The sequence below is a fragment of the Streptomyces pseudoechinosporeus genome, assembly GCF_054783935.1.
Genome location: NZ_BAAGPS010000011.1, coordinates 178205 through 235202, shown reverse-complemented (window position 1 = coordinate 235202; position 56998 = coordinate 178205). Strand labels below are relative to the sequence as shown.

Genomic DNA, 56998 nt, shown 5'->3' with positions numbered 1-56998 from the left:
CCGACTTCCCGAACGCGCGGCGCCGGCTCGCCCGCCCGCCGCACCCTGACGGCGGCCAAGCGCGCGGCGGCCAAGCGCGCGGAGCGCGTCACCGGCGATCCCGGGGTCCCGGCCCCGGTGGAAGAGACCGCCGACAAGACACCGCGGCGGCCGGAAGGGCAGGAGTCCGGGCCCACCGTGCTCATCGAGGTTCCGGACGGCTGGGACGACCCGCCGGAGCCGTCACCGGAGTCCTTCGAGGAGGATCCGCCAGAGGGCGAGGACGAGAACGAGGGCGGGACCGTCTCCGGTACCGCTGCGCGCCGGTCCCGCGCGAGGCTGCTCACCGCAATCCTGTCCCTCCTGCTCGTGGCGGGTCTGGTCGCGGTCGCCGTGCTCGGATGGCAGTACCGCGAGGGGCGGCGGGCCGAGCAGGCACGCGGGCAGGCGCTCACGGCCGCGCGGAAGGCGGCGCCCGTCGTGCTGTCGTACGACTACCGGCGCCTGGACCGTGGCTTCGACGCGGCACGCGCCCATCTCACCGGGGACTTCCGCGACGAGTACCGGAAGACCACGAAGACAGTGGTCGGGCCGACGGCCAGGAAGTACGAGGGAGTGGTGAAGGCCACCGTCGTGGAACCCGCCGGCGGCGGCACTCCCGCGGCCTCGGTCGTGTCGGCCTCACCGGACAAGGCGGTCGTGCTGCTCTTCGTCAACCAGGTGACCAGGAGCACCCAGGTGTCGGGGCCGCGCGTGGATCTCAACCGGGTGCGGATGACCCTCGACCGCACGTCCGAGGGCTGGAAGGTGAGCGCCGTCGACGCGCTCTGAGCACACTCCCTGACCATCTCCCTGGTCATGCTCTCCGCGCATCCCGCGCGGGGGGCGTTTTTCTGCGCCCGCTCTTGACAGGGTTCCCCCGCCTTGGGCAGCCTTTCCATTAAGCAGAAACTAAATTCCGCATTATGAAATATCAAGGAAAGGGGGCGCCGACCCCGATGCCAGGTTCCGAATGGGCCACAGCCACAGACCAGCGCTTCAACGTCAACCTGTCCATCCTCTTCACGGAACTCCCGCTCCTGGAGCGCCCCGCGGCAGCCGCCGCGGCGGGCTTCAGCGCGGTCGAGCTGTGGTGGCCCTGGGTCGACTCCCCCACTCCCGACCAGTCCGAACTCGATGCCCTGAAGCAGGCGATCGAGGACGCGGGCGTGCGGCTGACCGGCCTGAACTTCTACGCCGGGCAGCTGCCGGGCCCGGACCGGGGCGCGCTGTCGATTCCGGGCGAGGAGTCGGAGAAGTTCCGCGCGAACGTCGACGTGGTGGCGGACTTCGCCCAGTCCTTGGGCTGCGGGGCGCTCAACGCGCTGTACGGCAACCGCGTCGAGGGCATGGACCCGGCCGAGCAGGACGCGCTCGCGCTGGAGAACCTGGCGCTCGCGGCCCGGGCCGCCGACCGCATCGGCGCGATCCTCCTGATCGAGACCCTCAACCAGCCGGAGTCGCCGCGCTACCCGCTGGTGTCCGCCCCGGCCGGCATCGGCATCGTCGACAAGGTCAACGAGGCGACCGGCCTCGGCAACGCCAGGTTCCTCATGGACCTCTACCACCTGTCCATGAACGGCGAGGACCTGCCGTCGGTGATCGAGCGGTACGCCGCGAAGACCGGCCACGTCCAGATCGCCGACAACCCGGGGCGCGGTGCACCGGGTACGGGGACGTTGCCGCTGGAGGACCTGCTGGACCAGCTCAGGAAGGCGGGTTACGAGGGCTGGGTGGGCCTGGAGTACAAGCCGGGCGACCGCCCGAGCACGGAGGCCTTCGAGTGGCTGCCGCGCGAGGCCCGCGCCGCCCGCTGAACGGCAACCCACAGACGTAGTACAGCAGTTGGAGAGGCACCCTGATGAGCAGCGAACTTCCCAAGGTCGCGTGGATCGGGCTCGGCATCATGGGCTCCCCCATGTCCGAGAACCTGATCAAGGCGGGTTACGACGTCACCGGCCACACCCTGGAGCAGGACAAGCTCGACCGCCTGGCCGCTGCCGGCGGGACCGCGGCCGGCTCCATCGCCGAAGCCGTGCGGGACGCCGACGTCGTGATCACGATGGTGCCCGCATCGCCGCAGGTCGAGGCCATCGCGTACGGCCCTGACGGCATCCTGGAGAACTCCAGGTCCGGCACCCTGCTGATCGACATGTCGTCCATCACCCCGCAGACCTCCGTCGACCTGGCCAAGGCCGCGGCAGCGAAGGGCATCCGCGTCCTCGACGCCCCCGTCTCCGGCGGCGAGGCGGGCGCCGTCGAGGCCGTACTGTCCATCATGGTCGGCGGCGAGCAGACCGACTTCGACGAGGCGAAGCCGGTCTTCGAGGCGCTCGGCAGGACCATCGTGCTCTGCGGCCCGCACGGCTCCGGCCAGACCGTGAAGGCCGCGAACCAGCTGATCGTCGCCGTGAACATCCAGGCCTGCGCCGAAGCCGTCGTGTTCCTGGAGAAGTCGGGCGTCGACCTGAACGCGGCCCTCGACGTCCTGAACGGCGGCCTCGCCGGCTCCACCGTGCTGACACGCAAGAAGGACAACTTCCTGAACCGCGACTTCAAGCCGGGCTTCCGCATCGACCTGCACCACAAGGACATGGGCATCGTCACGGACGCCGCCCGCAACGTCGGCGCCGCACTGCCGGTCGGCGCCGTCGTCGCCCAACTCGTCGCCTCGCTACGTACACAGGGCGACGGCGGCCTGGACCACTCGGCGCTGCTGCGCGCGGTCGAGCGCCTCTCCGGCGCGCAGGTCTGACGCCCCGATGACTCCGGGTGGCGCCGCCGCTTGACATCTGTCCTGTCGCGCCTGGGCGGCGGCGCCATCCGGACACACAATGAGCCGCCGGGCACGGACATGAACCACTTTCCGGGCCGTCCATCGTCTCGTCCCTCTGTGCTCAGGGTCAGACCGGCAGGTGCCACGTGGGTCCGTCAGGTGCCCCGAGCCAGACGTGTTGGGTGCCGTCGGCCTCCACGGTCATGCCGAAGTCGGACTGTGGGGGTGCTCCGGCCTCCTGCCAGGTGGTGAGGGCGTCCTCCACGGCATCCCACAGGCGCAGGGGGCCGTGCTGGTGTACCTGCCAGCCGTTGCCTGCGGGTTCGGTCCATGCCTGTGAGCCGGTGGCGACGTCTACGAGGATCACGCCGTCGCCGGTGGTCATGAGTTCGGCGGAGGGCGCGGCGAGCTGGGCGAGGAAGTGGCCGGTCCAGTCGTCGAGAAGGCCGAGGTCCAGGCGGGCGGGGCGGGCGTCGCCCAGGCGCTGGTAGTAGGTGGGGCGGGGCGGGCGTTCGTGGGGGCGGGCGAGCATGTAGCCGATCTGGTCCCCAGCGAAGCGTCCGGTGGCGGTGCCGTCGTCGTGGACGGTGAGGCGGATGAGGCCGGAGGCGAGCATCCACCCGCTGATGGTGGTGGTGATGGTTCCGCCGTCGCGCACCTGGTACAGCCAGGCGGTAGGGATGTGCCGGACCGCGCAGGTCGCCACGATCGCGTCGTAGTCGGCGGCGTCCTTGTGCCCGGCGAGTCCGTCTCTGGTGACGAGCGTCGGGGCGTATCCGGCGGCGTGGATGTGGCCTGCTGCGGCGGCGGCAAGGTGCGGGTCGTATTCGATGGAGTACACGTTCTTGTCGCCGAGGCGGTGACAGAGGACGGCGGTGGAGTAGCCGGTGCCGGTGCCGATCTCCAGCACCTTGTCACCCTCGCGGATGCGCGCGAGGTCGAGCATGCGCACGATCAGTGAGGGCAGGGTGCTGGACGAGGTGGGGCTGCCGGTCAGCGGTCCGGGGGCGTCCGCGGCGGCGATACCGTCGATCTGGGTGACCCAGGTGGTGTCCTGGTAGACGAGGCGGAGCCATTCGTCGTCGCCGGTCGTGCGGCGGTGCACGGGCTCCCACTGGGTGCCGGACGGGCGGAACACCGTGTCGTCGAGGAAGAGTTCACGCGGGACGGCTGCGAGCGCATCACGCCACGCGGGGTCTTCCACAGGGATGGCCGCAGCCAGTGCGCGGCGGAGCTGGGCCGGGTCGGCGGTCATGCGTGGCCTCCGTGCTGGAGCTGATCGGCGAGGGCGGCGGTGATCGGAGCGGTGATGTGGTCGGGGAACCACGCCCATTGGCCGTTGGGATTGCACTCATACCAGTGCCACAGGCCCTGGGCGTCCAGACCGAAGTCGAAAGCACCGAAGACCAGGCCGAAGGCGTCGAGGTAGGCGCGTACCCCTTTGGCGGTCTCGGGCGGGACGGTGATGGGGGTGTAGGTGAGCCGGTCGTAGTGGCGTCGCCAGTCGACACCGGGCGAGCCGTCGAGCCGGACGGCGAACAGACGCTCGCCCACGGCGGTCAGGCGGATGTCGGCGGTCTTGGTCACCCGCTGCTGGAACAGGTGCGCGGTGTGGCGTATCCGGTCGTCGATCTGGGCGGAGGTGACATCGTCGATCCACACCGTCAGCGCCCGGCCGTCAGCGTCGGCGTAGTCGGTTTCCCTCAGCGGCTTGTAGAGCACCGGCCCGTGCTCGGTCGCGAACGCGCGGGCCTGGTCGGGGTCGTTGGTGATCAGGGTGGGAGGCACGGTCAGCCCGCAGCGGGCCGCCATCGCCAGCTGCGCGGGCTTGTACTCGGCATCCCGGTTGCACCACGGGTGATTCAGGTAGTGGGCGCCGGGGAGGGCGGCGAGGATACCGCCGAGCCCGTAGCGGGCCTCCTCCACAGCCCAGCGGGCGGTCTGCCCGCTCATGGCGAGGTCGGCGGTGTAGGGAGTGGGCCGCCGCCAGTACACCGAGCGCACGCTGTCCAGGTCGAGCGTGCGGGACTCGGTGGCCAGGGTGCCGCCGGGCCCAATGCTGTCGAACACCGCCGACGCGGTGACCGTCGTGGGAAAGTCCCCGGGATCCAGGCGTACCACGGGCACGCGGCGCCGGTTGAGTTCGGTGATCACCTCGTCGGCTGTTGCGTCGCCCAGGCGCGTGACGACCAGGACGGGCGGCCCACCCGCGGCCATCAATCGCTGTCTCCCTGCTGGTCGCTGCCCTGGTCCGGGGTGCCGTCGAGGCTGGTCTTCGTCGCTGTCTCCTTCGACGTCTCCGTCCGCTTGTGCCGGTCCAGTGACGGCACCAGGGTGCCGTCAGGGTCCACCCACGCAGCGGTCTGCGTCTCGGCGTCGAGGACCGCGCGGGCAGCGGGCAGAACTTCAGCAGGAGGGAACGGCTTCATACGGCTGACACCCCAAGGGGTGACCTGATCGTCCGGCGCTGTGGCCTGCATGGGTCTCCTCGTTTCTCGGTCGCTCTTACGGTGGCACTGGTTACTCATCGGTTTCCCTCTCCGCCTTCGCGCGCCGGAACCGAGCCATCGCGAGGAGTTGGGACACCGCGTCCGGAACGGCGAGGTCGCCGGGGCCGTCCATCGGGACGCACCAGTACGAGCGCACGCCCTCCGGCTCCGTACGATCCGGTCGCGGTACGCCGAGGAAGCAGCCGCGCCCGAGGAACTCCGCCTCCGGGTCACGGCGGACGGCCCACTCGTAGCGCCGCCCGGCGCTCACCGGTACGAGGACGTAGTACCGCTGGGCATACAGGTCCACGAACACCGGGCCACCCTGCAAGGCCTCCGCGAGGAAGGCGTCGATCTTCCGGGAGTTGTCCGTACCGGCCGCCGTGCGCACCAGGTCACCCGAGATCCGGATCGCACCGAACAGGCCCCCGCACCGCAGGAGCGCGATCCCACTCTCCTGCCACTGAGTCCGGGCCTGCTTCATGTCCTGCGCCGCCGCCAGGAGCCAGGTACCGACCGCGATCTCGCGATCCTGGCGGGAGTGCACGAGCACGCCCGCTCCGGTCGCGGTGGGATCCGGGCTGGTGGCGTTGTCCTGTGTGGTTCCTGCTCTGGTCATCGTCACGCCTTGGTCAGGGAGCGGGGAGGGAGCCCCGCCCACGGGGTTGGCGATCAGCGTTCTCCGTCCTCCCGTAGCCCCGCCATCTCCTGAAGGGTTGCCTCTGAGGCACTTTCGAGTGACAGACGCAGCCTCGGGGTAGCTTTGAAGTCGCTTCTGTTCAGGGCGTGTTGCCGTGAGAGGAGCCGAAGGTATCCCCTTCCGGAGAAGGGATCGATCCACGGACGCGCCGGCTGAGCGGCGCCGGAGAGCGGGGGCGGTATGAGCGGCGAGCCGAACACACTGCTCAAGTTGCTGTGTGACCGGGAGCGGCTGACATACCGCAAGTTCAATGAGCGGTTCACCCAGACCGGGGTGGAGCTGTTCGGTCGCAACCCCAACAATCCAACCTGCGGTGAGCCTCAGTTCCGGCGCTGGACTGGCGGCAAGCTCATGGGCCTGCCCGGAGCCGAGACATGCGCGATTCTTGAGCGCATGTTCCCCGGCCACACCGCGGAGCAACTGTTCGCGCGGCCGTCCGAGGTCATCGACGCCCAGGTACCCGCATACGACCTGGATCTGGAAGAACGAATCGCAATGACCGCACGTGAAGCCCATGAGGACGCCGACGCAACCGCCGGTACGTCCGTCTCCGACAACACCATCGACGAGCTCCACGACCAGGTCGTCACCCTCGCGCGGCGCTATCACCGCCTCGCGCCGGTGAGGGCTTTCGAGGAGGCCGACGCCCTTCGCCAGGAGATCGAGCGCCAGAGGGACCGGACGCAGGCGCCTGCGCAGCTCCAAGTCCTGATGATCCTCAACGGCCAGGTGGCGGCCCTGCTGTCCTCCGCGGCCTTCAACCTCGGCTACCTGCGCCACGCGAGGACGTTCGCCCGCACTGCCGCCTTGTTCGGAGAGAGCACACGGTTCGCGCCGTTGCGGGCGTTCGCCGACGGGACCCTGGCGTACATCGCGTACCACGCGGGTGACAACACCGAAGCCGTAGCCAAAGCCGTCCGTGCCCTGTCGTACGGCGGACTCGGCGACGTCGCACAACGACGCCTGCACGCGATTCAGGCACGTGCGTACGCCCACCTCGGCGACATCGCGTCCGCGCAGCAGGCAATCCGGCTCTCCGGGGAAACCGGCCGCGACCGCGTGGATGAGCTCCACGACGCGGTGGGCGGCGAGTTCGGTTTCACCGCCGAGCGGCTGGCCATGTCCAACAGCACCACCGCGCTCATCATCGGCGACGGCGGCCGAGCCGAGGCCGCCGCCCGAGAGGCGCTCGACCTCCTTGAACAGCGATCGCGGGAAGACCAGTCAGCCCATGTTCGGGGCGGCGCGGCGGCCGACTTGGCGATGGCGCGCCTCCTGGCCGACGACGTCGAGGGAGCATCCGCAGCACTGACGCCGGTGTGGGAGATCCCGAGCGATCAGCGGATGACGGGCATCGTGGTCCGCACGGCCCGTATCCACCGCCACCTGTCACGGCCGACGTACCACGGCGCGCAGCTTCCCGGACAACTACGCGAGCGGATCGAGGACTTCACTCGCGTGTCCCCGCCGTACCAGATCGGCCCGCACGTCGGGCTCCTCGCCCTCGAAGCCTGATCACAGCGAGGCGAGGATCTTCGCCTCCTTCTCCGGGGCGATCCCGTGCGCTGCCCACCGCGGGTGGTCCACGGGGCGCCCGTCCCGGGCAAGCCACGCCCAGGTGTCCCGGATCGTCTCAGCGATCGGCCGACAGCGCAGGCCCGCGGCGACGGCACGCCCTGAGTCCACCGACCACACGCCTGCGTGCGTACGCCACAACGGCAGCTCCGTCCACTGCTGCACGCCCTGCTCGATCAGGACGTCCGGCTCCACCCACACCGGGATTCCCGTACTGTCCGTCACCGTCAGGCACTCGCCGAGGAAGTCAGCGAAGGCGATCCCCTCGGGGTGCGTGACGTTGTAGCCGCCGCCGGTCGCACTCGCGGCCCGGTCCAGCGCGAACTCGGCGACGTCGCGGACGTCGACCGGCTGGATGCGCTGCCCGGACGGCGCCGGGGCCACGATGCGCCCGCCGCGCTTGGCCCTGTTCAGCCACCAGGGGAGGCGGCCGACGTACTCACCGGGGCCGAGGATCACGCCCGACCGCAGGAAGACTGCCGCGTCCCCGAAGGCTTCGGTGACGGCGCGTTCGCCGCCGGCCTTCTGGAACCCGTACACCGTGGGGCTTCCGTCCTCGCCCGTGTACCCGTACGTCTCGTCGGCGTCCGCAGGGCACTCCAGCACCGGTGAAGCATCCGTCAACGGCTGGTGCGGCCACCCTTCGTAGACGGACACAGTGGAAATGTGGACCCAACGCTGTGCCGTGTCCCGGAGTGCGGTGGTGGCCAACAGGACGTCACGCGGCGCGAGTTCGGAGCTGGACGTGTCGATCACGGCGTCCCATGGGCCGCGCTGGGCGAGCCGGGTCAGATCCGCCCGGACCGTACGGTCACCGTGGACCGGCTGTACGCCCACGACGTCAGGGCCGGATCGCCCGCGGTTGAAGGTGGTGACGTCCCATCCCTTCGCAAGCGCTCGCTCCGCGATGGACTTGCCCAGGAACCAGGTCCCGCCGATGACCAGAATGCGCATGGCCATGATCCTGCCCTCACGAGGAGAGGCGGGGGAAGTGTCCCTACTGAGTTGGCGGACATGGGGAACGAAGGGCCGTCACCGCAGCAGTCCAGGCTCAGGGAGGCGTTGGGCGAGGTGGCACTCCGCCAGCCCGAGCCTGGGACGCATGTTCGTCCGCTCGACCTACTTGACGCCGATGTCAGGCAGCAGACAAAGGCGCGGCGTCACCCACTGGCGGGTTGAGGCGAGCGAAGCCTTCCTGGCGCTGGTAGGGGAAGTACGGGTAGGGCGCCGTCTTGCCGCTCGCCGCATTGAGTTTCGCCATCTGGTCGGGCGTGAGCGTCCAGCCGACGGCGCCGAGGTTCTGACGGAGCTGCTGCTCGTTGCGGGCGCCGATGATGACGGAGGAGACGGTGGGCCGCTGCAGCAGCCAGTTGAGGGCGATTTGCGGAATGTTTCTGCCGGTCTCCTGTGCGATCTCGTCGAGGGCGTCGACCACGCGGTAGACGTATTCGTCCCCGACCGGTGGGCCGTAGTCGGCGGTGTGGTGCAGTCGGCTATTGGCCGGTAGCGGCTGGCCGCGGCGGACTTTGCCGGTGAGCCGTCCCCAGCCGAGGGGGCTCCAGACGAGGGCTCCGAGGCCCTGATCCAGCCCGAGGGGCATCAGCTCCCATTCGTAGTCGCGGCCGATGAGAGAGTAGTAGACCTGATGTGCGACATAACGCGGGCGGCCATACCTCTCCGCGACCGCGAGGGACTTCATCGCCTGCCACCCAGAGAAGTTGGAGATGCCGAGGTAACGGACCTTTCCCGCCCGTACGAGATCGTCGAGTGTGGACAGGACTTCCTCGACCGGCGTGCCGGCGTCGAAGGCGTGCAGCTGGAACAGGTCGATGTAGTCGGTGCCGAGCCGGCGCAGGGCGTCCTCGCAAGCGGTGATCAGACGCGAACGGGAGGAGCCCGCCTCTCCCGGGCCGTCGCCCATCGGCAGGCTGGTCTTGGTGGACACGATCACCTGGCCCCTGCGGCCCTTGATCGCTTCGCCAAGGACCTCCTCGGACGCGCCGCCGGAGTAGACGTCGGCGGTGTCGAACATCGTGATCCCGGCGTCGAGGCAGATGTCCACGAGGCGGCGCGCTTCTCGCGCATCGGTGTTGCCCCAGGCGCCGAACAGCGGTCCTCGGCCGCCGAAGGTGCCGGCACCGAAGCTCAGCGCGGGGACCTTGAGGCCGGACGCACCCAGCCGCCTGTATTCCATGCTGATCCTCTTTCATCGGAGGGGCAACTAACGGGTCTACCGTTCCGTTAGAGTGGTTCTCAACGTAGCAGGCGTGAGCAATTAACGGAACTGGAGTACCGTTATGGGGGTTGAAGGTACGGAGCCGGGGACCGTCCGCCCCGGAGGGCGCACGGCGCGGGTGCGGGCGGCAGTGCTGCAGGCGACCGGGGACACCCTGGCGGAGCAGGGATTTGCCCACCTGGACTTCGCCGACATCGCGCGCCGTGCCGAAGTGGGCAAGACCACCGTCTACCGCCGCTGGGGAACGGTGACCAGCCTGGTGGCCGACCTGCTGCTGGACATGGCCGAGCAGTCACTGCCACGGACCGAGACCGGCTCGCTGCTCGGCGACCTCAAGGCCAACGCCCGGCTCGTGCAGCGCACCTTGGCCGACCCGCGGCAGGGGGCACTGTTCAAAGCGGTGATCGCGGCCGCCACCTGCGAGTCGAAGACGGCCGAGGCCCTGCACCGCTTCTACGACATCCGCGTCAAGGAGTGGGCACCCTGCGTCCAGCAGGCCATCGACCGGGGGGAGGTACCTGAGGGCACCGACCCCCACGAGGTGATCCGTGCCGTCTCCGCCCCTCTCTACTACCGCCTGCTGACCAGCGGCGACAGCCTCGACGAAGCCGCCGCAGACCGGTCCGCCGAGGCCGCCGCAGCCGCAGCGCGCGCGGGCGCATACCTGCAGGGCGAAGGAATTTTCGCGTGACCAACTTCCCGCGCACGTCGCCGAGTGCGGGGCACCGTGAGTGATCTCGGGTTCGTAGTAGCACCAGGTTCCTCTGCCCTCGGCGGCGAGTTGGGCGGTGGTGTCGTCGTGGTAGCAGAGCATGCGGCCGTCCGGCGCCTCCCAGCCGCGCGCGATCTCCGACTGCGGAACCTCCCGATCCTCGCGTTCGCATACGCGACGGTGCCGGATCCGTCCCGTGCCCGGCGCTCACTGCGTCCCGCCCGTACTCCACGGTGCGTACGCCCCCTACGCAAGCCTCAAATCAACCTCTGAACCTGGCCCCAGGGGCTTCAACTCCCCCTGCCTGCGGGCACATCCTCAGCACATGAGGCCCGCCGGCACGGGGGCGGCGGGCCTCGGATCGGGGGAGCCATGTGCAGCGAGGGCCGGCCCGCCTGGGCCGCCCCTCGCTGCACGCGCCGTGTGTCAGACCTTCAGTCTCTTGATGGACGTGGGCGCATGGCCCGGCTCCGTAGCGACCTCCTCGAACTCCACCACAGCGCTGATGTCGTTCGTCGTGGACATCGAGATGTTGGTGACGCGCTCCAGGATCGCTTCGACGACCACCGGGACCTGGAACTCGGCGGCGAGCTTCAGCGCCTGCTCGAAGGCCGCGCCCAGCTCGCTCGGGTCCGTGACGCGGAGCGCCTTGCAGCCCAGGCCCTCGGCGACCTTGATGTGGTCGACGCCGTAGACGCCCAGTTCGGGGGAGTTGAGGTTCTCGAACTCGAGGTTGACCTGGAAGTCGATGTCGAACGCCCGCTGGGCCTGGCGGATCAGGCCGAGGTAAGCGTTGTTCACCAGGACGTGCACGTACGGGATCCCGTGCTGGGCGCCGACGGCCAGCTCCTCGATCATGAACTGGAAGTCGTAGTCGCCGGAGAGGGCGACCACGGACGCCTCCGGGTCGGCCTTGGCGACGCCCAGCGCGGCCGGGACGGTCCAGCCGAGAGGGCCCGCCTGGCCGCAGTTGATCCAGTGGCGCGGCCGGTAGACGTGCAGCATCTGGGCGCCGGCGATCTGCGAGAGGCCGATCGTGGACACGTACCGGGTCTCCGGTCCGAAGACCTTGTTCATCTCCTCGTACACGCGCTGCGGCTTGATCGGGATGTCGTCGAAGTGCGTACGCCGCTGGAGCCGGGCCTTTTTCTCCTGCGCCCGGCGAGCCCACGCGGACCGGTCCGGCAGGGCACCCGCCGCCTTCAACTCCCGCGCCACCTCCACGAAGAGCTCAAGAGCCGCCTTCGCGTCGGACGCGATCCCGTAGTCCGGCGGGAAGATCTTCCCGATCTGTGTCGGCTCGATGTCGACGTGGACGAACTTCCGGCCGGCCGTGTAGACGTCCAGCTTGCCGGTGTGGCGGTTGGCCCAGCGGTTGGCGATGCCGAGAACGAAGTCGGATTCCAGGAAGGTCGCGTTGCCGTAGCGGTGTGAGGTCTGGAGGCCGACCATGCCGGCGTTCAGTTCGTGGTCGTCGGGGAGGACGCCCCAGCCCATGAGGGTGGGGACGACCGGGATGCCGGTCAATTCGGCGAATTCCACGAGGAGTTCGCAGGCATCGGCGTTGATGATGCCTCCGCCCGCGACGATGAGCGGGCGTTCGGACTCGCCCAGGAGCGCCAGGGCCTTCTCGATCTGGGCGCGGGTCGCGGACGGTTTGTAGACCGGCAGTGGCTCGTACGTCTCCGGGTCGAACTCGATCTCGGTGAGCTGGATGTCGATGGGGAGGTCGATGAGGACCGGGCCGGGGCGGGCCGAGCGCATCAGGTGGAAGGCCTGCTGGAAGACGCCCGGCACCTGCGCGGCCTCCAGCACGGTGACCGCCATCTTGGTGACCGGCTTGGCGATCGAGGCGATGTCGACGGCCTGGAAGTCCTCCTTGTGGATCACGGCGGTCGGTGCCTGGCCGGTGATGCACAGGATCGGGATCGAATCACCGGTCGCGGAGTACAGGCCGGTGATCATGTCGGTGCCGGCAGGGCCGGAGGTGCCGATGCAGACGCCGATGTTGCCGGCACTTGTGCGGGTGTACCCCTCCGCCATGTGCGAGGCGCCCTCGACATGGCGAGCGAGGGTGTGATCGATCCCGCCGGAGGCCTTGAGCGCGGCGTAGAAGGGGTTGATCGCCGCGCCCGGGACACCGAACGCGTCGGTGACGCCCTCCCGCTTGAGGATCTCAACTGCCGCGCGGGCAGCGGTCATTCGAGCCATTGCGTACTCCTGCTTCGACGGTCGGATTCGGGCTCCCGTCGCGCCCCGCGGAGAGCTTCATGTTTCCACTGAGATCCCGGACGAATTCCGTATAATGGAAACTAATTTCTGCTATCTGGAATCAATGTAAGTGGGGCCCCAAAGGCCGTCAAGGCACAGCACCCATCCGGCAGGAACCACTCCGCCATCGCGTACGAGTGGGTCGCGTACGCGTCGGTGTAGTGCGTCGGACGCCCGTTCTCCCAACTCCCTGCCGTGGATCGCCCGCTTGGAGGACGATGGGGGCCTGTCCCGGTGGGGCGTTAGTGGATGTGACGTTTCTGGAGTGGGTCATGGCCGAGAGCGTGCCGGTACGGTGTCCGGCCTGTCGGCGCGAGCATGTCTATGCGGCGCCGTCGTATCCCTGTGTGTGCGGCGCCCCTGTCACACCCGAACTCGACCGGGACGCGGCCCCGGAGTCCCTCACGCACCACACCTGGGACGACGACTGGATAACGGTCCGCTGCACGGCCTGCGGCCGCCAGGACCAGTGGCCGAGGCCCGAACTGGGCTGCCCCTGCGGCACGGTGCTGCGGGTGCCGCTGGCGGAGGAGCGGTCGGGGCGGGGGCATGCGTTGACGGAGGAGGCCGACGCGGAGGGGGAGGGCGACTTGGGGGCGGATACGGGTGGAGAGCCGGACGCCACAGACGCCGACGCCGGCACCGATATCGGTCATCCAGCCCCCGGCTCCCGTCGCCCCCGTATCCCCCTCCCCCGGGCGGCTCCTTCCCCCCGGCCCCCGTTCAACCCGGTGACGATACGTACGGCCCGGGACGCCGTGACCGCCGCCGCTCTGTACCTCCGCTGGCTCGGTTACCAGGAGATCCGGCGGGCGGACCAGCGCCCTCCCTCCGGGATCGGTCTGGCCGCGCGCGGCGTGCTCGCGCAGGTCGACCCAACTCTGCGGCCGGCCTCGTTGCGGGACGTGGAGTGTCTGTGGCTGACGGCGATGACGGAGTCGACGGGCTGCGTCTACTTCTCGCTGGCCGGCTACGCGGAGGACGCCCGCTCCGTAGCCGACTCCCTCGGCGTCCCCCTCTTCGTACTGGACCTCACGGGCACGCCCCAGCCGGTCAACAGCTTGGCGGACGAGCTGGTCGCCGCCGGCGCATGACCCTGGCCGAGGGCTCCGCCCCCAGACCCCCGTATCGGCCTGACGGCCTCGTCCTCAAACTCCCCCACTCTCGGCTTCGCTCGAGCGGGGGGACCCCCACGACGGGCTAATTCATGCCGGACTCAGCTGCAAAATTCGCATACTTGCCCCATGCCCATAAGACCCGCCACCCCCGCCGACCTCTCCCTCCTCCAGGACATCGAACGCGCCGCGGGCGAACTCTTCCGCCCCCTCGGTATGCCGGAGATCGCCGATGACGAACCGCCCGCCCTCGACGTACTGGAGCACTTCTGGCAGGCCGGCCATGCCTGGGTCGCCGAGGACGACGTCACCAGGCGTGTCGTGGCGTATCTGGTCGGTGAGCCTGTGGACGGTGCGTTTCATATCGAGCAGGTCACCGTCCACCCGGACGCGGGCCGCCGGGGCGTGGGCCGAGCCCTCGTCGCGTACGCCGCCGAGCGCGCACGCGACGAGGGCCTGCCCGCTCTCACCCTGACCACCTTCACGGAGGTCCCCTGGAACGCCCCGTACTACGAGCGCCTCGGCTTCCGCATCCTGACCGGCCCCGAACTCACCCCGGGCCTACGGAAGATCCGCGCCAGCGAAGCCGAACACGGTCTCGACCGGTGGCCCCGGGTCTGCATGCGCAGGGACACCACCGACTAGGCGGCTCCCTGCCGCCATGCGGCACGGGAGACGCAGGTCACATTCGCGGATGTCACATCTCGCCGAGCCGTCCCGTCATAGAGGTGAAGCCACCAACAACGACGGAGGAGCTCACCATGGAAGCTCGGTTGGACGTCATGGCCCGTCCGGTCGCAGGCAAGGTCTTCAAGCACATCGTCGCGGCGGGCAAGGTGCTCGCGGAATCGACGCTGCCGGTCTCGACGCAGGAACTGGTGAAGCTTCGCGCCAGTCAGATCAACGGCTGCGGCTTCTGCACCGACATGCACAGCAAGGAGGCCGTGCACGCCGGGGAGACCTGGACGCGCCTCAACCTGGTCGCGGCCTGGCGGGAGGCCACGGTGTTCACCGACGCCGAGCGCGCCGCCCTGGAGCTGGCGGAGCAGGGCACCCGTATCGCCGACGCGGCCGGTGGTGTCACGGACGAGGCCTGGGCGAACGCCGCCAAGTACTACGACGAGGACCAACTCGCCGACCTGGTGTGCGTCATCGCCGTCATCAACGCCTTCAACCGCGGGAACGTCATGCTCCAGACGCCTGCCGGCGACTACCAGCCCGGCCAGTTCGGATAGCCGCACAGCCGCATGCCGAGGACCACCGCAGCACCACGCCCCGGCCACCCCTCGCAGGGGCCCGGGGCGTGGTGCTGTCCAGTCCGCGTGCTGTCTACTCCTCGTACCGCTCCCTCAGCTCCACCTTCCGCACCTTCCCCGACACCGTCATCGGAAAGGACTCCATGATCCGCAGCCGGCTGGGCACCTTGTAGTGCGCCAACTGCCCCGCGCAGAAGGCCCGTAGCTCCTCCAGGGTCAGCGGGTCGCCGGGGTCGCGCGGGATGACGCAGGCGAGTACCTCCTCGCCGTACCGCTCATCGGGTACGCCCACCACCTGGACGTCCGCGATCTTCGGGTGCGCGTACAGGAACTCCTCGATCTCGCGCGGGTAGATGTTCTCGCCGCCCCGGATGATCATGTCTTTGATCCGGCCGACGATCTGCACGTAGCCGTCGTCGAGCATCAGGGCCAGATCCCCGGTGTGCATCCAGCGTCCGGAGTCGACGGACTCCGCGGTCTTCTCGGGCTCGTTCCAGTAACCGAGCATCACGCTGTAGCCGCGGGTGCACAGTTCGCCGGCGGAGCCGCGCGGCAGCGTCACCCCGTTCGCCGGGTCGACGATCTTGACCTCGATGTGCGGCAGTACGCGGCCGACCGTGCCGGTGCGGTGCTCCAGGTCGTCGTCGCGGCGGGTCTGGAGGGAGACGGGCGAGGTCTCGGTCATGCCGTAGCAGATGGAGACCTCGGCCATGTGCATCTCGGAGACGACCCGCTTCATGACCTCCACGGGACAGGGCGAGCCCGCCATGATCCCGGTACGCAGGGAGGAGAGGTCGTACGTCGCGAAGTCCGGGAGGTTCAGCTCGGCGATGAACATCGTCGGGACGCCGTAGAGGGACGTACAGCGCTCCTGCTCCACGGCCTTCAGCGTCGCCGCGGGATCGAAGGACGGCGCCGGGATGACGATGCACGCGCCGTGGGACATGGCGGCCAGATTCCCCATCACCATGCCGAAGCAGTGGTAGAAGGGCACCGGCACACACACCCGGTCCTGTTCGGTGTAGCCGACGGTCCGGCCCACCCAGTAGCCGTTGTTGAGGATGTTGTGGTGCGAGAGGGTGGCCCCCTTCGGGAAGCCGGTGGTGCCCGAGGTGTACTGGATGTTGACCGGGTCGTCACAGCTCAACTCGGCTTCCAGGACCGCCAGTTGTTCGTACGGGACCGAGGCCGCGCCCGCCACGAGCGCGTCCCAGCTCTCGTCGTTGATGTAGACCGTCTCGCGCAACTGAGGGCACTTTCCCCGCACTTGGCCGACCAGTGCCCGGTAGTCGCTGCTCTTGTGCGCGAGTGAGGCGACCAGGAGCGAGATCCCGGCCTGCTTCAGCACGTACTCCAGCTCATGGGCGCGATAAGCGGGGTTGATGTTCACCATGATCGCGCCGAGGCGGGCGGTCGCGTACTGGATGAGCACCCACTCCGGACAGTTGACCGCCCAGATGCCGACCCGGTCGCCCTTCACCACCCCCTTGGCGAGCAGCCCTCGCGCCACCTCGTCGACCGCGGCGCCGAACTCCTCGTACGTCCAACGCCGTCCGGAGGGCACATCCACGAGCGCGTCGCGCGAGGGATACTCGGCGATCGCCCCATCGAGACGGGACCCGATGGTCTCGCCGAGCAGGGGCGTCGTACTGGTCCCATGCGTGTAACTGGCCATCGTCACCTGAAGTCCTCCTCGCGGTACTCGGCGTCCGACCCCGCTGCCGTCGCCTCGCGCAGTTCGATCCGGCGGATCTTGCCGGACACGGTCTTGGGGAGGTCGCCGAACTCAAGGCGGCGGATGCGCTTGTACGGGGCGAGGGTGGTCCTTGCGTGCTCGAAGAGGACCTTCGCGGTGTCGGGGCCGGGCTCCCACCCTTCCGCCAGTACGACGTACGCCTTCGGGACGGCGAGCCGCAGCTCGTCAGGCGCGGGGACGACGGCCGCCTCGGCGACGGCCTCGTGCTCCAGGAGCGCGCTCTCCAGCTCGAAGGGGCTGATCTTGTAGTCGCTGGCCTTGAAGACGTCGTCGGCTCGGCCCACATACGTGATGTAGCCGTCCGCGTCCCGCGAACCGATGTCGCCCGTCCGGTAGTAGCCGCCCGCCATCGCCTCCGCCGTACGGTCGGGGGCGCCGTGATAGCCGGTCATCAGACCCACGGGGTGCCCGGACAGGTCCAGCGCGATCTCACCCTCGTCCACGCCCGGCGCACCCGACACCGGATCGAGCAGCTCGACCCGGAAGCCGGGGCTGGGCCGCCCCATGGAGCCGGTCTTCAGCGGCTGCCCGGGGCTGTTGGACACCTGCACGGCCGTCTCGGTCTGCCCGAAACCGTCCCGGATCGTCACGCCCCACGCCCGCCGTACCTGCTCGATGACCTCGGGGTTCAGCGGCTCCCCGGCGGCGACGGCCTCGCGCGGCGGGGTCCGCAGCTGGGTCAGGTCGGCCTGGATGAGCATGCGCCACACGGTGGGCGGAGCGCAGAAGGTCGTCACGCCCGCGCGGTCCATCTCCGCCATCAGCCGGGCCGCGTCGAAGCGCGTGTAGTTGTGGATGAAGACGGTCGCCTCCGCGTTCCAGGGGGCGAAGAGGTTGGACCAGGCGTGCTTGGCCCAGCCGGGCGAGGAGATGTTCAGATGGACGTCGCCGGGCTTGAGGCCGATCCAGTACATGGTCGTCAAGTGGCCGATGGGGTACGACACATGGGTGTGCTCGACGAGTTTGGGGCGCGCGGTCGTGCCCGAGGTGAAGTACAGCATCAGCGGGTCGTCGGGGCGGGTGACGCCGTCGGGCTCGAAGTGGGCGGGGGCGGCGTACGCGTCCTTGTACGAGCGCCAGCCGTTCCGCTCACCGCCGACCGTGATGCGGGTGTAGCGGCCGGGTACGTCGTCGAACTTGGCGGTGTCCTCGGCCCGCACGATCACATGCCGTACGCGTCCGCGCTCGACGCGGTCGCGCAGATCCGCGGGGCCGAGCAGCGGTGTCGCGGGGATGACGACGGCACGCAGCTTCATCGCGGCGAGGGCCGTCTCCCACAGCTCGGCCTGGTTGCCGAGCATGACGAGGACGCGGTCCTCGGAGCGTACGCCCTGCTCGCGCAGCCAGTTGGCGGTCCGGGCGGAGCGTTCGGACATCGCGGCGAAGGACAGCTCGACGCGCTCGCCGTCCTCCTCGACGATGTGCAGGGCCGTCCTGTCGTTGCCGCGTGCGATGACGTCGAACCAGTCGAGTGCCCAGTTGAAGAACTCCGGCCGGGGCCAGGTGAAACCCTCGTATGCCGTGGCATAGTCCTCGCGGTGCTTCAGCAGAAAGTCCCGCGCGCTGCGGAAGCGCTCCGTCGGCGTCGTCATCCGTCGTCCTCCTCGGACCCGGCCACATTGCCGGGCGGCTCAATGACATCGTGTAGTGCGTGACATGGATCTCACTACCCCCGAACGGGGGGTGCGCCGCAGCGGAAGGGACGGGCAGATGACAGCAGATCTGAACGGAGCGGTGGAGATGCGGGGCGCCCTGCTGCGGCTGCGGCGCACGACGGGGCTGCCGGTCACCTTCGGCGGGCTGGTCGAGCCGGATCGCGGGCAGATACGGATCAGCGAGCTGAACGGTACGAGGACGCTGGCCCTCAGGGCGCTCGCGGTGACGTCGGGCAACGGGCTCGGCGGCAAGACCGTGGCCCTGGCCCGGCCCTGTGCCGTCACCGACTACTCCTCCTCACGGCAGATCAGCCATGAGTACGACGCCGCGGTCGCGGCGGAGGGGCTGCGGTCCGTGCTCGCGGTGCCTGTTGTCGTACGCCGCCGGGTGCGCGGGGTGTTGTACGGCGCGCTGCGTACGGCTCAGCCGCTGGGCGACCGGACGTTGAGCGCGGCGGTGGAGGCGGCGCGGGACGTGGAGCAGTCGCTGGTCGTACGGGACGAGGCGCAGAGTCTGCTGGCGGCGGCGCGGGAACCCGAGGCGGGCGCGGCGTGGGAGCAGGTCCGTGAGGCGCACGGGGCGTTGCGGGCGCTGGCCCCGCGGGTCGCGGACCCGGAGCTGCGGGCCGAACTCCTCGCGGTCTGCGACACCTTGGCGGCGGCTCCGGCTCCGGGCCCGGCAGTCGGTGGGGTGCGGCTCACTCCTCGTGAGCTGGACGTCCTGGTCTGTGTGGCCGGCGGTGCGACCAACGCGGTCACCGCGGAGCGGCTGGGGCTGCGGACCGAGACGGTGAAGGCGTATCTGCGTTCGGCGATGCGGAAGTTGGGGGCGCATACGCGGCTGGAGGCGGTGGTGGCGGCTCGGCGGGCGGGACTGCTGCCCTGAGGAGGGCGTGGCTGCCGCCCTGGAGTGGGATGCCATTCATACTCGGGCGTCTTGAAATCCCGTATACCAAAACCCTGAACCTTGTTATTTCCCTCACGGTGCACCCCTCCGAAATTCAGGGGGTCTTTGCTTAATATTGAAACGGACACGACATGAGAGGGGCGGTGCGCGTGCGACGGGATGTCGAGGAGCCTGTCAGACCCCGTTCCGACCAGGTCATCGGCCGGGACGAGCTGCTGGGGCGGGCGCGTGACCAGCTCTCCGGAGGGGGCAGCGTCCTCCTGCACGGGCCGCCCGGAATCGGAAAGTCGACCATGCTGCGCGCGCTGGACACGGAATACGCCAACTCGGCCCGGACCGTGTTGCGTTGCTCGGCCACCGAGTCGGAATCCCACCTCCCCTTCCTGGCCCTCGTCGATCTGCTCGGCCTCGTCGCCGACGAGGTGGCGGACGCGTTGCCCCTGCCGCAGCGTGCCGCGCTCGAAGCCGCACTCACCGGCCGCGCCGAATCATCCCTGCACCGGGACGGCCTGGCGCTGCGCCTCGCGGTCCTTTCGGTGCTGCGCGCCCTGGCGGCCAGGGGTCCCGTTCTCCTCGTCGCCGACGACCTCCAGTGGCTGGACGCGCCCAGTGCCGAGCTGCTCGGTTTCGCGGCCCGTCGCCTCGGTGGGATGCCGGTGCGGATGCTCGGCGCGGTGCGTACGCGCACCGAACCGAAGGAGCAAGAACACGTTCCGTATCTACGCGCGTATCCTCCGGAGTCGCTCGCCCTGCGCCTGGCCCCGCTCGCCCGCTCCCAGGTGTCCGAACTCCTCGCCGCCCGCGGTTACACCGGCCTGCGCCGCTCGACCGTCCGGGACATCCACCACACGAGCGGCGGCAACCCGCTGTTCGCGCTCGAACTCGGCCGCGCCCTGGCCGAGAGCCCGACACCACCGCGCCCCGGCGAGCCCCTGCCGGTGCCGACCTCGCTGCGCGCCCTCGTCCTCAGCCGCCTCGACCTGCTCTCCGCCGAGGCCCGGCGCACGTTGCTCGTCGCGAGCGCCGGGGCACGCCCCACGCTCGCGCTGCTGCATGCCGCGGGCCGCACGGACGCGGAGTCCGAGACGGCGCTCGCGGCCTCGCTCGGGCTGGTGGCGACCAACGGGCCGGACGGCCAGCAGGAGGGGACCGTACGGTTCGCGCATCCGCTCGTCTCGGCCGCGCTCTACGCGCAGGCGACACATCAGGAGCGGCGGGACGCTCATGCCGCGCTGTCCACGGCGGCCTCCGACCCGATCGAGCGGGCCCGCCATCTGGCTCTGGCCACGACCGGTACGGACGAGACGGTCGCCGCGCGGCTCGCCGAGGCCGCGACCCTGGCCCGGGACCGCGGCGCCCCCTCGGTCGCGGCCCAACTCGGCCTGCTCGCCGCCCGGCACACCCCGCCTACCGCCCAACCGGGCGCGGACGAACACCGGTTGACATCTGCCGAGGACGCGCTGATCTCCGGCGACATCGACCTCGCACGGGAGGTGGCCCGCGACGTACTGGACCGGGCGACCGACGCGGCGATCCGGGTACGCGCCTGGATGGTCGTGATCGACGCGGCCGGCCAGGCGATGGCCGAGGTCGAGTCCGTCTTCCCACAGGCCCTCGCCGACGCGGGCGAGGACCCACGGCTACTCGCGCTGGTCCGCTACCAACTCGCCTGGCGGGCCTTGCTGGTTGAGGGCGAGATGACCAAGGGCCGCGAGGAGGCCGCGCATGCCGCGCGGCTCGCCGCCACGGCCGCCGACCGGCGCACCGAACTGATGGCCCTGTCGTTCCAGGCCCAGATGGAGACCCTGATGGGGCACCCCGACGCCCCGGCGACCCTGGAACGGGCGCTCACCGAGCCGCAGGACCCGAGGGTGACCTGCGATCACAACGGCGCGGGCGCCACCCGGTTCCGCTGGCAGATCATGAGCGACCAGCTCACCGAGGCGCGTACGACGATCACCGGGCTCCTCAGCGAGGTCCGTCGGCGCGGCATGGTCGAGGCCGAGGTGCACTTCCTGCGCGGGCTCGCCGACACCGAACTGCGCGCCGGGCACTGCGGCCGGGCCCTCGACCTCGCCCACGAGAGCCTTGCGCTCGGGCGGGACACGGGGATCGGCGAGGCGGCGGGCAATATGTTCACCTCGCTCGCCGAGGCCGCGGGCGGTGACGCGGACCGGGCCCTCGCCCTGGCCGGCGACGCGGTCAGCCGCGCCGAGGAGGACGGCGACCTGATCTACCTCTCGCGTGCGCTGGGCGCGCTCGGACACGCCCAGCTCGTGGCCGGAGACGCCGTGGGGACGGTTCAATCCCTGCGTAAGGCACGAGAGTTGGAGCAGGGGCTCGGCATCTTCGATCCAGCGCGCGGCCGTTGGCACGGTGACCTCGCCGAGGCACTGATCCGGATCGGCGAGCTCGCGGAGGCGCAGGACGTCATCGACGCCACGCGCGAGCACGCTCAGCGACTCGGGAGAGCGAGCGTCCTCGCCGTACTGGACCGGGCGGAGGCCCTGCTGAAGGCCGCGCATGGTGAACACGAGGCGGCCGTACGGCAGTTGACGTCGGCGCAGGAGCGACTGGCGAAGCTGGGGTACGGGCTCGAAGAGGCGCGCGTGGCACTGGAGTTGGGGCGGTTGCGGTCGGGGACGGGGTCCAGGACTGGGCTGGGGCCGGGGTCGGGCGCGTACGACGAAGCGGTACGGCTGTTGCGGCGGTGTCGGGCTGTGCCTTGGCTGCGGCAGGTTGAGGCGGCTGTTGTGGGCTCCAGGGGGTCTGTGGGGTTTGGGGGCACGGTGAGTTCTGCGAGTTCCTCGGGCTCCGCGGTCTCCGTTGTCGGCCCCGTGTCGCCGGTCGGCGGCCCGTCCGCTCCTGTGGAGCTCGACCGGCTTGCCTCGACGGAGCGTCAGGTCGCCGCGCTCGTACTCGAAGGGGCCACCAACCGGGAGATCGCGGCACGGCTGTTCATCAGCGTGAAGACGGTCGAGGCGACGCTCACGAGGGTCTACCGGAAGCTCGGGATCCGGTCGCGGGTCGACATCGTGCGGTTGGCGGCAGGGCAGCAGCGGACGGGGTGAATCGGGAGTCGCGCGGAGGGTGACCGAGGGGGCGTACGGGTCTTGCGCGCGCGGGTCGAGCACGGGTCGAGCACGGCGTGACCGAGGGGTCGTACGGGTCTGGCGACTGCGGTGGCGCGAAGGGTGGTAGAGGGTTTTCCCTCGCCAACTCCCGCAGGGCGTTCCCTAATTGGGAAACGGCGAGCCCACTTCTAGCGTGGGACCCACGCCCGCAGGCCGACGCAGCCACCCCCCACAGTGCAACCCCCCACCGGCACTCCTGAGGAGATCCATGTTCGGGCTCACCTTTGCCAAGAAGGCCCTCGCCGTCACCGCGGCGGTCGCCGCCGCCGCGACGACCAGCCTGCTCGGTGCGACCACCGCAAGCGCCGCTCCCAACCCCATCGTCGGCGGCACGACGACCACGGCCTCCGCGTACCCGTACGTCATGCAGATCACCGACTCCTCCCAGAACCAGTTCTGCGGCGGCACACTCGTGTCGGCGACCAAGGTCGTCACCGCCGCCCACTGCATGGTCGGCGAGACCACGAGCGGCGTCAGAGTGGTCGGCGGCCGCACCTACCGCAACGGCACGAACGGCACCGTGGCCAGAGTCAGCAGAATATGGATCCACCCCGACTACAGCTCCGTCACCCGGGGCGACGACGTCGCCGTGCTCACCCTGTCGACGTCGATGCCGTACTCCCCCATCGGCTACGTCTCCTCCTCCGACACCGGCGTCTACGCGGCCGGCGCCACCGCCCGCATCCTCGGCTGGGGCACCACCCGCTCGGGCGGCTCCTCCTCCAACCAGCTGCGCACCGCGACGGTCCCGACCGTCTCGAACTCCTCGTGCTCCTCCACGTACGGCTCGCGCTTCGTCGCCAGCGACATGGTGTGCGCGGGCTACACGCAGGGCGGCGTCGACACCTGCCAGGGCGACAGCGGCGGCCCGTTCGTGATCGGCGGCAGGCTCGCCGGCATCACGTCGTGGGGCGACGGCTGCGCCGACGCGGGCGTCCCCGGCGTCTACACCCGGCTGACGACCTTCTCGTCGCTGGTGACGACGCAGATCAACTCCTGACCAACAGACTCCTGAGCAACCAACTCAGGTAACGCCGGGGGGCGTTGCGGGCCGCCACGAGCGGGTCGCAACGCCCCCTATCCACGTGCCTGATCCATGTGCCTGTCCACATGCCTGGGCGCGTTGTCGGTGCCGCCTGTTTCAATGGGGCTCGATGGGGGTGATGGGCATGGTGTCCATGGATCGATTCCTGGCCTTCGCGGCCATGTCTCTGCTGGTGATCGTGATTCCGGGCCCCAGCGTGCTCTTCGTGATCGGCCGCGCGCTGGCCCACGGCAGGCGCACGGCGATGGCCACGGTGGTCGGGAACGTCATCGGTTCGTATCTCCTCGTCGTGGCGGTGGCCGTCGGCGTCGGCTCGCTCGTCGAGCGCTCGGTCACCGTGTTCCTGACGGTGAAGCTGGCGGGCGCCGCGTATCTGGTGTTCCTCGGCGTCCAGGCGTTCCGCCACCGCAAGGACTTGAAGGCCTCGGCGATCGGAGCGGAGCCGACGGGTTCGGCAGGATCGGCGAGTTCGGCAGAATCGGCGGGACCGTCCGGATCGGCGGGTCCGGCGCGCGGCGATCTGCGGACGGTCATGGACGGCGTCGTCGTCGGCGTCACGAACCCCAAGGGCATCGTCTTCTTCGCCGCCGTACTCCCCCAGTTCGTGGACCACTCGGCCGGTCAACTGCCTTTGCAGATGCTCCTATTGGGCCTGATACCGATATCCATAGGCCTGGTCACGGACACCTTGTGGGGCCTGACCGCGGCCGCGGCCCGCACATGGTTCGCGCGCTCGGACCGCCGCTTGTCAATGATCGGCGGCGCGGGCGGCTTCGCGATGATCGGGCTGGGCGTGACGGTGGCGGCGACGGGCCGGGCGGACTGAGGTTCTCCCTGTGCCCCGGTGCGTCCCTGTGCCCCGGTGCGTAGGACCGCCGCTTCAGGCGCGTACGACGGTGCCGAAGCGGATGTCGTACGAGGCAGCCGTGCTCAGGACCGACAGCATCCGCTGCCCTTCCTCGACTACCTGGTCACGCTCGCCCTCGGTGAGGGGGTCGAACGGCTCGATGGTGAGCACGGCACGGTCGCGTGACTCCTCCAGCCGCCATACGCCCCTGAGGAAGCCGTCGACGAGCAGCGTGCAGTACGCCTGATTGCCCTGCCAGCTGCGCCCCTTGTACGAGGCGGGGACCACTCGGGAGCGGTCGGCGTGCGAGAGGAGCAGGTTGTCGAACTCGGGCAGGAGGCGAGGTGGGGCCGGGGTGCCCGCGTCCGGGCGGGGCGCGTCCGGGAGGTCGAAGAGTTCGACGCCGTTCTCGTCGCGGAAGGTGATCAACTGCGGGCGCAGGCGTTCGAAGGCCTCGCGCAGCCGGGTCAGACCCGCCCAGGTCTGCATGTCCTTGACGGAGGCGGGGCCGAAGGCGGCGAGATAGCGCAGCACGGTGTCGTCGGGCGCGGGGACGGGCGCGGCGGGACGGCCCAGCCAGTGCTCGGCGGTGGTGAGCGTGACCTGGCCGCTTCTGCCCCACATGCCGCGCGGGGTGACCTGGACGAGGGGCAGTCGGCAGCGGGCCGCGATGGACAGGGCGAGCGGGTCGGCGTCGGGCCACTCGGCGAGCAGCGCCTCACGCAACTGCTTCATGGTGCGCGGCTCGGCCTCGACGAGCTTCCGGCTGATCGCGGCGAGCCGGTCCAGGTCGACTCCGCCGAGCCCTTTGCGGAAGCCGTACAGCTCCCGCTCGCGCGCGGCCTGCACCAGCGGCCGCAGTATGAGGCAGTCCTCGGCGGTGTGCATATGGATGGTCGAGCGCATGGTCACGATGCGTACGACCTCACGGGCGCCCATCGCCGCCGAGAGCTCCTCGGGGTCGAAGCCCTCGAGGCGGGCGGCGAGCGCGTAGTACGGAGGCTTGACGTTCTGCGCCTGGAGGCCGACGAGGTGCTCGACGGCCTCCGTCGCGGACAGGGCGGCCCGGCGCAGGAGCAGCTGCCGGTCAAGGGTCGCCCGGTTCAGGGCGCGGGCACTGAGCACGGGGGCGGTCGAGGTCTTCGTCATGCTTCGCACGTTAGCGGGGCAGGCGGACACGGTCTGTCCGCATGCCGGGGCGGCCCCAGCGGATTCCCTGCAATCAGTCAGACTCGGGGGTGGGCCAGACTCGAGGATGAGCGAGGCTGAGGGATAAGCAGGGACAAGCGAGACAGCCATTCGACTCGACACGGGAGGCAACCGCGATGCCGGAGCGCCGAGCCCGCCCCGTACCCGCCGCGAAGAGCAACCGCAAGTCGGTGTGGCGACGCGCCGTGACCCCGTCGGGACCACCGTCCTCGGAGCCGCCGACACCCCGCCCGGCTCCTTCGCCCACGGCTGAGGCGGAACCGCGCAGCATCGTCCAGGCGGCGCTCTACCGCGACGGCGTACGCGTCTCCACCCCCGAATCGCTCGCCGAGACCTTCCGTGAGCTGCGCAAGCAGCAGGACGGTATGGCGTGGATAGGGCTGGCCCGCCCGACGGAGGCCGAAATCCTTTCGCTGGCCGAGGAGTTCGACCTGCACCCGCTCGCCGTCGAGGACGCGATGGAGGCCCATCAGCGCCCCAAGCTGGAACGCTACGGCGAGACCCTCTTCGTCGTCCTGCGCGCCGCCCGCTATCTCGACGCACCCGAGGAGGTCGACTTCGGCGAGCTGCATGTGTTCGTCGGCCCCGACTTCCTGATCACGGTCCGGCACGGCGCGGCGCCGGATCTGTCAGCCGTCCGTCACCGCATGGAGGAATCACCGGAGCTGCTGAAGCTCGGCCCGGAAGCAGTCCTGTACGCGATCCTGGACGCGGTGGTCGACGGCTACGCGCCGGTCGTCTCCGGCGTCCAGAACGACATCGACGAGATCGAGACCGAGGTCTTCAGCGGGGATCCCTGGGTCTCCCGCCGTATCTACGAACTCTCCCGCGAAATGGTCGAGTTCCAGCGCGCCACCCGCCCCCTGGTCGGCATGCTGCACGGCCTGATGGCGGGCTTCGCGAAGTACGGCACAGACGAGGAACTGCAACGGTATTTGCGCGATGTCGCCGACCACGTCACCCACACCAGCGAACGCGTCGACGGCTTCCGCCAGGCCCTCACCGAGATCCTCACGGTGAACGCGACGCTGGTCACACAGCAACAGAACGCGGAGATGCGGGCGTTGGCGGAGGCGGGCTTCGAGCAGAACGAGGAGATCAAGAAGATCTCGTCGTGGGCTGCCATTCTCTTTGCTCCGACACTCGTAGGAACTATTTATGGGATGAACTTTGAGGACATGCCAGAGCTGGGATGGGGCTTCGGATATCCCTTCGCGATCGGCTTGATGGGGGTGGTTTGCGCGAGTTTGTACGTGATCTTCAAGCGGCGGGACTGGCTCTAGGGTCGGCCAACACGTACTCAAGTAGCGCGCACCGTTTGCTCTTGCATCTCCCGAATACAGGACCGCGACGGGCCCTGGGGAGTCCCTGGGGAGAAGTGATGCGGGTGATCTCCTCGCCCTCCCCCTGACGAGCCACTGACCAGCTCTTTTGGGCGTCGGCGAATGCTGGGGGAGAACCCGGGGAGAAACGAATGACAGCCCACGCCCTGCGTCTCCCGCAACGAGCCCGCCTGGCTTCCTGTTCGGCGCTCCCGGCAGAGCCCGCCGACCCTGCGGCGCATCACAGACAGTGACATCTACGCGCCACCTTGGCGCTCCCAACAGCTGGATCTACCCCGGCGACCATGTGCCCCGCCCCGGACCACTACTGCCCTCTTCGTTCAGCTGCGCTGCTTGTCGTCGCCAGCATCCCGAAGTCGTACATCACGAGCACGATGTGCGGGGCGTCCTCCTCGTACCGCGCCGGACACATGCCGGGTGGATGGAGTGGCATCCGTCACACCAGCTACGCGAACTAAGCGTCCTCGATAGTAGACGTCGCTCTGGCGACATATGAGATTTTGTCTGGCTTGGCGTAGGCGTGTATCACGCCAGGCCTGACGCATGCCGCCCGCTCGGCATCACCCGCCCCCTGCTTGAAGACCGAGCATTTCTGACGGAATGCCAGAAATACTCAGAGTCTCCAGAAGCCGGATCAGCACGCCCCCAGGCCTATTTCAAGGGCCTTCCAGGCCTACGAAGCAACGTAGTAAAAAGAGCCTTTGCTCTCTACGCCCAGCCGTCCTAAGAATGACGATCCGCCGGGCATCTCCGCAGCTCAGGAGCCGAGTCCGCGCAGAGCCTGCCGCACTGGGGGGCTCGGCGATTACCGAGTGAGGTCACGTATGGGTAAGCATCGCAAAAAAGAGCATTACCGGCGAATAGTCATTGCTGCCGTCGCCATGGGCACCGTGGGCGTGCCGTCCGTTGCACTGGCCTGTACCGACTGGCGGGACAGCGCAGGACATCAGCTCCACAGCGCCGAGAAGAACACGGCCCAAAATCGGTGGAACGACGCCGACCGGGATCGTGCCGGGCACGGCGACCGGGGCCGCGGCCGGAACGGCGCTGAGCACAGCGAGCCCAGATCGGCAGCATCGAAGACTCCGACCGCCTCTGCGCGCACTCCGAAGACCACCGCGCCCAAGCCCAGGACCACCGCACCCTCGCGCACTCCGAAGACCACCGCGCCCAAGCCCAGGACCACCACACCCTCGAGCACTCCGAAGACCACCGCGCCCCCCACGTCCCCCAGCACCCCGAAGGCCACTCCCCCGGCGTCCGGGGCCACCGCTCGCATCGTGCAACTCGTCAACGCCGAGCGCAGCAAGGCCGGCTGCTCACCCGTTACGCTGAACGCGGTGCTGACCAAGGCGGCGCAGGCGCACAGCAAGGACATGGCAGCTCACCGGAACATGTCGCACACCGGGTCCGACGGGTCTTCCCCCGGCGACCGGATCACGCGTGCCGGCTACAGCTGGAGCACCTACGGCGAGAACGTTGCCTACGGTTACGCCACACCCGAGCAGGTCATGGCGGGCTGGATGTCCAGCCCCGGCCACAAGGCGAACATCCTCAACTGTGCGTTCAAGGAAATCGGCGTCGGACTGGCACAGCCCGACAGCTACTGGACCCAGGACTTCGGAACTGCCCGGTAAGCGGCACCAGGGCAAGGGCAACGGCCTCTCAGCAGACGCCCGTGCAGTGCCGTACGGTTCGCCCTTGATACCGAGTTCACGCCCGATGTCGCTCTGCCGAAAGCCGCCGACCCGACCAACTCGCTCGCCGCGCGGCGAGTTGGGGCAGCGTTGGAATCCCTGGCGACCAAGATCCGGACCATTCGCGGGCCACCTCTTCTCCGACGCAGGTCACAACAGATGTTCCTGCTGGTCAGCAACGATGTGCGACGTGTACCACTATGAGACGAAAAACCTGCTGGCGCTCTGACGCCCCCAGTCCGTGTCGGTAACCCACCGTGCCCTTGCCAGTTCCTCGGGCAAGCCGACCTTCCAAGGCCTCACTGGTCTCCCGGGGGAGGCCATCCCTGGAGAGAATCTGGGGAGTATGGGCGGCGCTGGGGAGCACGTGGGGAGAATCGGCAGCGAGAGGCAGGAGCCTTCCGCCGGAGTGCTGGGGGATCGGTGGCGGTGCATCTGGTCGCTCACGGCCACGCCCGGTCATGGTGGTGCGAGGCAGGCCCGACCCGGTGGGTCCGGTGCTGACCGGTGTCGACGGTTCGTCAGAGGGCGCCGATGCTGTGGGGCTGAAGGGGCCGGGTTACCGGTGAGCAGGCGTTACGCCGGGCTGCCGACGCCGTTCAGGAACGAACGCCGGCACCCCGGCGGTCACCGGCCGCGCCCGCCATGGCGGAGGAAGAACCGCCACATGAGCTCGTTGGCGCTGATCTCGTGGGTGACGGTGCCCAGGTACGGCGGCCAGACGCCTGTCGAGCCCGGCCAGGTGTGCCCACCGCCGTCGACGACGTACATCATGACGTCCGCGCCTCGGCTGCAGGCGGAGTACGTCACCCGGCTGACGTGCTCGGTGACCTGGGTTCTCCACGGCCCCTGCCGACAGCCGTTCAGGGTCGCCCACCGCTGCAGGGCCGTCACCTCTCCATAGCCCCAGTACGCGGCACCTCCCCCGGCGTAGGGGTTCACCGGGTCGGCGGTGCCGGCGAACGAGAGCACCGGGACCGCTCGGCCGGGCGCGCACGTCGCGGGATCCGGTACGAAGCCACCATCGGCGTCCTCGACGGGCGCCCCCGCCCGCAGACCCGCCACCGTCGCGATCGCGGCCAGGCGGCCGGGGTGGTCGCACGCGTACTGCGACGCCATGCGTGCGCCGCCGGAGTATCCGGTCGCGTAGACCTTTCTCGGATCGGTACATCCGGTGGACACCAGAGTGTCGATGGTGTCGCTGAGGAACTGCTCGTCATCGGGTCCGCCGACGCCGGTGACGTACGGGACGTTCCACCGGTACCCAGGGCTGGCGACCAGACTGCCCTGCGGTGCGACGAGCAGGAAGCCCTCGCGGTCTGCGGTCTCCTCCATCTGGCTGCGATCGAGCTGCTCTTCCGCAGTGCTCTGACTGCCGTGCAGATTCAGGACCATCGGCACTTGTCCGAGCCCTCTGAGTCTCCGGGGCACGTGGACCACCACGGTGCGCTCCAGCCCACCCGAGCTGACGGTGAGCGTCGTGCGGCCCGCTGGCAGACCGCAGCCGGCGCGGGGTGATTCCCCGTACGATGTCTCGCTCGCCGCGGCGGGCGGTGCGACGACTGAGGGAAGGAGTAGGGCGCACAAGGCCGTGACCCCCGAGCTGAGGACTGCGAGGCGGTGCATGAGCGGCTCCGTTGTGGTGTTGGGCGGTGGGGAGATCCGTTCCGTGCGGCAGTCGTATCGTGCGATGCGGGCGCGCTCAGCGCGCCACGAGGGGCAGGGCCGTGGCCGAAGGGGAACACCGGGCCGGTGCTCTTCTGCAGGACGCACGGCTGGCCGGCCTCGACCTCGTCCATCGAACTAGGCGGTTGGAAGGAGAACAAGCCCTCGGGCCGGGCCCGGTCGAACAGGACGTCGAGCAGGGCCTCGTCACTGGCGATGTCGGGCACAGCCGCTGGATGAGGTCCTCCGACTCGGCGCGCGTCTGCGCGTCGACCGCCGCGAAGGGCTCGTCCATGAGCAGTACCTTCGGCTCGAACTCGACGGCGCGTGCGATGGCGACGCGCTGCTGCATTCCTCCGGAGAGCTGCCAGGGAAGAGCCAGGTGGGCATCGGCGGCTACCTCCCGCGCTGGGAACGCTACTTGGCGCCTGGCACAGAAGCCCGTTTGGCCGGCCGACGGGCCGTCACCCCCGGCGCCCTGCCCACAGTGTCCTTCGGTCTGCTCGGCCCGGAGGCCACGCTGCGCGGGGCCCTGTTCAGCGGACATGCTGATGTGCTCGCCGACCCGACCGTCGCTCCAGCCGCTCCGCCATCGGTGTCTACACCGCGCAGGCCCGGACGAACGCGTCGGCCAGTTCGGCGGGGCGGGTGAAGAGGGCCTCGTGGCTGCCCGGGGTCTCGATGACCAGCGGGTTCTTGAGCCGTGGCAGGAAGCGGTCGGCCCAGGCCCACTCGCCGGGAAGGGCAAGGTCCTCCGTGCACAGGACGTAGGCGGTGGGGATGTCGAGTGCGGCGAACGCCGTCGTGTCCGGCTTCTCGGTGAAGGTGCCCAGGGGCTGCGGGACGAGCAGGGAGTGGATCAGGCGCTGGGTCTCCTCACTGGCGTCCTGCATGAACGCCTGCTGAAAGACCTCGAAGGGAAACGTCACGGTGTCGTTGCCGGAGGCCGCCGCAACAGCGTGGAACATCTCGCCGTAGTGCGGCGGGCACGCGTCGATCAGGGACTCGCCGTCGTTCGGGACGAACGCGTTCCAGAAGACCAGGCGCCGTATCCGGGAAGCGAGCTTCGGCGCCGCGCCGGTCAGGACGTATCCGCCCCAGCTGTGGCCGACCAGGGTGATGTCGGTCAGTCCGGCGCGTTCGACGTAGTCCACGAGGCTGTTCACGCAGTCGGTGAGGGTCACGCCGCGCGGGTCGTCGTCGGCGCCCAGCCCGGCCAGGGTGGGGGTGTGCACCTGGTGCCCGGCGGCTCTCAGCTCGGCCGCGACCGGGCGCCAGGCCCATCCGCCGTGACAGGCTCCGGTCACCAGGACGAAGGTCTCGCTCATGTCGATCTCCTTTGATCGTTCAGCCACGTCCGGCTCACAACCAGCGTGGAATTTCAGGGAGTTCACCGATGATGTGCAGTTCGTCGGTACCGCTCCGGCCGGTGAGCCAGGCGGCCAGGGCGTACGGCGGCCCGGTGACCGTGACGCCGGTGGTGGGCGTGCCCAGGACGACGGGGTCGTGGCCGTCCGCCGACAGTTCGGCACCGATACCCGGGGCGACGCGGGCCGACATCCACCCGGCCACCTCGCGTACGAGGGCCCAGGCGAAGTCGGGCGGCAGCGCGTCCATGCCGACGCCCACACGGAGGTCGACCAGGTGGATCCACACCTCGCGAGCCCGCAGCCACGGCACCTCCGACGCCGGGATCTCGCGGCCCTGCGCGCTGACGACCGTGGCCGACCAGGCGTCGGCCGACAGCGACCGGGCGGCTTTCCGGAAACGGGCGGCGGACTCCCGCACGTCGTCCCGTTGTTCGGCCAAGGACCGTCCGGCGCCCGCCTCGATGTCCGTGGCGCGTTGGTCCGGCGAGGCGTACATGGGCGTACGGATCCCGGTCCGGGCCCAGGTCAGCAGGTTGACCAGGGCGTCGGCGTTGCGCGCGAGGTGGGTGAGGAGGTGGCCGCGGGTCCAGCCGGGGAGGGCGGACGGCTCGGTCACCGCGTCGGCGGGCAGCGCGTCGACCGCCTGCTGCAGCGCGAGCTGCCCCGCCTCGACCCAGGTCTGCGACCGGACGACGAGGACGGTCACGGCTTGTCCTCGACGACCGTGTTCACGCATTCCCCGATGCCCTCCACCACGGTCCGTACGACCTGGCCGGGCTTCAGGAACACCTTGGGATCGCGGGCCGCGCCGACCCCGCCCGGTGTACCGGTGAGAACGAGGTCACCCGGCTCCAGCGTCGTGAACGTGCTGAGGTACGCGGCGATGTCCGCCGGGGTGAAGAGCAGGTCGGACGTGCGCGAGCGCTGCATGACCTCGCCGTCCACCTCGAGGCGGATCTCCAGGTCGGCCGCGTCGTCGATCTCGCCGCCGGTCACCAGCCAGGGACCGGCCGGGGTGCTGGCCTCCCACGCCTTGCCCTGCAGCCACTGCGGGGTACGCCACTGCCAGTCCCGCATGGAGACGTCGTTGACGACGGTGTAGCCGGCGATCGCGGCCGCCGCCTCCTCCTTGGTGGCCCGGCGGCGCAGCCGGGAGCCGATGACGAAGCCGAGTTCGGCCTCCCAGTCCAGCTGCTCCGTCTCGCCCGGGTGGACGATGTCGTCGCGGGCGCCGAGCAGGACGTTGGCGAACTTGCCGAAGAGGGCGGGGTACGACGGCATCTCGCGGCCCATCTCCGCGATGTGGGTTCGGTAGTTGTGGCCCACGCAGAAGATCTTCGCGGGGGTCGTGACGACCGGGGCGAAGTCGAGCGTGGCCACCTCGTGCGCCGGGCCGTCGGCGGCGGTCGCGTACGCACTCCAGTCGGGGCGGCGCAGCAGGGCGGCGACGTCGGGGGCTCCGGTCTCCACGGCCCTGCCGCCGTCGAGGCGGACGGCCGCCGTGCGGTCGGCGGTGCGGATGGTGGCGAGCTTCATGAGGCCGTGCTCCCGGTCGTTTCGGTGCGGGCGAGGTTGAGCGCCTCGTAGAGGGGCGCGTCGCTGAAGGTGAACAGGTCGAGCTGCGTGTGCGCGGCGATGGTGAGCGCGCACCAGGAGGGGACGGTGATCAGGTCGCCTGCGGTCACTTCGATCACGCGGTCGTCGAGGGTGACGGTGCCGCTGCCGCGGAACACCTGCCAGACCGAGGAGCCCACCGTGCGGCGGGTGGCGGTGGCCGTGCGCGGGCGCAGGCGGTGCATCTCGGTGCGCAGGCTGGCCAGGGCGTCGCGGCCGGTGGCGGGGTTGGTGAAGCGGACACCGGCGTGGCCGGGCTCGATGACGCCGGGGTGTCCTTCGTCCGCCAGCTCCAGCTGGGCGGTGAGGGCGTCGTCGGTGTCGGCCCAACGGTAGGCCATCAACGGGGAGTTGGGACTGTCCGGGGCGCCGATCGGCCGTAGCCCCGGGTGACCCCACAGCCGCTCGTTCCGTGACCGCGACGGGGTCGACCGGTCCGACACCCCGTCCTCGCCGAACTCGAAGAACCCGGCGTCCAGGCGATGCACGAGCGGGATGTCGAGGCCGTCCAGCCAGACCATCGGCGCGTCGCCGACGTGATGGTGGCCGTGCCAGTGCATCGACGGGGTGAGCAGCAGGTCGCCGGGCCGCATCTCGACGGCGTCGCCGTTGACGACCGTCCACACGCCCTCGCCCTCCAGGATGAACCGGAACGCGCCCTGCGAGTGACGGTGGGCGGGGGCGACCTCGCGCGGGCCCAGGTACTGAATCGCCGCCCAGAGGTTGGGAGTTGCGTACGGCCGTCCGGGCAGGCCGGGGTTGGCGAGGGCGATGGCGCGGCGCTCACCGCCGCGCCCGACCGGCACCAGGTCTCCGGACCGGCGGGCGAGCGGCAGCAGGGTGTCCCACGGCCAGACGTGCGGGACGGCCTCGGGCTGTGGGGTCATCGGCATGAGGTTGCCGATCTCGGTCCACAGCGGGATGAGCCCGGCCGCCGCGAATCCGTCGTACAGCTTCCGGAGTTCGGGGTCCGTCTCCTCCGGGGCTATGACGGGCGCAATGCCGTAGCTGTCACTGGTCATCGGGGGTTCCTTCGGCGTCGAGCCGGCGCGTGATGTCGGCGCGCAGCGCTTTCTTGTCGATCTTTCCGACCTTGGTGGCGGCGAGTTCGGGGACCGTCACCAGCCGGTCCGGGAACTTGAAACGCGCGATGCCCGCGCGCTCCATGACGTGGTGGACGTCGTCGAGGGTCACGGTGCGACCCGGTTCCGGTACGACGTAGAGGCAGACGCGCTCGCCGAGGCGGGCGTCGGGCATCGCCACGGCGGCGGCGCGGGCGATGCCGGGGGTCTGGTAGGCGAAGTTCTCGATCTCCTCGGCGGAGATGTTCTCCCCGCCTCGGATGATCATGTCCTTGTCGCGGCCCTCGACGACCAGGTTGCCGTCAGGCAGCAGCCGCACGATGTCGCCGGTGCGGTACCAGCCGTCCTCGGTGAAGGCGCGGGCGTTCTGCTCCTCGGCGCGGTAGTAGCCGCGTGGGGTGTACGGGCCGCGGGTGAGCAGCACCCCCGGGGCCCCCTCCGGGACCGGATTGCCCAGCTCGTCCACGACGAGGAGTTCGTCGTCCTCGCACATGGGGCGCCCCTGCGTCGTACAGATGACGTCTTCCGGGTCGTCCAGACGCGTGTAGTTGAGCAGCCCCTCGGCCATGCCGAACACCTGCTGGAGCGTGCAGCCCAGCTCGGGGCGTACGCGGCGGGCGACATGGTCGGCGAGCCGGGAGCCGCCGACCTGGAGGAGGCGCAGCGAGCTCAGGTCGGTTCCGGGGTGTTCGCGGTGGTGGTCGAGCCAGCGCTGGGCGATGGCCGGGACCAGGGCCGAAGCGGTGACGCCCTCCTGCTCGAGCAGCGGGAAGGCCTTCTCCGGGTTGGGGGAGCCCAGCACCACCCGGCCGCCGTTCAGCAGCGCGCCGAGCAAGCCCGGGCAGGCGAGCGGGAAGTTGTGGCCGAGGGGCAGCGCGGCGAAGTAGACCGTGTCGGGGCCGAATCCGCAGACCTCGGCGCTGCGGCGGGCGTTGTAGACGTAGTCGTCGTGCGTGCGGGCGATGAGCTTGGGCAGACCGGTCGTACCGCCGGAGAGCAGGAAGACGGCGATCGACCGGCTGTCGGGCCGGTACGCGTCCACGGCGGCCCGGTCCTCAGGTGTGCCGGGAGCGGCGCACAACTCCCGCAGGTCCACGGCATCGTCGCCGACCTTGTCGCCGAGTACGAGGATGTGCTGAAGGGTTGGAGAGTCGTCGGCGACCTCGAAGGCCATCGACTGGTGGTCGTGGTCCTTGAGGAAGTCCGGCACCGCGATGGCCACGGCCTCGCTGTGCTCGACCAGGTGCCCGATCTCGTGTCTGCGGTGCCCGGGCAGTGCCATCACCGGGATGACGCCGAGGCGCAGACAGGCGTAGGTGAGGATCACGAACTCGGCGGTGTTGGGCAGTTGCACCACGAGCCGGTCGTCCGGGCGGAGCCCGAGCGCGGCCAGGCGCAGGGCCACGGCGTCCGCGCGCCCGGCGAGTTGACGGTACGTCAGCCGCTGGTCGCCGTCGACGAGCGCGACCGCGTCGGCAGTGGCGTCGGCGGCGGCGTGGAGCCGGTCGCCGATGGCGTGGCCTTCCCAGTAACCCTTCGCGGTGTAGCGCTCGGCGTACTCCGCGGGCCAGGGGACAGCGCCGTTGCTGCTCGGCCTTGGCATGGTCGTTCTCCTCAGGTGCGGTCGGCCGTGTGCACGATCACGGCGTCCAGGGCGATCAGCCCGTCGGCGGTGAGCCGCAGGGGGTTGATCTCGATCTCTGCAGTGTCCGGGCTCGCGGCCAGGGCGGCCGCGAGCGCGGCGGTGACCCGCCCGAACTCGGCCCGGTCGAGCACCGGTCCGCCGCGCCAGCCGGCGAGCAGGGCGCGGGCGGCCAGGTCGTCGGGCATCCCGGCGGCCTCGTCCGCGGACAACGGGGCGAGCCGGATCGCCACGTCTGCAAGGGCCTCGGCGGCCGTTCCGCCAAGACCGGCGAGGACGACCGGCCCGAAGACGGGATCCCGCCGTACGCCGAGTACGAGGTCGACGCCGGCCGGGGCCATCGCCTCGACCAGGTAGCGGTGGCCGGGGCCGATGGCGTCCAGCGCCGTGTCGAGTTCGCCGGGGGTGCGGACACCCAGGTGGACTCCGCCGATCTCCGTCTTGTGGAGGATCGCGGCGTCGAGCACCTTGACCGCGACGGGCCCGCCCAGCAGGCGCAGGGCGTAGTGGGCGTCGGCGCGGGTGTCGCAAGCGACGCGGTCGGGGGTGCGGATCCCGAGGGAAGCGAGGAACGACTTGGCGGCGTCCTCGTCCAGCGGGCCGGACGGCACGGAGGCAGCCGTCTCCTGCGAAGACCTGTCGGCGCGCACGGCCCGCTGCCGGGCATGCGTCACCAGCGCCCGTACGGCATTGGCGGCGGAGGCCGGTCCGGTGAGCGCCGGAATCCCCGCCTTGTGCAGCCGCGCCCGCTGTTCGGCAACATCCTCGGGAAGGCCGCCGACGACCACCACGGCCGGGGAGTCCGCACCGAGGCCGGCGTCCTGCGCGGCCGAGGCGAGGTCGACGCTGTCGGGCTCGGTCAGGGCGTAGACGGCGAGCAGGTCTACCGCCGGATCCGCGGCCGTGGCGTCGAGGACACGGGCAAAGGTCTCGGCGGGCCGGCCGGTGTCGACCGGATTGCGCTGGTAGGTGAGCGGGGGCAGCAGCTCACTCAGCGTGCGCTGCGTGGTCTCGGCCAGCTCAGGCATCCGTACGCCGTCGGTGCCCGCCCGGTCCGCCAACAGCAGCCCCGGCCCCGCCTGGGCGGTCACGATGCCGAGCCCCGGGTCCGGGTGGGGACGCAACTGGATGCGGGAGAGCGCGGTGAGTGCGTCCACCATCTCCCGTTCGTCGTCCACGACCACCGCCCCGGCCTGCCGCAGCGCGGCGCGCGTCGTACGCCAGGAGGTGGCGAGCGCCCCGGTGTGCGACCGGGCGAAGTCACCGACGTCGCTGCGGCCGACGACGAGCGCCACGACCGGCTTGACGGACGCCACCAGGCGTACGGCCTCGACCAGCCGTGGCCCGTCCGGAACCGTCTCCAGGTGCAGTGCGACGGCCGTCGTACGGCCGTCCCCCGCGAGGTGCTCCAGGACGTCCGCGGCGGTGACGTCGAGGCCTGCCCCGATGCCGACGCCGACGCTGATCCCGTTCCCGGCGGCGACCAGGTCGAAGGAGAGCGCGTGGTTGACGCCGCCGCTGGCCGCGACGACCGCGATGTCTCCGGCCGGCAGCTGCCCGGCCGCGGGCACGAAGCTGGCCGTCAGTCCGAGGTGGGGGGCGAAGAAGCCGGAGGTGTTGGGACCGAGCAGGCGGATCCCCGTGTCCTGGGCAACGCGACGCAGTGCCTCCGCGTACTGCTCGCCCTCCGGGCCCGCCTCGCCGAAACCGCCCGCGCAGACCAGCGCCGCACGGCAGCCCGCGGCGGCCGCCTCGGCCAGTGCCTGGGCGCAGCCGGCCGCCGGTACGCAGAGCACGGCCAGGTCGAGCCGTGCGTCGGTGTGCACGGCGGCTTCCGCGACCGAGGCGTACACGCCCTCGCCGGGCTCCGGGCGCCGCGCGTTGACCAGGGCACGGGCGCCGGGGAAGGGAGCCAGCGAACGGGCCATGGCGGCGCCCAGCTTGCCGCTCTGCCGTGAGGCGCCGATCACCACCACGCCCTCGGGCGCGAGCATCGGCGTCAGGTCGGTGCTCATTCCCGCTCCCCCGCCACCAGGTCGGCGCGCCCGGACAGCAGCAGCGTCTCGGCCCGGTCGTCGTCCATCACGTCCTCCACGATCAGCACGGGTACGCCGTGCACCAGCCGGGCCTGCTCGGCGAGCAGCGACCGGGTGAGCGCGGTTCCGCCCTGCACGGCGACCAGATCCGGGGGCGTGTCGTCACCCAGGGCGCCGTCCAACTCGCCGAAGATCTCCGGCAGTTGATCCTCACCCCCGGGTGCGGTGAACCACAGGCACCCCTCGGAGCGCAACGCCGCGAGCTCCGCCGCGGTCAGCCGCCGTCCGCCGAACTCCCGGAACGGCGTGTCCAGGGGATCGAGCCCCTCGTGCGCCGCCCGCCAGTCCTGTACGACCTGCTCGACGAACTCCGGGTCGCGGCGCGCGATCCGTTCCTTGCCGATGCTGCGGGAGATGAAGTGGAAGGCGAACCGCGTCGGTTCGAACGCGTCGTGGTAGCGCCCGAAGTGCTCCCACCACGACAGGCTCGGCCGAGCGGCGCCCTGGATCTTCGCCACCGAGGGCTGCCGCGCCGCCTCGTACGCGTCCAGGGCGCTCGCGAGGTCGTGACGGTGGGCGAGGAGGCTGTCGGCGAGGGCGACGGCGTCCTCCAAGGCCATCTTGGTGCCGGAGCCGACGGAGAAGTGCGCGGTGTGCGCGGCGTCGCCGACCAGGACGACGTTGCCGCTGTGCCAGCGCCGGGTGCGGAGGGTGCGGAAGTTGCCCCAGCGCGAGTTGTTGACCAGCAGTTCGTGGCCGTCGATCTGCTCGGCGAAGAGCTTCTCCAGGTAGTGCTTGGTCTTCTCGTCGCTCGGGCCCGGCGGCTGGGCGGTGTCGAACTCGTCGAGCCCCGCCCGCCGCCAGGACTCCTCGTCGGTCTCGACGATGAAGGTGCTGACGCTGTCGCTGATCGGGTAACCGTGCACGGCGAAGGTGCCGTGCGGGCCGTGCTCGTGCACGAAGGTCAGACCGTCGAAGAGGTAGTTCGTGCCGAACCAGATGAACTTGGCGGTCGCGACTTCCACCTCCGGCACGAGCACGTCAGTGAGACGGTCACGGAACCGGGAGTTCGCCCCGTCGGCGGCCACGATCAGGTCGTAGTCGGCCAGTTGCGCGGGGTCCGCGGGAACCTCGTGGCTGAACCGGAGCTCGACGCCGACCTCCTCGGCCCGCCGGTGCAGCAGCTCCAGCAGGGTCTTGCGGGTGATGGCGGCCATGCCGTTGCCGCCGCACCGGATCCGCCGCCCCTTGAGCCGCACCTCGATGTCGTCCCAGTGCCGGCCGTGCTCCGCGAGCGCGGTGCGCAGGACGGGATCCGCCGCGTGGATGGCGGCCAGCGTCGCGTCCGAGAACACCACGCCGAAGCCGAAGGTGTCCTCCGGGCGGTTCCGCTCGAAGACCGTCACCTCGACCGACGGATCGGCCTGCTTGATGAGCGCCGCGAAGAACAGCCCACCGGGGCCGCCTCCCACGCAAGCGATCCGAGAAACCATGGCTCCTGCCTCCACGTCGAGTACAGGCCCAGACTCAGGCTCAGACGCATCTTGTGTCAATACACAAACGGACGTCAGTAATCTGTTGCGCATAACCGAGGCTGATTTCCCTGTGGAAACATGGGTTCTCTCGGTCGGATGACTCATCATCACGACGGCCGTCCGTGTGCCATAGTCGATTCCGTGAAGCCTCGATCGATCGTCTTCGACCTGTTCGGCGACTACGTCCGCTACCGCGGCGGCACCGCCCGGCTGCGCACCCTCAGCACACTGATGGGCTGCTTCGGTGTCGGTGAGAGCACGGTGCGGGTGGTTCTCGCGCGCCTGCGCAAGGAGGGGTGGTTCGACGTCCGACGCGAGGGCAGGGAGACGCTCTACGCGCTCAACAAGCGCAGTCTCCAGCTCCTCGACGAGGGCCGCTCACGCATCTTCGACCGGGCACCGTCCGACTGGGACCGGCACTGGTACATGGTCATCTACTCGGTCCCCGAGAGTGAGCGCGGTGCACGCGACCGCATCCGCAAGGAGCTGGCCTGGCTGGGCTTCGGCCCTCTGGCCCCGTCCACGTACGTCTCCCCGCACGACCGGCTCCAGCAGGTCCGGGAGAAGTTCGCCGACGAGCCTGCCATCCGCCTGGACACCCTGCGCTGCCAGTCCGGCGGGCTGCCCGTCGACCGCGAGATGGCGGCGCGCAGCTGGGACCTCGCCGCCCTCAACGAGGACTACCGGGAGCTGCTGCGCACCTACCGAAGCCGGATGCCGTCGTACCGGGCCGGGCACCTCAGCCCCGAGGAGGCGCTGGTCGAGCGCATGCGACTGACCTACGACTACCGCAAGTTCCCCTTCCGCGACCCGGACCTGCCGACCGAACTCCTCCCGGCGGGCTGGGTGGGCCACGAGGCCCACGAGATGTTCCTGGAGGCCCACGAGGTCCTCGGCCCGTCGGCCGAGACCTACTACGACGAGGTGGCCGGCCCGCGCCCCGTCGAGTAGGGCACTACGACAGGTATCCCAGCTCGTGCGACGCCGCGGCCACGGTGTCGTGCAGGAAGACGTTGACCACGAATCCACCGTCGGGCGATGCGCCTACGTCGGTGCCGAACGGGCTGTTCGCGGTGGAGTACCACCCGTTCGCGATCGTCCTGATGGCAGTTGTTTGTGCCAGTCTGTACGTGATTTTCAAGCGGCGAGACTGGCTCTGAGCGACCTTAGGGAACGGATCGGACGGGTCCTCCAGTCCAGGGATCTCCGAGCCCGGTCGCGTGCCCAGCGGGTCGCGGAGCGCGTACGACAGCGGGAGCACCCGCACCCCCCCGAGCCGACCCTGAGATGCCCCCCATCTCTCCCCGAGATGTGTCAGGAATCTTTGACAGGTGCCCGAAGCGCCTGTCAGCCTTTCCTGACAGGTACGACGGAAAGGGGCCGCGATGCCCGAGGTCCCGCCTCCGGCACCGACGGGCGACGAGTTGCTGAAGGTGCTCTCCGCGCTCGGCAATCCGCACCGGATGCGGATCGTCGCGGCGCTCATGGAGAGCCGGAACTACGTCAGCGCGCTCGCCCGTGAGATCGGCATGGGCCGCCCACTGCTGCACATGCACCTGCAGCGCCTGGAGGCGGCCGGACTGGTCGTCGGCACGCTCGAACTCGCGGAGGACGGCAAGACGATGAAGTACTTCGAAGTCACCCCCTTCTTCTACGAGTTGACACCCCACGCCATCGCACAGGCGGCCGCGACGATCACCGAGACCGCTGACCGGACCGCGAAAGAGGAAGCGAAGTGAATGAGGAACTGGTGACATTCGCCGCCGGGGAGGACGAGTGGGGGATTCTGGTCGGCGCCGTCGGCGCGGCCGGGCTCTTCGCCCTGCTGATCGTGATCGTCTGGCAGGTCGCCGCCACCTGGCGGGCCCGGATGCTGGCGGCACGTGAAGAGCAGTACAAGGAACTCGCGACAAAGTACGCCCAACTCCTTGAGGACACCGTGGAGTTGCAGCGCCGAACCATCGACGAGCAGCGGCAGACCCTGGACGAACTGACGCAGACCCGGCTGTCGGTGAACTCGATGGAGAAGATGATGCGCGAGATCGAATAACACCCACTGTTCGCGTACGGCCGGGAGCGGCAACTCCCGGCCGTACCAAGGAAGAACACACCCGGACACACCCATCCCGTACACCACGGCAGGTCGTCACACCCTCTGCGCCGTGGTGCGGGCCCCGTGCGCCCTTGTGCCGGTCACCGACCGGCGGCGCGCTCCCTACCCCAAGGAGATTACTCATGCGTGCGCTGCTTCAGCGTGTCGCCCGTGCGCCCGGCGGGCGGCGCGGCAAATGGCTCGTCCTGGCCGCCTGGCTGATCGTGGCCGTCGCACTCGGCCCACTGGCCGGAAAGCTCGGCGACGTCGAGGACTCGAGTGCCAACGCCTTCCTGCCGCGCGGCGCCGAGTCCGCGCAGGTCAACACGGAGCTGGAGAAGTTCCGTGCCGACCCGGTCATGCCCGCCGTCGTCGTCTACACCGGCGACGGAGCGGACGCGAAGGCGGCCACCGACCGGACCGCCTTCGCGAAGTTCGTCCCCGCGGGCGAGGAGGTCTCGCGGCCGATCCCGTCCGAGGACGGTCAGGTGCTGATGACCGTGGTCCCGCTCGACAGCGAGGACGGGATCACCGACAAGGTCGACGAGCTGCGCGAGATCGCCGGCGCCAACGCGCCGCCCGGCGTGGACGTCGAGGTCGGCGGTCCCGCCGGATCCCTCACCGACTCGGTGGCGGTCTTCGACAGCCTCGACTCGACGCTGCTGCTCGCCACCGGCCTGGTCGTGGCCGCCCTGCTGCTGATCACTTACCGCAGTCCCTTCCTGTGGCTCCTGCCCCTGCTCTCGGTCGGCTTCGCGGCCGTCCTCACCCAGGTCTGCACCTACCTGCTGGCCAAGCACGCCGGACTGCCCGTGGACCCGCAGAGCGCGGGCGTGCTGATGGTGCTCGTCTTCGGCGTCGGCACCGACTACGCCCTGCTGCTCATCGCCCGCTACCGCGAGGAACTGCACCGCCACGAGGACCGGCATCAGGCAATGCGGATCGCGCTGCGCCGCTCGGGCCCGGCGATCCTGGCCTCCGCCGCCACCATCGCCGTCGGCCTGGCCTGCCTGGCCTTCGCCGACATCAACTCCTCGCGCTCGCTGGGCCTGGTCGGCGCGGTCGGCGTCGTGTGCGGCTTCCTCGCGATGGTCACGGTGCTTCCGGCGCTGCTCGTCATCGCGGGCCGCTGGGTCTTCTGGCCCTTCGTCCCGCAGTACGGCACGCCCGCCCGCAAGCCGCACACCGTCTGGTCCCGCATCGGCGCCGCCATCGCCCTGCGCCCCCGCTGGTCGTGGATGACGTCCGTCGCCGCCACCGGCGTCCTCGCCCTCAGCGCGGCCGGCATCTCCATGGGCCTGACCCAGGCCGAGATGTTCCAGGACAAGCCCGAGTCGGTCACCGCCCAGGAGACGATCTCGGCACACTACCCTTCCGGCGCCTCCGACCCCGCGAAGATCGTCACCATCACCGGCAGGGCCGCCGAGGTCCGCACGGCCGCCTCCACCGTGGACGGCGTCGCCCGCGTCGAGGACGGCGGCGACCGCACACCGGACGGTGAACTCACCACGCTCTCCGTGGTGCTGGAGGACGCCCCGGACAGCCAGGCGGCCAAGGACACGATCGACAAGCTCCGTGAAACCGTGCATCCGATGGACGCCCTCGTCGGCGGCACCACCGCCGAGAGCCTCGACACCCAGCGTGCCTCCGACCGCGACCTGACCACGGTCATCCCGATCGTGCTCCTGGTCGTCCTGGCCGTCCTGATCTGGCTGCTGCGGGCGCTGGTCGCCCCGCTGCTGCTCCTGGCCACCGTGGTGCTGTCGTACTTCGCGGCCCTCGGCGCCTCGAACCTCCTCTTCGAGCACGTCCTGGACTACGCGGGCGTCGACTGGTCGATCCCGCTCATGGGCTTCGTGTTCCTGGTCGCCCTCGGCATCGACTACAACATCTTCCTCATGCACCGCGTGAAGGAGGAGGCCACTCGTCTCGGCCACGCCCCCGGCGTCCTGGAGGGCCTGACCAGCACCGGAGGCGTCATCACCTCCGCGGGCATCGTCCTCGCCGCCACCTTCGCCGTCTTCGCCGGGCTGCCGCTGGTGACCATGGCCCAGATGGGAGTCCTCGTCGGCGTCGGAGTCCTGCTGGACACCTTCCTCGTCCGAACGGTCCTGGTTCCTGCCCTCGCCCTCGACCTGGGCCGCTGGTTCTGGTGGCCGGGCAGGCTCTTCCACCACCTGGCCCACGACGAACCAGGCACTCTTGGCAGCGCCTCAGCGACCCCGCCGGACCGGGCCCACGAACCGGCCTGATCGGGGGCGACGCCGACGCGGGTGTCCTTCACCCGCGTCGGCGTCCTGCGCAACCGCACCTACCGCCACCTCCTCACCGGTCGGGCCACCGTGGTGACCGATCCCGCCGAGCACGAACGGCTGTCGCAGGCCGGCCCCGTCCTGGATGCCCCTGCGGGAGGCCGTGTTCGTACGGATCGAGTCCGAGATGGTCACCGGACGCGAGCTCAGGGGGACGCGCGGTACGCAGTGAGGCGCAGCCCGCAGGGCATAGCGCAGCCAGCCGCCGGGCTTCGCCGTGAGCAACACATGTTCCAGTGCCTGGCCCGCCCGCAGCCATCGGGCTGGGCACCCGCACGTCCCCAAGGTCGAGGGGCTGTGCTCGAAACCCTGCACACCGACGGAGTCCTCCCCGTCGGTGTGCACGACAGCGGGTCGGGACGGACTCCGAGTCCCGGACTCGGCGCCCGAGTCGGAACACGGCTGCCGCCCTAGACTTGGACTTTGGACTACCGACAGGGGGGAATGGCCACCCAGGAGGACGCGATGTTGCGGCACACCAGACTGGCCGGAGAATCCGAGGAATATCTCGCCGCCCGCGAGGAGCTGCGCCTGGCCGAGATCGAGCTCATGCGCCACCAGGAGAAGGTGGCCGACCAGCGACGGGCCCTCCCGCCGGGGCCGGCTGTCGACGACTACGTCTTCCTCGAAGGCCCCGCCGACCTCGACGCCGGCGACACACCGGTCCGCGAGGTCCCCCTGAGCGGACTGTTCACCGCCCCGGACCGCCCGCTGATCGTCTACCAGCTCATGTACGGCAAGGCGCAGACCGAGCCCTGCCCGATGTGCACCCTGTGGACCGACGGCTTCAACGGCATCGCCCACCACGTCGCTCGCAACGCCGACTTCGCCATCGTCGCGGCCGCCGACCCGCCCTCCCTGCGGCAGCACGCCCGCAACCGGGGCTGGCACCGACTGCGCCTGCTGAGCTGCGGGGACAGCACGTTCAAGTACGACACGGGCAGCGAGGACAAGGACGGCGAACAGGACTCCACGGTCTCGGTGTTCACGCGTGACGGCGACGGCACGGTTCGCCACTTCTACTCCGCGCACCCCCGTATGGCCGACGACATCGATGAACGGGGCATCGACCTGCTGGCCCCCGTCTGGCACCTCCTCGACCTGACACCACGGGGCCGCGGTGACTGGTACCCGAGCATCGACTACGGGGTTTAGTTTTTCCGCCTCGTCACCTGGACGGTGCTGCCGGCGGTGCCAAGCGGCCCGAGAGGCCCGTCCTGGGCCACGCCCCCTTCTCTCCCGGTCCAAGCCCGATTGGCATCGGTCTGTCAGCCGTCCCAGGTCCAGTCGGCGACCTCCGGCAGGTCGGTGCCATGGGCGCGGATCCAGTCGTGGTGGCGTAGCCGGGCGTCCTCCATGCGCTGGCGTACGGCCGCGGCGCGCACCGCCAGTCCCGGTACGCGGTCGATGACGTCCATGACCAGGCGGTAGCGGTCCATGTCGTTGCGGACGACCATGTCGAACGGTGTGGTCGTGGTGCCGATCTCCTTGTAGCCGCGCACGTGCAGGTGCTGGTGGCCGGTGCGGCGGTAGGCCAGCCGGTGGATCAGCCAGGGGTAGCCGTGGTAGGCGAAGATCACCGGCTTGTCCGGTGTGAAGAGCCCGTCGTACTCGAAGTCGGTCATGCCGTGCGGGTGTTCCCCCTGCGGCATGAGCCGGGCGATGTCGACGACGTTCACCACGCGCACCGCCAGTTGCGGCAGATGGCGGCGCAACAGCCCGGCGGCGGCCAGCACTTCCTGCGTCGGTACGTCCCCCGCGCAGGCCAGGACCACGTCCGGTTCACCGCCGTTCTCCGTGCCGGCCCAGTCCCAGATCCCGGCGCCGCGTGCGCAGTGCACCCGCGCCTCGTCCATCGTCAGCCAGTCGAAGCAGGGCTGCTTGCCGGCCACGATGACGTTGACGTAGTCGCGGCTGCGCAGCGCGTGGTCCGCGACGGACAGCAGCGTGTTGGCGTCCGGCGGCAGATAGACCCGTACGGCCTCGGGGCTCTTGTTGAGGATGTGGTCGACGAAGCCGGGGTCCTGGTGGGAGAAGCCGTTGTGGTCCTGGCGCCAGACGTGCGACGTCAGCAGGTAGTTGAGGGAGGCGATGGGGGCGCGCCAGGGCAGTCGGCGGGTGACGCGCAGCCACTTGATGTGCTGGTTGACCATCGAGTCGACGATGTGCACGAACGCCTCGTAGCAGGAGAACAGCCCGTGCCGGCCGGTGAGCAGGTAGCCCTCCAGCCAGCCCTGGCAGGTGTGTTCGGAGAGGATCTCCATCACCCGGCCGTGCCGGTCGAGGTGTTCGTCCACGTCGAGGGTCCCTGCCTGCCATGCCTTGCCGCTGGCCGCGTAGACAGCCTGGAGGCGGTTGGAGGCGGTCTCGTCGGGGCCGACGAGGCGGAAGTCGCGCCGGTCGGTGGTGGCGCGCATGACGTCTTCGAGCAGGTCGCCGAGGACGCGGGTGGGTTCGTGCATGCCGGTGCCGGGTTTGTCGACGGGGACGGCGTACCGCTCCAGCGAGGGCAAGGGCAGTTCGCGCAGCAGGAGGCCACCGTTGGCGTGTGGGGTGGCGCCGAGCCTGCGAGCGCCGTCCGGGACGCACGCCAGGACGTCGGGGACCGGACTGCCGTGCTCGTCGAAGAGCTCCTCGGGGCGGTACGAACGCAGCCACGCCTCCAACTGGCGCAGGTGATCCGGGTTGTCGCGGACGGCGGACAGGGGCACCTGGTGGGAGCGCCACGTGCCTTCCACCGGAAGTCCGTCGACCTCCGCCGGACCGGTCCAGCCCTTCGGGGTGCGCAGCACGATCACCGGCCAGCGCGGGCGCTCAGTGGCGCCGTCCTCACGTGCGGCGCGCTGGATGGCGGCGATGCGGTCGAGCGCGGCGTCCATGGCCTGCGCCATGGCCTGGTGGACAGCGGCCGGGGCGTCGCCGGCGACGTGGATGGGGTCGTGGCCGTAGCCGCGCAGCAGTTCGTCGAGTTCCGGCTCGGGGAGCCGGGCGAGCACCGTCGGGTTGGCGATCTTGTACCCGTTGAGGTGGAGGATCGGCAGGACGGCGCCGTCGTGGACGGGGTCGAGGAACTTGTTGGAGTGCCAGGACGCGGCCAGCGGCCCGGTCTCCGCCTCGCCGTCGCCGATGACGCAGGTCACCACCAGATCGGGGTTGTCCAGGGCGGCACCGTAGGCGTGCGACAGGGAGTAGCCCAGTTCGCCGCCCTCGTGGATGGAGCCGGGCGTCTCGGGCGCCACGTGGCTGGGGACGCCGCCGGGGAACGAGAACTGCTTGAAGAGGCGGGCCATCCCGGCCGCGTCCCGCGTGATGTCGGGATACGTCTCGGTGTACGAGCCCTCCAGCCAGGAGCCCGCGACCACCGCAGGGCCGCCGTGCCCGGGGCCCCAGATACACAGGGCGTCCAGGTCACGGGCCCGGATGACCCGGTTGAGGTGGGTGTACACGAGGTTGAGCCCGGGCGAGGTGCCCCAGTGGCCGAGCAGCCGCGGCTTGATGTGCTCGGGGCGCAGCGGCTCGGTCAGCAGGGGGTTCGCCATGAGGTAGATCTGGCCGACGGACAGGTAGTTCGCGGCGCGCCAGTGGGCGTCCAGCGTCCTCAGCTCGTCGTCGGTGAGGGTGGCGGACGCCTGCTGAGTGTCGACGGACATCATGGTGTCCCTTCCGGATCGGGGATCGGAATCGGTGATCTGGGATCGGTCGGAGGTGCATATGGGCCCATGGGTCCGTACGTCCCCGCACTCGCCCACCCTCCGGGTACCCGACAGGGCCGAACGGACCATCCCCGTTCAGGCCGTGAGGTCCACCCCGTACAGGGTGCGTCCGCCGACGAGCTCACGCCCGGTGACCAGTTCGGGCTCGATGCATGGCACCAGGGCACCAATAGGTACGTCGATTACGTTGAGGTCATCGACGTAGGCCATCGGGCGATGGAGGCGGCATGACCGGCAAGAAGGCGGCGAAGGTGCCGCGCGCGGCATACGAGCGGGAACTGCTGCGCCTGCAGACCGAGTTGGTGAAACTGCAGGAGTGGGTGCGCGCCGAGGGTGCCCGGCTGGTCGTGGTCTTCGAGGGCCGGGACGCGGCAGGCAAGGGCGGCACCATAAAGCGCGTCGCCGAGCACCTCAACCCGCGGGTCGCGCGGATCGCGGCGCTGCCGGCGCCGACCGAGCGGCAGCGCACCCAGTGGTACTTCCAGCGGTACGTCGAGCATCTGCCGGCCGCCGGGGAGATCGTGCTGTTCGACCGGTCCTGGTACAACCGCGCCGGCGTCGAGCACGTGATGGGCTTCTGCACGAAGGAGGAGTACCAGCTGTTCCTGCGCCAGTGCCCGATCTTCGAGCGGATGCTGGTGGAGGACGGGATCCTGCTGCGCAAGTACTGGTTCTCGGTGAGCGACACCGAGCAGCAGGAGCGCTTCCGGCGCCGGCTCGATGATCCGCTGCGGCGCTGGAAGCTGTCGCCGATGGATCTGGAGTCGCTCACCCGCTGGGAGGCGTACTCCCGGGCCAAGGACGAGATGCTGGTGCACACCGACATCTCCGAGGCGCCCTGGCACGTCGTGGAGAGCGACGACAAGCGCCGGGCCCGGCTGAACATGATCGCCCACCTGCTCGACTCCGTGCCGTACCACGAGGTGCCGCCGCCGGTGCTTGAGCTGCCGGAGCGGCCTGCGTCGACCGGCTACGAGCGCCCGCCGCGCGATCTGCAGACCTACGTCCCCGATCACGCGGCGAGCCTGTGACTCACGCCTGCTGCCGCACGACTCACACCCGCTGCTGCACGACTCATTCCTGCCGCGGCACGATGAGCGCCTTCACCACGCGCTGCGCCGCGACGTCCTCCAGCGCCGCCTGTGCGTCGGCGAGGCCGTACTCCCTGGTGATGAGGTCGGTCCACGGGAAGATCCGCCCGTACCGGGCCATCACCTGGACCGCCCGGTACACGTGCCCCACGTCGCTGCCCCAGCAGCCGCGGATGTCCAAGTGCTTCTGGTTCAGGTCGAGATGCGGGTTGAAGGTCGCCTCACCGGCGTCGGTGTACTGACCCACGATCACGTATCGCCCGGCGTCCCGGGTGAGCCGCATGCCCTCGGGCACCGCCGAGGGCACTCCGGTCGCCTCGATCGTGACGTCCGCGCCGCGTCCCGCGGTCGCCTCCCGGACTGCCGCTATCCGTTCGTCGGGCGTGGTGCTGCCGATGTCGATGACGGCGTCGGCACCGAAACGGGTCGCCGCGGCCAATCTCGTCTCCGGCCCGCCGATGACGATCACCCGGCCGGCGCCGCGCAGTTGGGCGAGGACGGCGGCGCACAGGCCGACGGGGCCCGCGCCCTGGACGACGACCGTGTCGCCGAAGGCGATCTCGCCGAGTGTCACAGCGTGCAGCGCGGTGGGCATGCCGCAGCCTCCGGAGAGGAACGCGCGCCAGTCCAGTTCGTCGGGCAGCGGGATCACATGGACGCCGGGCTTCAGGTGGATGTACTCCGCCCAGCCGCCCAGCAGTCCGTCGTCGGCCGAGAGGGTGACCCCGTACACCTTCCGCTCCGGGCAGCGGGTGGTCGCGTGGGCGACGGTGCAGTACCAGCAGCGCCCGCAGGTCCCGTACACATCGAGGAACGTCACGGTCTGCCCGACCCGCAGCGGAACTCCGTTCACATCCCGAGGCACCTCACCCGGCCCCAGCGCACTGATCCGTCCCACGCTGACGTGGCCGGGAATGATCGGGTACGGCACACCCGCGAGCTGCCCCTTCCACAGGTGCGCGTCCGTACCGCACACCTCGCTTCCGAGGGTCCGCAGCAGGATCGCTCCGGGCTCCAGTTCGGGGCGGGCGAACGAGCGGACTTCGAGCGGTGCACCGGGTTCGGTCATGACGACGGCGGAGATCACGAGGGTTCCTGTTCACTGAGGGCGGCCCGCTGCTCTCACGCGGGCACACGGATGGGGTCCGGATCCTAAGCGGAGTAGGGGAAGTCCGGTGCGGTACCGCGCCCCTAAGCCACAACGGACCCGTCACTTGCCCACCGGCGGGAGGGGCCGTGGGCCGGTGCGTCGTATGCCCGTCGCGTAGGTCCTGTCTCGGAGAACCAGGACCCTGTACCAGCTCCGGGCCGTACGCCCGGCCTGCGACGGGCTGACGCACCGGCCCACGGCCCCGCACCCACCACCCACCCAGGGGCGCGGGGAACGGCGCGACCAGCCACCCACCAACCCGCAGCCGCCCCACCGCCGGAGGCACCCCGCGGGGAACGGCGCGACCAGCCACAACGAACCCGCACCCAAAAACCGCACCCAGCGGAGCGCTTTCGCGTCCTACCGACGGCTGCGCACCAGCAGGTAAAGGAAGTATGGCGTGCCGATCACAGCCGTCATCAGGCCGGCGCCGAGCTGAGCCGGCGCGATCACCGTACGGCCCACCAGGTCCGCCGTACAGACGAGTACGGCGCCGAGCAGCACCGCGACCGGCACCACCCGGACATGCTGCCGGCCCACCAGGGCCCTGGCCGCGTGCGGTGCCACCAGTCCCACGAAGCCGATCGTGCCCGCGGCGGCCACGGCGGTGGCGCTGAGCAGGACGCTCAGCGTCAGGAAGCCGAGGCGCCCCCGTGCCAGTCCGAGCCCCAGAAGCCTCGGGGTGTCCTCGTCGAGCGACACGAGGTCGAGCTCGGTGCGCCGCAGGGAGGCGACGAGGAGGCCCACGGCGAGTACGACCGCGAGAGGCACCACGTCGGGCCCGGTCCGCCCGTAGGTGGAACCCGACAGCCAGGTGAGCGCCAGCGTCGCGTTGAACGGGTCGGTGAGGATGATGAGCAGGCCGATCAGGGCAGCCGCCCCGGTGGCGACGCCGAATCCGACCAGCACGAGCCGGTTCTGCTGGAACCCGCCTCGCGCGGCGAGCCCGAAGACGAGGACGGAACTGATCGCGGCTCCCGCGAACGCGCCGCCGGCCACGCCCCACGAGCCGACGGCGGGCACCGTCGTCACGAGCAGCACGGCACCGAGCGCGGCGCCGCCGGAAACGCCCAGGATGCTGGGATCCGCGAGCGGATTGCGGGTCACGGCCTGGATGAGCGTCCCGGCAAGGCCGAGGGCGGCGCCCGCGAGGAGCGCCGCGAGGACCCGGGGCACCCGGGTGTCGAGTACGAAGGTGATGGCCCTGCCCGCCCGGCCCTGTGCCCAGTTCGCCACGTCGCCCAGCAGCAGCTTGCTGTCGCCGAGCAGTACGGCGGCGATCGTCACGCCGACGAGCACCGTCACCAGTACGGCCGTGGTGGTCAGGAAGACGGTCCTGCTTCTGATGCGCAGCCGGTCGGGGGCGGGGGCTCCTGCCGTGTCCCGGACCCGGGCGGCCATCACGATCAGGAAGACGGCGCCGACGAGGCTGGTGACCACGCCGGTCGGTACGGCGACGGCGATGTCCGCGGGCACGAGGGCGCGCAGCAGCACGTCCGAGCCGAGTACCAGCGCCGCACCGGCGAGACCCACGACCGGAAGGCTGCCACGTGTCCGTGAGAACACGCGGATCCTGCGGGCCAGGGGGCGGACGAGGGCGGGCGCGCACAGGCCGACGAAGCCGATCGGCCCGGCGAGTGTGACAGCCACCGTGGAGAGCAGCGCCGCGAGTACGACCCCCGTGACCCGGGTGGCTCGGACCGGCACGCCGAGACTGCGGGCGGCGTCGTCGCCGAGAGCCAGGGCGTCGATCCGCCGGGCGAGCAGCATGAGTCCGACGAGCCCGGCGATGCCGATCGGCGCCATCTGCAGCACGCCGTCGAACCCGTTCTGGGCGATGCTGCCCTGGTGCCACTGGAAGAGGCCCTCGGTCTCCTGTGGGAACAGCAGGAGCAGGCCCTCGGTGACGGCCATGAGGCCGAGGGTGAGGGCACTGCCGGCGAGAACGAGCCGGACGGTGCCCGCGCCGAGACCGGAAAGGCCGAGCACGACGGCCGCCGCCGCGAGGCCGCCGGCGAACGCGACGCCGGAGGCGGCGAACAGCGGCAGCGAGACACCGGTGACGGCGACAAGGCCGAGGGTCAGATAGGAACCGGCGTTCACCGCGAGGGTGTCGGGCGCGGCGAGCACGTTGCGGCTGACCGACTGCAGGGCGGCGCCCGCCATGCCGAGTACGGCGCCGACGAGCAGCCCCGCGGTCATCCGCGGCAGCCGGGAGGCGATGACGACGGACGCGTCGTCAGGGTCCGCCTGGCCGGTGAGCGCCTTCCAGACCTCGGGTGCGCCGACCGCGGCGGTGCCCTGCGTGATGTCGACGATCGCGAGGACCACGACGAGGAGCACCAGAGCGACCGTCACCGCGGCCGCGCCCGTCCGGGACGTGGCCGCCGACGGACGGGTGGCGGGAGTTGTTGCGGTGACGGTCATGGTGTTACTTCGTCAGCGCCTCGACGACCGAGTCGACGTACTTGCTCATCGACCCGGGACCGCCGAACATCCAGATGCCGTCGGGCAGCCGGTGGACGTTGCCCTTCTTCACGAACGGCAGGGACGTCCACACAGAGTCCTTCTTCAGGACTCCGTCGAACGGCGCGCTGGTCTCGTCGCTGTCGTTGCCGATGTAGGCGAACTGCACGTCGCCGAGCTTGGTGAGGCCCTCGACATCGGTGGCGCCGAGGCCGTAGACCTCGTCTCCCTTGACCGTCCAGGCGTTCTTCAGGCCGATCTTCTCGCTGACCGCACCGATGAGCGAGCCGCTGGTGTACGGCCGGATGGAGACCTGGTTGGAGACGAGGTAGCCGTCGGCGAAGGCGTACTTAGCGCCGGCCAGACCGGCATCGGCAAGAGCCTTCTTGCCCTCGGCAAGCTTCGCGTCGAAGTCCTCCTTGAGCTTCTCGGCCTGCTCCGTGGTGCCGGTGGCCTGCGCGAACAGGTCGAGGTTCTCGGTCATCTGACCGATCGGGTCGGCGGCGTCGGAGGACTGCGTCACCAGGACCGGGGCGACCTCGCGCAGCTGCTTCACGGCGGCAGGCTTCAGGTCGCTGCTGGCGACGATGAGGTCCGGCGCCAGGGCGGCGACGGTGTCCATGCTCGGCTCGCCGCGCGTGCCGATGTCCTTGGGGTCGTTCTTGAGCGGGACGGCGGAGTCCCAGGCCTTGTAGCCCTTGATGTCGGCGACGCCGACGGGGTCGACGCCCAGCGAGATCAGGCTCTCGACCTCGTTCCACTCGGTCGCGACGACCTTCTTGGCGGGTCCGTCCAGCTCGACCTTCACGCCGGCGGCGTCGGTGAGGGTGATGCGCTCGGCGCTCGGCTTCGCGTCGGCGTCGTCGGCGGCGGGCTCGGTCGTTCCACAGGAGGTCAGGGTGAGGACCGCGGCGGTGGCGGCCGCCGCGGTCATAAGGAGGCGTCTCATGGGGTGGTGTCGAGCCTTTCACTTCGCGTGTGGTGCCGGCCGATCGCGCGGGTGCGCAGCCGGCCGGTCAAGGGGTCGGTGCCGACTTCGATGCGGATGCCGTAGGTGTCCGTCAGCCGCTGAGCCGTCAGTACGTCTTCGGGGAGGCCGTCCGCGATGATCCGCCCCTCGTCGAGGAGCACGATCCGGTCGGCGAGGGCCGCGGCCTGGTCCAGGTCGTGCAGGACGGCGCCCACCGCTATCCCGTGGTCGTCCGCCAAGTCGCGTATGAGGTCGAGGAGTTCGACCTGGTACCGCAGGTCGAGGTAGGTCGTCGGCTCGTCGAGGAGCAGTACGCCGGTCTCCTGGGCGAGGCAGCCGGCGAGCCATACGCGCTGGAGCTGTCCTCCGGAGAGGTGCTCGACGCCGCGCCCGGCGAGTTCCGCGACGCCCGTCATGGCCAGCGCGCGCTCCACCGCGGCCGGGCCGTCCGGGTCGGCCCTGCCCCAGCGGCCCCGGTACGGGTAGCGGCCGAACTCGACGACGTCCCGCACGGTCAGCCCGCTGGGCGTGGGGCGACCCTGCGTCAGGAGGGCCAGGTGTCGGGAGAACTCACGCGGGGTCAGCGCAAGTCCGTCGCTGCCGTCGATGACGAGCGTGGCGGTCCTGGGTCGCTGCAGCCGCGCGAGGGCACGCAGGAGTGTCGACTTCCCACTGCCGTTCGGGCCGACCAGCACGGTCACTTCGCCGGGCCGCAGGGTCAGTGACGCGTCGTGTACGACGTCGACGCCGTCGTACGCCACGGTGACGCCCGTGGCGGACAGTTCATGACCGCGGGGACCGACGGCCGCGGAGGTCTCTTTGACTGCTTGCACGCCGCAAAGGTTAGCCTAACCTTACAAAAACTGTGCGGAGCGTCCCCGAACAGCACATCTAGGTCGCGAGACCGGCACTCCACCTCCGCCCGACCGGCCCTGCGCCGCATACGCCCGTCAACTCGCGGCAGAGCCCCCTCAGTACAACCAGCCGCCGACCGGACGCCGGACAGCATCCGGCCCGGGCGGTGCGGAGGACCGCCCGGACCGTTCGGCCCCGCAGGGCTCAGCTCTCCGCCGGGGGCGCCGGAGTGAGCACGACGAAGTCCGCGTTCGACGGGTCGAGGCAGACGGCCAGGCGGCCCACACCCTCCGCGTCCTGCGGTCCCATCTGTACGCTGCCGCCGTTCTCGGTGACCTTGGCGACCGCGGCGTCGCAGTCGGTGACGTTGAAGACCGGGTGCCAGTACGGCCGCCCGTTCGCCAGCGCGAGGTCCTCCTTGGAGAGCTCCATGACGCCGCCGTGCATGCGCTCCTCGGGCTGCCCGGCGGGGGTGATGAGGGAGTACGTACCCCCACCGCCCGGCAGCTCCATGTCACTGAACTGCCAGCCGAAGACACCGCCGTAGAACTCCTTCGCAGCCGCGGCGTCGCTCGTGTACAGCTCCGTCCAGGACAGCGAGCCCGGCTCGTCCGCCAGCTCGAAGCCGGCGTTCTTCCCCGGCTGCCAGACGGCGAACTGGCCCCCGAGCGGATCGCTGTACTGCGCCATGCGACCCCAGTCGTCGAGGTCCCGCGGCGCCACCCGCACCGTGCCGCCCGCGCTTTCCACGGCCTGGGTCGTGGCGTCCGCGTCGGTGACGGCGTAGTAGATCATCCAGGCCGAACGGGCGCCCTCCTCGCTGAGCTTGCCGAGCCCGGCGACGGTCTTGCCGTCCTTCTTGAACATCCCGCCTTCCATGTCGCCCCCCTCGCCCATGGACTCGTACTCCCAGCCGAGCACCGCGCCGTAGAAGGCCGCGGCGGCCCGGACGTCCGGGGCGCCAAGGTCGAGCCAACAGGGGGAGCCGGGAGTGAGGTCAGTGGTGATCACGGCGATTCCCTTTCGCAGGTCCTGTGCGACATCAGCGTCGTGACATCAGCGTGACACCCACCACTGACAATCGCCCGCCGGCCGCTTCGCGGTGCGTACCTCCAGCAGGCAGTTCGACGATAGATCCGCCGAAAATTTATCGCAAGATGCGTTAACAAGCTCGCAGCCTTCTGCTAACAATGCTCGCCAACACCTTCCGCGCCGACCACCTCCCCCGGGACGGCCGCAGCGGTACGCAGCACCCACCACACGAGAGGCACCCTCGCCATGCCATCGACCAGACATGCCCTCATCGCAGGCACCACCGCCACCGCTCTCCTGCTCGCCGGATGTGCCGGTGCCGGAGGCGGCGGCACCGGCGGCGGCAAGGGCGAGAGCATCAACGTCCTGATGGTCGGCAATCCACAGATGGAAGACATCGCGAAGCTGACGAAGAGCACGTTCACCAAGGACACCGGCATCAAGGTGAACTTCACGATCCTTCCCGAGAACGAACTGCGCGACAAAGTCACCCAGGACATCGCCACCCAGGCCGGCCAGTACGACGTCGCCACCATCGGCGCCTACGAGGTGCCCATCTGGGAGAAGAACGGCTGGCTGCACGAGCTGGACTCCTACGCCGACAAGGACAAGAGCTTCGACAAGGCCGATCTGCTCAAGCCGATGGTCAAGTCCCTGTCCGGCGAGGACGGCAAGATGTATGCCCTGCCGTTCTACGGCGAGTCCTCCTTCCTCATGTACAACAAGGACGTCATGAAGGAGAAGGGCATCACGGTGCCCAAACGTCCGACCTGGCAGCAGGTCGCCGACATCGCGGCCGAGGTCGACGGCGCCCGCCCGGGCATGAAGGGCATCTGCCTGCGCGGTCTGGCCGGCTGGGGCGAGCTCGGCGCACCGCTGACGTCCATGGTCAACACCTTCGGCGGCACCTGGTTCACCAAGGACTGGAAGGCACAGGTCAACAGCCCGAAGTTCAAGGAGGCGACGAACTTCTACGTCGACCTGGTGAAGAAGCACGGTGAGGCGGGCGCCCCGCAAGCCGGGTTCACCGAGTGCCTGAACGCCATGAGCCAGGGCAAGGTCGCCATGTGGTACGACGCGACCAGTGCGGCCGGGTCACTTGAGGACGCCAAGACCAGCAAGGTCGCCGGCAAGGTCGGCTACGCGTACGCCCCGACCGTCGAGACGGCCAACAGCGGCTGGCTGTGGGCCTGGGCGTGGGCCATGCCCAAGACCACCAAGAAGGCGGATGCGGCCTCGAAGTTCATGCTGTGGGCCTCCAGCAAGAAGTACGAGAAGTTGGTCGGCGAGAAGCTCGGCTGGCCGCGCGTCCCGGCCGGCAAGCGGGCCAGCACCTACGCGATCCCCGAGTACGCGAAGGCCTCCTCGGCCTTCGGTGACGTCACTCTGCAGTCCATCCAGGAAGCCAACCCGTCCGACCCGGGCGTCCAGGCCAGGCCGACGGTGGGGATCCAGTTCGTGGCCGTCCCCGAGTTCCAGGACCTGGGAACGAAGGTGACCCAGGAGATCTCCGCCGCCATCGCCGGCAGGACCAGCGTGGACAAGGCCCTCACCGATGGCCAGAAGCTCGCCGAGGAAGTCGCCAAGAACTACCGGTGACCTTCCCTGCCCGGCCGGCCCTCCCGCCGGCCG

45 protein-coding genes and 4 pseudogenes (1 of these 49 only partly in view) are annotated in these 56998 nt (G+C 70.1%); 22 read left to right on the top strand and 27 right to left on the bottom strand.

Annotated features, from left to right (window positions below; all coding sequences use genetic code 11):
- The 3 genes from ACYVO6_RS17510 to ACYVO6_RS17500 all read left to right on the top strand — a co-directional run.
- Window positions 1-810 carry the 3' portion of a hypothetical protein gene (locus ACYVO6_RS17510; RefSeq protein ID WP_461062265.1) on the top strand. 9 nt of this gene lie to the left of the window's left edge, so 810 of the gene's 819 nt are visible here — the last part of the coding sequence; the start codon falls outside the window, past its left edge; it ends in the stop codon at window positions 808-810.
- Window positions 811-977: 167 nt separating this feature from the next.
- The gene (locus ACYVO6_RS17505; RefSeq protein ID WP_461062263.1) at window positions 978-1835 is read left to right on the top strand and encodes a TIM barrel protein; all 858 of its coding nucleotides are present in this window, start codon (window positions 978-980) and stop codon (window positions 1833-1835) included.
- 44 nt (window positions 1836-1879) lie between these two features.
- Entirely contained in the window at window positions 1880-2773 is an 894-nt protein-coding gene (locus ACYVO6_RS17500) for a 2-hydroxy-3-oxopropionate reductase (RefSeq protein WP_461062261.1), read from the top strand.
- Between the two features lie 148 nt (window positions 2774-2921).
- Here the strand turns inward: ACYVO6_RS17500 and tgmC are convergent, their stop codons facing one another.
- From tgmC to ACYVO6_RS17480, 4 genes are read right to left on the bottom strand one after another with little or no spacing between them, the layout of a single operon-like run.
- Window positions 2922-4049: an ATP-grasp peptide maturase system methyltransferase gene (tgmC, locus tag ACYVO6_RS17495; protein ID WP_461062259.1), complete on the bottom strand. Its 1128-nt coding sequence runs from the start codon at window positions 4047-4049 to the stop codon at window positions 2922-2924.
- Entirely contained in the window at window positions 4046-5011 is a 966-nt protein-coding gene (tgmB, locus tag ACYVO6_RS17490; protein WP_461062257.1) for an ATP-grasp ribosomal peptide maturase, read from the bottom strand. The genes tgmC and tgmB overlap by 4 nt, the downstream gene beginning before the upstream one ends.
- On the bottom strand, window positions 5011-5274 hold the full coding sequence (gene tgmA / locus ACYVO6_RS17485) for a putative ATP-grasp-modified RiPP (RefSeq protein WP_461062255.1): 264 nt from the start codon (window positions 5272-5274) through the stop codon (window positions 5011-5013). Before tgmA ends, tgmB begins: the two co-directional genes overlap by 1 nt.
- A 40-nt stretch (window positions 5275-5314) precedes the next feature.
- Window positions 5315-5902 (bottom strand): hypothetical protein, encoded by a 588-nt coding sequence (locus ACYVO6_RS17480; RefSeq protein ID WP_461062253.1) that lies wholly within the window; start codon window positions 5900-5902, stop codon window positions 5315-5317.
- A 261-nt stretch (window positions 5903-6163) separates the two neighbouring features.
- Here ACYVO6_RS17480 and ACYVO6_RS17475 point away from each other — a divergent pair, with 261 nt between their 5' ends.
- The gene (locus ACYVO6_RS17475; RefSeq protein ID WP_461062251.1) at window positions 6164-7498 is read left to right on the top strand and encodes a DNA-binding protein; all 1335 of its coding nucleotides are present in this window, start codon (window positions 6164-6166) and stop codon (window positions 7496-7498) included.
- Here ACYVO6_RS17475 and ACYVO6_RS17470 read toward each other — a convergent pair whose 3' ends face one another.
- On the bottom strand, window positions 7499-8512 hold the full coding sequence (locus ACYVO6_RS17470; RefSeq protein ID WP_461062249.1) for an NAD-dependent epimerase/dehydratase family protein: 1014 nt from the start codon (window positions 8510-8512) through the stop codon (window positions 7499-7501). It abuts the gene before it with no gap.
- Between the two features lie 181 nt (window positions 8513-8693).
- Window positions 8694-9752 (bottom strand): aldo/keto reductase, encoded by a 1059-nt coding sequence (locus tag ACYVO6_RS17465; protein ID WP_461062247.1) that lies wholly within the window; start codon window positions 9750-9752, stop codon window positions 8694-8696.
- A 103-nt stretch (window positions 9753-9855) separates the two neighbouring features.
- Here ACYVO6_RS17465 and ACYVO6_RS17460 point away from each other — a divergent pair, with 103 nt between their 5' ends.
- On the top strand, window positions 9856-10485 hold the full coding sequence (locus ACYVO6_RS17460) for a TetR/AcrR family transcriptional regulator (protein ID WP_461062245.1): 630 nt from the start codon (window positions 9856-9858) through the stop codon (window positions 10483-10485).
- 447 nt (window positions 10486-10932) lie between these two features.
- Here the strand turns inward: ACYVO6_RS17460 and gcl are convergent, their stop codons facing one another.
- Window positions 10933-12717 carry a glyoxylate carboligase gene (gcl, locus tag ACYVO6_RS17455; RefSeq protein ID WP_461062243.1) on the bottom strand — a complete coding sequence of 595 codons (1785 nt, stop codon included), beginning with the start codon at window positions 12715-12717 and terminating at the stop codon, window positions 10933-10935.
- Between the two features lie 332 nt (window positions 12718-13049).
- Between gcl and ACYVO6_RS17450 the strand changes: the two genes are divergently transcribed.
- The 3 genes from ACYVO6_RS17450 (at window position 13050) to ACYVO6_RS17440 (ending at window position 15127) form a co-directional block, all read left to right on the top strand.
- Window positions 13050-13871, top strand: coding sequence for a hypothetical protein (locus ACYVO6_RS17450; protein ID WP_461062241.1), 822 nt, complete (start codon window positions 13050-13052; stop codon window positions 13869-13871).
- A gap of 150 nt (window positions 13872-14021) precedes the next feature.
- Window positions 14022-14537, top strand: coding sequence for a GNAT family N-acetyltransferase (locus tag ACYVO6_RS17445; RefSeq protein WP_461062239.1), 516 nt, complete (start codon window positions 14022-14024; stop codon window positions 14535-14537).
- 116 nt (window positions 14538-14653) lie between these two features.
- Window positions 14654-15127 (top strand): carboxymuconolactone decarboxylase family protein, encoded by a 474-nt coding sequence (locus ACYVO6_RS17440; RefSeq protein ID WP_461062237.1) that lies wholly within the window; start codon window positions 14654-14656, stop codon window positions 15125-15127.
- A gap of 94 nt (window positions 15128-15221) precedes the next feature.
- Here ACYVO6_RS17440 and ACYVO6_RS17435 read toward each other — a convergent pair whose 3' ends face one another.
- Complete coding sequence (locus ACYVO6_RS17435; protein ID WP_461062333.1) at window positions 15222-16823, bottom strand: AMP-binding protein; 1602 nt, start codon at window positions 16821-16823, stop codon at window positions 15222-15224.
- A 2-nt stretch (window positions 16824-16825) separates the two neighbouring features.
- Window positions 16826-18496: an AMP-binding protein gene (locus tag ACYVO6_RS17430; RefSeq protein WP_461062235.1), complete on the bottom strand. Its 1671-nt coding sequence runs from the start codon at window positions 18494-18496 to the stop codon at window positions 16826-16828.
- Between the two features lie 118 nt (window positions 18497-18614).
- Between ACYVO6_RS17430 and ACYVO6_RS17425 the strand changes: the two genes are divergently transcribed.
- The 4 genes from ACYVO6_RS17425 (at window position 18615) to ACYVO6_RS17410 (ending at window position 24471) form a co-directional block, all read left to right on the top strand.
- Window positions 18615-19445, top strand: a complete 831-nt coding sequence (locus ACYVO6_RS17425; RefSeq protein ID WP_461062233.1) for a response regulator transcription factor — start codon at window positions 18615-18617, stop codon at window positions 19443-19445.
- A gap of 170 nt (window positions 19446-19615) precedes the next feature.
- On the top strand, window positions 19616-22537 hold the full coding sequence (locus tag ACYVO6_RS17420) for a helix-turn-helix transcriptional regulator (RefSeq protein WP_461062231.1): 2922 nt from the start codon (window positions 19616-19618) through the stop codon (window positions 22535-22537).
- A 271-nt stretch (window positions 22538-22808) separates the two neighbouring features.
- Window positions 22809-23600, top strand: a complete 792-nt coding sequence (locus tag ACYVO6_RS17415) for a S1 family peptidase (protein WP_461062229.1) — start codon at window positions 22809-22811, stop codon at window positions 23598-23600.
- Between the two features lie 169 nt (window positions 23601-23769).
- Window positions 23770-24471, top strand: a complete 702-nt coding sequence (locus ACYVO6_RS17410) for a LysE family translocator (RefSeq protein ID WP_461062227.1) — start codon at window positions 23770-23772, stop codon at window positions 24469-24471.
- 54 nt (window positions 24472-24525) lie between these two features.
- Here the strand turns inward: ACYVO6_RS17410 and ACYVO6_RS17405 are convergent, their stop codons facing one another.
- Complete coding sequence (locus ACYVO6_RS17405; RefSeq protein WP_461062225.1) at window positions 24526-25641, bottom strand: winged helix DNA-binding domain-containing protein; 1116 nt, start codon at window positions 25639-25641, stop codon at window positions 24526-24528.
- A 176-nt stretch (window positions 25642-25817) separates the two neighbouring features.
- On the opposite strand from ACYVO6_RS17405, the gene ACYVO6_RS17400 reads away from it, so the two are divergent.
- Window positions 25818-26984, top strand: a complete 1167-nt coding sequence (locus ACYVO6_RS17400) for a magnesium and cobalt transport protein CorA (RefSeq protein WP_461062223.1) — start codon at window positions 25818-25820, stop codon at window positions 26982-26984.
- Window positions 26985-27868: 884 nt separating this feature from the next.
- A complete protein-coding gene (locus tag ACYVO6_RS17395; RefSeq protein ID WP_461062221.1) occupies window positions 27869-28681 on the top strand; it encodes a CAP domain-containing protein in 813 nt (270 codons plus the stop codon).
- A 687-nt stretch (window positions 28682-29368) separates the two neighbouring features.
- On the opposite strand, the gene ACYVO6_RS17390 is transcribed toward ACYVO6_RS17395, so the two are convergent.
- From ACYVO6_RS17390 to ACYVO6_RS17350, 9 genes and pseudogenes are all read right to left on the bottom strand, one after another.
- The gene (locus ACYVO6_RS17390; RefSeq protein ID WP_461062219.1) at window positions 29369-30367 is read right to left on the bottom strand and encodes an extracellular catalytic domain type 1 short-chain-length polyhydroxyalkanoate depolymerase; all 999 of its coding nucleotides are present in this window, start codon (window positions 30365-30367) and stop codon (window positions 29369-29371) included.
- Window positions 30368-30632: 265 nt separating this feature from the next.
- A pseudogene (locus ACYVO6_RS17385) lies at window positions 30633-30800 on the bottom strand (ATP-binding cassette domain-containing protein); the annotation flags it as partial.
- Window positions 30801-31005: 205 nt separating this feature from the next.
- Complete coding sequence (locus tag ACYVO6_RS17380) at window positions 31006-31734, bottom strand: alpha/beta fold hydrolase (RefSeq protein WP_461062217.1); 729 nt, start codon at window positions 31732-31734, stop codon at window positions 31006-31008.
- A 34-nt stretch (window positions 31735-31768) separates the two neighbouring features.
- The gene (locus tag ACYVO6_RS17375; protein WP_461062215.1) at window positions 31769-32482 is read right to left on the bottom strand and encodes a maleylpyruvate isomerase family mycothiol-dependent enzyme; all 714 of its coding nucleotides are present in this window, start codon (window positions 32480-32482) and stop codon (window positions 31769-31771) included.
- Window positions 32479-33312 carry a fumarylacetoacetate hydrolase family protein gene (locus ACYVO6_RS17370; protein WP_461062213.1) on the bottom strand — a complete coding sequence of 278 codons (834 nt, stop codon included), beginning with the start codon at window positions 33310-33312 and terminating at the stop codon, window positions 32479-32481. Before ACYVO6_RS17370 ends, ACYVO6_RS17375 begins: the two co-directional genes overlap by 4 nt.
- Window positions 33309-34412 carry a cupin domain-containing protein gene (locus ACYVO6_RS17365; RefSeq protein WP_461062211.1) on the bottom strand — a complete coding sequence of 368 codons (1104 nt, stop codon included), beginning with the start codon at window positions 34410-34412 and terminating at the stop codon, window positions 33309-33311. Before ACYVO6_RS17365 ends, ACYVO6_RS17370 begins: the two co-directional genes overlap by 4 nt.
- Window positions 34402-36075, bottom strand: a complete 1674-nt coding sequence (locus ACYVO6_RS17360; protein ID WP_461062209.1) for a (2,3-dihydroxybenzoyl)adenylate synthase — start codon at window positions 36073-36075, stop codon at window positions 34402-34404. Before ACYVO6_RS17360 ends, ACYVO6_RS17365 begins: the two co-directional genes overlap by 11 nt.
- Before the next feature lie 11 nt (window positions 36076-36086).
- The gene (locus ACYVO6_RS17355) at window positions 36087-38129 is read right to left on the bottom strand and encodes an acetate--CoA ligase family protein (RefSeq protein ID WP_461062207.1); all 2043 of its coding nucleotides are present in this window, start codon (window positions 38127-38129) and stop codon (window positions 36087-36089) included.
- Window positions 38126-39643 (bottom strand): FAD-dependent monooxygenase, encoded by a 1518-nt coding sequence (locus tag ACYVO6_RS17350; protein ID WP_461062205.1) that lies wholly within the window; start codon window positions 39641-39643, stop codon window positions 38126-38128. Before ACYVO6_RS17350 ends, ACYVO6_RS17355 begins: the two co-directional genes overlap by 4 nt.
- Before the next feature lie 183 nt (window positions 39644-39826).
- On the opposite strand from ACYVO6_RS17350, the gene ACYVO6_RS17345 reads away from it, so the two are divergent.
- A complete protein-coding gene (locus ACYVO6_RS17345; protein ID WP_461062203.1) occupies window positions 39827-40636 on the top strand; it encodes a PaaX family transcriptional regulator in 810 nt (269 codons plus the stop codon).
- Window positions 40637-40682: 46 nt separating this feature from the next.
- Here the strand turns inward: ACYVO6_RS17345 and ACYVO6_RS17340 are convergent.
- Window positions 40683-40769: pseudogene (locus ACYVO6_RS17340) on the bottom strand (DUF899 domain-containing protein); the annotation flags it as partial.
- 301 nt (window positions 40770-41070) lie between these two features.
- Between ACYVO6_RS17340 and ACYVO6_RS17335 the strand changes: the two are divergent.
- From ACYVO6_RS17335 to ACYVO6_RS17315, 5 genes and pseudogenes are all read left to right on the top strand, one after another.
- Window positions 41071-41424, top strand: coding sequence for an ArsR/SmtB family transcription factor (locus ACYVO6_RS17335; RefSeq protein ID WP_461062201.1), 354 nt, complete (start codon window positions 41071-41073; stop codon window positions 41422-41424).
- Entirely contained in the window at window positions 41421-41735 is a 315-nt protein-coding gene (locus tag ACYVO6_RS17330) for a hypothetical protein (RefSeq protein WP_461062199.1), read from the top strand. Before ACYVO6_RS17335 ends, ACYVO6_RS17330 begins: the two co-directional genes overlap by 4 nt.
- A 185-nt stretch (window positions 41736-41920) precedes the next feature.
- Window positions 41921-44029: an MMPL family transporter gene (locus ACYVO6_RS17325; protein WP_461062197.1), complete on the top strand. Its 2109-nt coding sequence runs from the start codon at window positions 41921-41923 to the stop codon at window positions 44027-44029.
- A 69-nt stretch (window positions 44030-44098) separates the two neighbouring features.
- Window positions 44099-44261 (top strand): annotated as a pseudogene (locus ACYVO6_RS17320) (pyridoxamine 5'-phosphate oxidase family protein); the annotation flags it as partial.
- A gap of 251 nt (window positions 44262-44512) precedes the next feature.
- Window positions 44513-45244: a DUF899 family protein gene (locus ACYVO6_RS17315; RefSeq protein WP_461062195.1), complete on the top strand. Its 732-nt coding sequence runs from the start codon at window positions 44513-44515 to the stop codon at window positions 45242-45244.
- 113 nt (window positions 45245-45357) lie between these two features.
- Here the strand turns inward: ACYVO6_RS17315 and ACYVO6_RS17310 are convergent, their stop codons facing one another.
- Both ACYVO6_RS17310 and ACYVO6_RS17305 read right to left on the bottom strand, forming a co-directional pair.
- Window positions 45358-47739: a phosphoketolase family protein gene (locus ACYVO6_RS17310; protein ID WP_461062331.1), complete on the bottom strand. Its 2382-nt coding sequence runs from the start codon at window positions 47737-47739 to the stop codon at window positions 45358-45360.
- Between the two features lie 138 nt (window positions 47740-47877).
- Window positions 47878-47952, bottom strand: a pseudogene (locus tag ACYVO6_RS17305) (pyridoxamine 5'-phosphate oxidase family protein); the annotation flags it as partial.
- Between the two features lie 77 nt (window positions 47953-48029).
- On the opposite strand from ACYVO6_RS17305, the gene ppk2 reads away from it, so the two are divergent.
- Window positions 48030-48833, top strand: a complete 804-nt coding sequence (ppk2, locus tag ACYVO6_RS17300; RefSeq protein ID WP_461062193.1) for a polyphosphate kinase 2 — start codon at window positions 48030-48032, stop codon at window positions 48831-48833.
- A gap of 43 nt (window positions 48834-48876) precedes the next feature.
- On the opposite strand, the gene ACYVO6_RS17295 is transcribed toward ppk2, so the two are convergent.
- The 5 genes from ACYVO6_RS17295 to ACYVO6_RS17275 form a co-directional block, all read right to left on the bottom strand.
- Entirely contained in the window at window positions 48877-49980 is a 1104-nt protein-coding gene (locus tag ACYVO6_RS17295) for a zinc-binding dehydrogenase (RefSeq protein WP_461062191.1), read from the bottom strand.
- A 423-nt stretch (window positions 49981-50403) separates the two neighbouring features.
- Window positions 50404-52470, bottom strand: a complete 2067-nt coding sequence (locus ACYVO6_RS17290) for an iron ABC transporter permease (protein ID WP_461062189.1) — start codon at window positions 52468-52470, stop codon at window positions 50404-50406.
- A gap of 4 nt (window positions 52471-52474) precedes the next feature.
- Window positions 52475-53458, bottom strand: coding sequence for an iron-siderophore ABC transporter substrate-binding protein (locus ACYVO6_RS17285; protein ID WP_461062187.1), 984 nt, complete (start codon window positions 53456-53458; stop codon window positions 52475-52477).
- Window positions 53455-54312: an ABC transporter ATP-binding protein gene (locus ACYVO6_RS17280; RefSeq protein WP_461062185.1), complete on the bottom strand. Its 858-nt coding sequence runs from the start codon at window positions 54310-54312 to the stop codon at window positions 53455-53457. Before ACYVO6_RS17280 ends, ACYVO6_RS17285 begins: the two co-directional genes overlap by 4 nt.
- A gap of 226 nt (window positions 54313-54538) precedes the next feature.
- Window positions 54539-55345 (bottom strand): VOC family protein, encoded by an 807-nt coding sequence (locus ACYVO6_RS17275; protein WP_461062183.1) that lies wholly within the window; start codon window positions 55343-55345, stop codon window positions 54539-54541.
- A gap of 267 nt (window positions 55346-55612) precedes the next feature.
- On the opposite strand from ACYVO6_RS17275, the gene ACYVO6_RS17270 reads away from it, so the two are divergent.
- Entirely contained in the window at window positions 55613-56965 is a 1353-nt protein-coding gene (locus ACYVO6_RS17270; protein WP_461062181.1) for an ABC transporter substrate-binding protein, read from the top strand.
- The last annotated feature ends 33 nt before the right edge of the window (window positions 56966-56998 follow it).

What these genes read in the sequence shown, in the direction of transcription:
- ACYVO6_RS17505 (WP_461062263.1), top strand. Translation starts at nt 978, where the DNA reads ATGCCAGGTTCCGAATGGGCCACAGCCACAGACCAGCGCTTCAACGTC.
- ACYVO6_RS17500 (WP_461062261.1), top strand. Translation starts at nt 1,880, where the DNA reads ATGAGCAGCGAACTTCCCAAGGTCGCGTGGATCGGGCTCGGCATCATG.
- tgmC (WP_461062259.1), bottom strand. Translation starts at nt 4,049, where the DNA reads ATGACCGCCGACCCGGCCCAGCTCCGCCGCGCACTGGCTGCGGCCATC.
- tgmB (WP_461062257.1), bottom strand. Translation starts at nt 5,011, where the DNA reads ATGGCCGCGGGTGGGCCGCCCGTCCTGGTCGTCACGCGCCTGGGCGAC.
- tgmA (WP_461062255.1), bottom strand. Translation starts at nt 5,274, where the DNA reads ATGCAGGCCACAGCGCCGGACGATCAGGTCACCCCTTGGGGTGTCAGC.
- ACYVO6_RS17480 (WP_461062253.1), bottom strand. Translation starts at nt 5,902, where the DNA reads ATGACCAGAGCAGGAACCACACAGGACAACGCCACCAGCCCGGATCCC.
- ACYVO6_RS17475 (WP_461062251.1), top strand. Translation starts at nt 6,164, where the DNA reads ATGAGCGGCGAGCCGAACACACTGCTCAAGTTGCTGTGTGACCGGGAG.
- ACYVO6_RS17470 (WP_461062249.1), bottom strand. Translation starts at nt 8,512, where the DNA reads ATGCGCATTCTGGTCATCGGCGGGACCTGGTTCCTGGGCAAGTCCATC.
- ACYVO6_RS17465 (WP_461062247.1), bottom strand. Translation starts at nt 9,752, where the DNA reads ATGGAATACAGGCGGCTGGGTGCGTCCGGCCTCAAGGTCCCCGCGCTG.
- ACYVO6_RS17460 (WP_461062245.1), top strand. Translation starts at nt 9,856, where the DNA reads ATGGGGGTTGAAGGTACGGAGCCGGGGACCGTCCGCCCCGGAGGGCGC.
- gcl (WP_461062243.1), bottom strand. Translation starts at nt 12,717, where the DNA reads ATGGCTCGAATGACCGCTGCCCGCGCGGCAGTTGAGATCCTCAAGCGG.
- ACYVO6_RS17450 (WP_461062241.1), top strand. Translation starts at nt 13,050, where the DNA reads ATGGCCGAGAGCGTGCCGGTACGGTGTCCGGCCTGTCGGCGCGAGCAT.
- ACYVO6_RS17445 (WP_461062239.1), top strand. Translation starts at nt 14,022, where the DNA reads ATGCCCATAAGACCCGCCACCCCCGCCGACCTCTCCCTCCTCCAGGAC.
- ACYVO6_RS17440 (WP_461062237.1), top strand. Translation starts at nt 14,654, where the DNA reads ATGGAAGCTCGGTTGGACGTCATGGCCCGTCCGGTCGCAGGCAAGGTC.
- ACYVO6_RS17435 (WP_461062333.1), bottom strand. Translation starts at nt 16,823, where the DNA reads ATGGCCAGTTACACGCATGGGACCAGTACGACGCCCCTGCTCGGCGAG.
- ACYVO6_RS17430 (WP_461062235.1), bottom strand. Translation starts at nt 18,496, where the DNA reads ATGACGACGCCGACGGAGCGCTTCCGCAGCGCGCGGGACTTTCTGCTG.
- ACYVO6_RS17425 (WP_461062233.1), top strand. Translation starts at nt 18,615, where the DNA reads ATGACAGCAGATCTGAACGGAGCGGTGGAGATGCGGGGCGCCCTGCTG.
- ACYVO6_RS17415 (WP_461062229.1), top strand. Translation starts at nt 22,809, where the DNA reads ATGTTCGGGCTCACCTTTGCCAAGAAGGCCCTCGCCGTCACCGCGGCG.
- ACYVO6_RS17410 (WP_461062227.1), top strand. Translation starts at nt 23,770, where the DNA reads ATGGTGTCCATGGATCGATTCCTGGCCTTCGCGGCCATGTCTCTGCTG.
- ACYVO6_RS17405 (WP_461062225.1), bottom strand. Translation starts at nt 25,641, where the DNA reads ATGACGAAGACCTCGACCGCCCCCGTGCTCAGTGCCCGCGCCCTGAAC.
- ACYVO6_RS17400 (WP_461062223.1), top strand. Translation starts at nt 25,818, where the DNA reads ATGCCGGAGCGCCGAGCCCGCCCCGTACCCGCCGCGAAGAGCAACCGC.
- ACYVO6_RS17395 (WP_461062221.1), top strand. Translation starts at nt 27,869, where the DNA reads ATGGGTAAGCATCGCAAAAAAGAGCATTACCGGCGAATAGTCATTGCT.
- ACYVO6_RS17390 (WP_461062219.1), bottom strand. Translation starts at nt 30,367, where the DNA reads ATGCACCGCCTCGCAGTCCTCAGCTCGGGGGTCACGGCCTTGTGCGCC.
- ACYVO6_RS17380 (WP_461062217.1), bottom strand. Translation starts at nt 31,734, where the DNA reads ATGAGCGAGACCTTCGTCCTGGTGACCGGAGCCTGTCACGGCGGATGG.
- ACYVO6_RS17370 (WP_461062213.1), bottom strand. Translation starts at nt 33,312, where the DNA reads ATGAAGCTCGCCACCATCCGCACCGCCGACCGCACGGCGGCCGTCCGC.
- ACYVO6_RS17365 (WP_461062211.1), bottom strand. Translation starts at nt 34,412, where the DNA reads ATGACCAGTGACAGCTACGGCATTGCGCCCGTCATAGCCCCGGAGGAG.
- ACYVO6_RS17360 (WP_461062209.1), bottom strand. Translation starts at nt 36,075, where the DNA reads ATGCCAAGGCCGAGCAGCAACGGCGCTGTCCCCTGGCCCGCGGAGTAC.
- ACYVO6_RS17355 (WP_461062207.1), bottom strand. Translation starts at nt 38,129, where the DNA reads ATGAGCACCGACCTGACGCCGATGCTCGCGCCCGAGGGCGTGGTGGTG.
- ACYVO6_RS17350 (WP_461062205.1), bottom strand. Translation starts at nt 39,643, where the DNA reads ATGGTTTCTCGGATCGCTTGCGTGGGAGGCGGCCCCGGTGGGCTGTTC.
- ACYVO6_RS17335 (WP_461062201.1), top strand. Translation starts at nt 41,071, where the DNA reads ATGCCCGAGGTCCCGCCTCCGGCACCGACGGGCGACGAGTTGCTGAAG.
- ACYVO6_RS17325 (WP_461062197.1), top strand. Translation starts at nt 41,921, where the DNA reads ATGCGTGCGCTGCTTCAGCGTGTCGCCCGTGCGCCCGGCGGGCGGCGC.
- ACYVO6_RS17310 (WP_461062331.1), bottom strand. Translation starts at nt 47,739, where the DNA reads ATGTCCGTCGACACTCAGCAGGCGTCCGCCACCCTCACCGACGACGAG.
- ppk2 (WP_461062193.1), top strand. Translation starts at nt 48,030, where the DNA reads ATGACCGGCAAGAAGGCGGCGAAGGTGCCGCGCGCGGCATACGAGCGG.
- ACYVO6_RS17290 (WP_461062189.1), bottom strand. Translation starts at nt 52,470, where the DNA reads ATGACCGTCACCGCAACAACTCCCGCCACCCGTCCGTCGGCGGCCACG.
- ACYVO6_RS17285 (WP_461062187.1), bottom strand. Translation starts at nt 53,458, where the DNA reads ATGAGACGCCTCCTTATGACCGCGGCGGCCGCCACCGCCGCGGTCCTC.
- ACYVO6_RS17270 (WP_461062181.1), top strand. Translation starts at nt 55,613, where the DNA reads ATGCCATCGACCAGACATGCCCTCATCGCAGGCACCACCGCCACCGCT.